The sequence below is a fragment of the Phascolarctobacterium succinatutens genome (assembly GCF_023497905.1).
GTDB classification, from domain to species: domain Bacteria; phylum Bacillota; class Negativicutes; order Acidaminococcales; family Acidaminococcaceae; genus Phascolarctobacterium_A; species Phascolarctobacterium_A succinatutens.
Window position 1 is genome coordinate 57,672 of sequence record NZ_CP097284.1, and the last position, 56,699, is coordinate 114,370.

Consider the following 56,699-nt stretch of genomic DNA (forward strand, 5'->3'; position numbering starts at 1 on the left):
GGTTTATTATTACGTGGCGTTAGGCAGTGTGGTAAAACATATATTGTCCGAGAGTTTGGTAAGCGTGAATATAAAAATTTTATAGAGATAAATTTTATTGAGCGACCTGATATGCAGGCTGTATTTTCCGGAAATCTTGATGTTGATAACATGGTTCAGCAAATTAAACTTAGTATGCCGGGTTGTCAATTTATTCCCGGTGAAACGCTTTTGTTTTTGGATGAAATTCAGGATGTTCCTAACGCTAGAACTTCCTTGAAATTTTGGACGCAGGATGGACGTTTTGATTGTATTGCCTCCGGTTCATTGCTGGGCATGGATTACAAAAATGAGGTTTCTATACCTGTCGGATATGAACAGCAGTTAATTATGCGTACTCTTGATTTTGAAGAGTTTATTTGGGCGCTTGGTGCAGAAGTAAATCTCAAGGAGATGCTGGCACCATACGTAGACGGAGCAAAACGAGTTCCTGAGGCTATGCATAATTCTTTAAACAAGTATCTGCAGGAATATATGGTAGTTGGTGGATTGCCTGAGGTAGTTGATACATATATTGCAACGAAAGATTTTTACCAAGTACATCTATTACAGGAAAAAATTCTGCGTGATTATCAGGATGATATTGCTAAATACGCGCTGAATCAGGATAAAATTAAGGCTAAGCAGTGTTTTCTGTCTATCCCGCGTCAGTTAAGCAAAGAAAACCATAAATTTCAGTATTCTGTTGTTGAGAAAAAGGCGACAGCAAGGAAATTTACCAGTAGCTTAGATTGGCTACATAATGCCGGATTAATTGATTTTGCTTATAATGTGAATTCACCTTGGTTCCCATTGAAAGCGCATGTCAAGGAAGATCAATTTAGAGTTTATCTTTGCGACATTGGTCTTTTGGTAGCTATGTATGGTTATCAGTTGAAAATTGCTTTGCTGTCAGATGCGTTGGAAGGACCGGCTAAAGGTGGCATTTATGAAAGTCTTGTTGCCGATATTTTAGCAAAAAGGGGAGAAGAGCTTTATTACTATAAAAAAGAGGATTCAACCTTAGAGATTGAATTTATCTTAGAACGAGATTGTAAGCTTGTGCCTGTAGAAGTTAAAGCCAGGAAGGGCTCGACGCGGTCATTAAATGAGCTGCTTAAAATGGATAATATCGAAAGAGGTTATAAGCTTACAGCACAAAATACCGGTGTTGTTGAGAAAAAGATTACTTTACCTTTGTACATGGCTGCTATTATATAGTCTTGATGAAGCTGTTTTTCTATTATCCTCATGAAATCTGCACTGATTGCATATTTCATGAGGATAGCTTAAAATAGAGTTAAAAAGAATGTTTAAGACACTTAAAAACTGATTGTACAAGTGTTGTAATTCGATTATTGAAGTGGAGAAGCATAAATGTTATCAAATTTTACCCCGCGGGATATTTCCTATGCCTCCCATCTCACTAAGCTGACATGGGGTGATGAGATGGCGCTGACGAATGATGGTTTGAAGAATGTTTTATACGAGGCGATGGTGCGCTATTATTATCGCAGTAAGGCCTTTTCTTTAAAAATGACGGATGAAGAAGGTATGCAGGGATTTTTATTGGCGGCGCCTTTGAGTGAGCGTGATAATTCCCAGTCCTGGTTAAAGCAAAATCTGCAGCATTTTGAGTGCGAGGAGCAGGATCTTGTTTACGATTATCTGCGCTATTTGTCTTACAATGGTCAGAAGGTGAGGGCGTTGGCCAATCCGGAGGATTTGCTGCTGTGCCTGTTTTTGAGCATGAAAAGCGGTGTGGGCAGCAAGCTGCTGTATAATGTGGAGGCGATTGCGCAGAAAAAAGGTGTCAAAAAGCTCTATTTATGGGCAGATGCTACATGTGATTATGAATATTATCGCAAGCGTGGCTATAGCGAAGCGGCGCATTTTACGAATAATATTCTGCCGCAGCTGGGTGCGCAGGAAACGTGGATATACAGCAAGGAGCTGAAGGAGTGACTGTAAATGTTGCATGAAATGAGTGATGCTTTACCGGCTTGTCCGGTAGAAACTACACTGACCTTAATTAGTGATAAATGGAAGGTGCTGATTTTGCGTGACCTTTTGACGGGAACAAAGCGCTTTGGCGAATTGAAAAAATCTTTGGACGGAGTCAGCCAAAAGGTGTTGACATCACAGTTGCGGCAGATGGAAGGCAGCGGCCTGTTGACGCGCAAGGTTTATGCTGAGGTGCCGCCACGTGTTGAATATACGCTTACTGAGCTTGGTTACAGTCTGCAGCCTGTTTTGGAGGCTATGCGTGACTGGGGAGAGGCGTACAAGAAGAGATTTTGAATAAGTAAAAAGGAAAGGACATGCCGATTATAGGACACGTCCTTTCCTTTTTGGTATTTAATTAATGGAGAGTGAATAGAGTAACGGAAAAATGTTAGGTGTACTGAATTAATTAGAATTTGTAGGAATAGTATAAAACAAAGTTTCTGTTTGGAGTAAAGGAACCGCTGCTAGACAGCCAGTCGTCGCGGTCAAGCAGGTTATTGACTAGCAGTTTAACATCGGAGTTTTTGTTGATATGGTAATTCATATTGAAGTTCAGATTCCACATTTGAGGAGCCGGGGTACCATAACTTGGTGTTCTGTCCCAAATATGCTGTACGCTTAAGTTGGAGGAGAAATCTCTGTTTTTGTAGCCGAGCAATGCATTGACATTGTTTCTGAAGTCAACTCTCTTCATAACATTGGATTTTGTTGTTTGCTTAGGATTAGAGAAGGCAAAGCCAAAGTTATAATACCAGTTGTCATCAATGCGTTGTTCATACAGGCCTTCAAAACCAATGTTTTCGAATTTATCGGCATTTACAGGAGTGTAGATATCATCGCCGTTGTATTTATCACCGGTTTTAGTGGAGTAAATTCTGTCTTCGACACGCAGTTTGTATAAGCCTAATTTCAGGGAGCTGTCATCAAATTGTTTTTTCCAGCCGATTTCATAGGTCCAGGCTTTTTCTGGCTTAAGGTCAGGGTTAGGAATGAAGGTATTGCTGTTAGAATTATATTGCTCCTTAATTGTAGGCACCCTGAAGGATTTATTAGCGTTGACGTAAATGCTTTGTGTATCATCCATCTTATAAAGCAATTGAATTTGCGGACACAGCTCGTTTTTCAGGTCTTCAACCATTTGATAGCGTGTGCCTAAGAACAGGTCAAGCTTTTCGGAGAGTGGGATTTCGCCTAAAGCATACAGAGCGGTATTGTTTCTGTTTCTCTTAATGGAGGAATAATCAGCCTCTTCACGGTCAAAAACAATGCCTGCAGTCAGCTTGCTGGCACCAATATCCCATTTGTTTCTCATTTCAGCGCCAAAGTTTTCAACAACATTCTTACTGCTGGATTTAAATTCATTAGTTTGTTTTACCCAGGTTTGACCTTTGAAGTCATGTCTGCGACCATAAGTATTGAAATAAAAGTCATTGTTTTGATAGTTTAAGTTCAATACGTGGAAATCGTAAGTGTTTTTGTTGAAGGTTGTTTTGGCCGGAGTATATTTGTTGAGCCAATCATATTCGTCTAATTGGTTAGTGTACAGATATTGCAGTTTAAGATTATCATTAACCTTGTAATTGAGATTCAGGGAATCCTTAGCGAATTTGTGGCCTACAGTGCTAAGAGTTCTTGTCAGGAAGCCTCTTTTCTGGATTTGGTCACGGCTGTAATTAACGTCAAGATTGCCTGCTTTAACCTCTAAGCTGCCGTAGCGTTTGCCGTCTTTACCAAAACCTGCTGTAATTTTATTACTATTGTTTTCTTTGGTAATAATATTAATAACGCCTGCCATAGCATCAGAGCCATACAAAACGGCACCGGCACCTTTGATAACTTCGACTCTGCTGATGGTGTCGGTATCGAGAGTTTCGAGGTTGGCTGCGCCTTGAGAATTCAAAGGAATGCCATCGACAAGAATAGTTGCGTTTACAGTATTTTTAGCCAGACCTCTGAAGCCGATGGTGCCGCCCATACCTACAGGGGGCGTAATAACGGCACCGGGAACATTAGCCAGCAAATCCATTACGTTGGTAGCACCTAAACGTTCAATGTCCTTTTGCGTAAATACGTTAGTCATAGCAGGAATATGAAGATCCTTTTCTTCATACTTGGTAGCGGTAACCAGCAGAGTATCCAGTGTATACTCTACCGGCTCGGCAGCCATGGCACTGGGAACCATGGACATTAGCAAAGCTGTCATTAATAAACTCTTTTTCATCAAAAAACCTCCTAAGATTTTAATATATTTAAAATTTCATAACAAGATGACGTGATGTAGATAGAACCACAGGAAATATATTTAATGGGCAGTAAAATAACCTTTTTGTTTTTAATGGCTTTTAATTCCGCAAAGCTGGGATCACCGTACATTTCCTTTAATTTGACCTCGCCGCTGGGGAAATAGCCGCCATCGGTCCAATCGATAAGAATGAATACATCGGGATTACATGCAACTACCTGCTCTTTATTTAACACAGTTCCGGGCGGAATATCGTAGCGGTCGGCCATATTTTCAATACCAAGCTTTTGGAAAACGTTACCTAAAAGACTGCCCTTGGTGCTCATAGCACCGCGACTGTTAAAAATCAGGATTTTAGCGTTAGCGTTATGCTTTTCGCTTAGCAGCTTGGCAACATCATCATCAATCTTTTTATTCATGGCAGCAGCTTTGTCTTCTGCCTTTAATACCCTGCCGAAAATATTATGGATTTCCTTAACATCATCCAAGGTTTTAGCATTGGGATAAACAAAGACCTTAACACCGACATTTTCCAACTGACTGATAAAGTCTTCGCCGGTGTTTTGTCTTAAGAAAATTACATCCGGCTGCTGCTTCATAATAAATTCGACATTATATTCAGTACGCAGCTTTACCTTGTTTGCCATATGCATAACGTTGGAAATCTGTTCATCCTCTGCCCATTTGCTTAAAGCGAGGATGCGATTTGGCTCTACCATGTTAACCAAAATTTCGTCAGAGCCGGGATACATAGACATAATACGTGAAGGTGGTTTATCAAACTCTATCTTTTTACCGCGGGCATCTTCTACTACGTAAGATGAATTAGTATCCTTATTTTGAGTATTATTGTTGCTGCAGCCTACGGAAAACACCAGTAATACAAGCATTAGTATGAGCAAAAGCGTGTGCCGTTTAAGTTTCTCCATTACTTTCAACTCCACTTCCTTAAATTCCAATCGAGTCATATAAACATAACGTTTCATATTGAAGCAATTCTTAATTTCTGATATTATAATAGATACTACACCTTATAGTAACTATAAAGTCAATAGGAGAATATATCAAAATGAATGAAAAGTCACATTATTTATATGCACGTGAGCTGGCAGAGCTGTATGATATTTCGAAGCAGACCCTTATTTTTTACGATAATATTAATCTGCTCAAACCGGCTTTTGTGGGCAGTAATGGCTATAGGATGTATTCTTTTAAGCAGTTCTTTATCCTGGGTATTATTCTTGATTTAAAAAATATTGGCTTACACCTATCTGATATTCAAGATTTTATCAATAACCGTAATGCGGAATCTTTGGTACCCTTGCTTTGTAAGCAGATAAAAAATCTGGAAAAGAAGCGTGTGATGATAGATCGTTTATGCGGTCAAATCCAAAATGAAATCAGCAGGCTTAATGGCCATTCTGATATCAGGCTTAATGAAATATCATTATCTTACCTGGATGCTGAAAATTTGATTTTAAGTGATGAAATCTGCTTTTGTAAATCATTGAAGGATCGTTTTATAGCAAGTGCAGAGGTGCTTAAGATTGCTTCTGAAGATGATTGCCTGAGGAGTCTTTTAGATGCAGGTTTTCTTTTTGAGCTGGATAGTCTTGAAGAAGAACCGAAATACTATAAACTTTTTGCCAAAGCAGCTGTCAGCAAGACTAATTTTCAACGTCCCAGGAATATTTATCTGCAAATGTATGTAAACTATACCTTTCAGAATGCTTTGCAGCTTGCAGCACCGGCTATTAATGAGTTTTGCCAGACACTCAATATAAAATTGGGTAAACAGGTATATATACGCCCGATAAAAAACTATTGGACTTCGGATACTATGGATACCTTTATTTCTAAAATTGAAATTCCGGTTATAATCTGAAGCTATACAAATAAGATATAAAAGTTGTTAATTAAAACCGATATAAGCAAAAACACCACCTGCAAACGCAAGTGGTGTTTTACAATATATGGGGAATAAGAAGAAAACTTTTTACAGACGGCTTACATGGCCGATGAAATAATGGCCCCAGGAAACATGCGCCAATGCTTCCATGGTCAGCAGGCTGAGGCTGAGCATAATGATGAAGAGCAGCGGATAAAAGCAGAGCTGTTGCGGTGACATGTGCAGCAGTGTAAGCAGCTCGCTGCCGACGTACATATAGATGATGTGAATCAAGAATAAACCGAAGGAATAGTTGCCCAGATACATCATAAAGCGTTTGCTGAGGCTGTCCTGCGATTCCAGAGTGCAGGCGTAACGAAAGAGCATAGCGATGATGATGCTGTACAAAAACAGGTTGAGCGGGAAGCAGACAAATTCCAACAGCGGCAGGATATGCAGATAGTATTTGGCAAACCAGCAGCCACCGATTAAAATCAGATTCAGGATGAAGCCTGTCATCAAAAGAACGTGATGGGTGTCAATCCAGCGCAGCATTTTTTTATGATAGATATAAGCCAGCATACCGAAGGAGAAGTAGGCGATATAACGCAGAAAGGTGGTAATTTCTAACGTTAAGATGACTGCCTGATTGCTGCAGCTGATATTGTTGCAGATTTTCCAGAACAGCTGCAGCAGGATTACCTGAATAATAAAGCGGTGCAGCCTGTGATGCAAGCGGCAACGGTTAAAATAACGCAGCAGCAGCGGATAGATGGCGTAAAAGCCAAACATCGCACGGAAAAAGGCCATATGGACGGCGCTGCTGCCGGTGGCAATAAGGTAGGCTGCCTGCTTGAGCGTGAAGCTGGCGTTGCTGAAAAACCAGGCACCGCCCAGATACAGTAACGAAAACAGCAAATACGGCGAAAGCACCGACAGGAACATCCTGCGGAAGAAGGACCACTTATAATAATCGGCATGGCGATTGTGGCTGATGAACATATATCCCGAAACAAACATTACCAGGGGTACGGCAAAGAGGGAAATAATATCCAGCAGCATTTCGGAAATAGTGACCCATGATTCCGCGTGAGCGTGGCTGAAGTACCAGGTGGTGTGCATCAGCATGACACCCAGAACCACGAAGCCACGTAATAATAGGGGAAAACTCATAGCTTTATACATCTTCTTTCTCTCTAGTAGAGTTATTTTACTACTTTCAATTTTATAGTCAAATAGCGATTAAGCATTTACATTATAACCAAATCGAATATAAAAGGCTGATAAGCTATGACAGATAACATATAAGCATTAATATTATTACTTCTGTACAGGTTGACACTTGACAAAGACAGCGGCAACGCAGATAATTTGAATAGAATATATAACAGATTGAGGAGGATACTGAAATGGAAAAACAGGAATGGCAAGGTTATGTACAGAAGGTAGCAAGCTGTGATTACCCTATACCGTTGAATCTGATAAACGATTATGATGATTGGAAATGCCGCAGCAACGTAGGACGTATGCTGATGATTTTAAAGGATATCGAGGGAGCTATGGCGGTGCTGGCAACCGTAAAGGATGTGCAGCCTGATATGGAGGATGCACCGGAGTTCGGACTCAGTGAGGCAGAGCATAAGGTGCTGTGCCTGCGTGATATTGCCGAAATCGTCTGGCGCCTGACCGGCACCGGTGATGCACCGATTATTTATTTGAATGAAGCATACAGACTGTGCCGTGAGTATAAGAAGGTTTTCCGCAGTGCGGATCGTGGCGCTATCTGGGCGCGCAGACTGGAGCTGCAGCGTTCCTGTGGCGCCGAGGATGCTGCATTGAGCGAGGCGAGAGCAATGCTGGAGGCAGAAAAAGCTGTGGAAGGCGTTAATCCGTACCGTTTCCACGCACTTAAATTTATTGCGGAAAGCATGGCGGGGCAGGGCGATTATGCTAAGGCTGCGTTGCTTTTGGCAGATGCGTATAAATCATTCCCTGTGAACGAGGCTGCCAAGACGGCTCTTGCTGAGGCTGAAGCTGCAGCAGATGCTAAGGAAAGATATGCTATGTATCATCACTGCACCACGATTCAGTACCAGCCGTGGGAGAAGGATAATGTGACGACGCTGGAGGATGTACGCCGCCTGCAGGAGCGCAATTTTGCACGTCGCGAGGCAGCGAAGGCTGCCGGCGAGAAGCCGGATGAAAAGGGTTCTTTTCAAAGTTTAATTAAGTAATTAAAACGAGCGATTAAAAGATTTTGTACGCACTTTTCACGAATCTGTTACAATTAGTAGCAGGTAATAAAAATGTGAGAAGGGATGTACTTATATGAATAAAAACTTTTTAGCTTTAGGCTTAGCTGCAGCTCTGCTGGCACCCCAGGTAGCAGGCGCTGAAGGCTTTGCTATTAACGAATGGTCTGCTGAAGGCGTTGCTATGGGCGGTGCGCGCATGTTTGCTGAAGACGATGCTGCCAACGTGGCTTACAACCCTGCTTCTATCACCAAAGTAAAGGGTGAGGTAATGAAGAGCAGCTACACTTATCTGAGCCCGCACGGCAACTATAAGCTGTATGATGGTGCAGGCAAAGAAATTGAGGACGGTAAAAACGTTGTTCATGCCGGTTGGGCAGTAGGCAGCTACTACGTAAGGCAGATTAATGATAAAGAATGGTTCGGCATCGGTGCTTTCCCGCGCTTTGCCATGGTATCCGAGTTTGAGCGTGCCAGCAAGGCATCTACTAATGCATTTTTCTCTAAACTGAACGGTGTCAGCGTTACTCCGACCTATGCGCACAAGTTCGACAAAAAATGGAGCGCAGCAGTTGGTGCGGAAATCAACTATGTCGGTCTGGAGCTGCAGAAGAATTATTATCATCCGGTTGCTCAAATGAATGTTGGTGCAACGCAGACAGAAGGCGAAAGCTATGCTTTAGGCTGGAATGCTGCTGCCAACTATGCCTTTGATGATAAAAATGAAATCGGTGTAGTTTATCGCAGCCGTATTACTCACTCCTTAGAAGCAGACTTTAAAATGTATCCTGCAAGCGGCGGTAAAATTACTGCTGACGCTTATGGCGTAGTAACTCTGCCGGACAGCTGGGATATCGGTTATAACCATAAATTTGATAAAAAGACTCGCCTGGAATTAAAAGCAACACGTACAAACTGGAGCACCTATGATGCATTGAATATTTCTTTGTCCAATCCCAGTGTTACCGGCGTATTGCCTTCCAATGTAGATTCTGCTAAAAACTGGTCCAACGGCTGGCGTTATGCTATCGGTTTAGAACACAACTTCAGCGATAAGTATGCAGCTATGGCAGGCTTTGCTTTCGATGAAGCTTCTATTCCTTACAATGGCGGTGACTTCATGGTTCCGACCGGTCTGCGTCGTACCTATTCCATCGGTGCCCGTTACAACGATAAGAAACAAACCGTTGCTGTTGCTTTGGGCTGGATGGATGTCGGCAATCTGGATTTTGCAGGTCATGCTACCGATGCTTATAAGAGCGCTCATGCTTACGACAGCTTTACCAAGATTGCTTCTATTTCCTACCAACGTAAATTCTAATTTCATATTTTAGCTTTACCGGAGCTGCTGCACGAAAAAGTGTGGCAGCTCTTTTAATCTGTCTGCTGTTTGTGCTACAATAGGCTTAACAAGGTTATTGGCGAAAGGAGAAATGTAAAATGAAATGTGATTGCGCTAATTGTCCTACATATGCTTGCTACACCAGGGGTGTTAACTGCACAGGCGTGCCCCTGGAGGCTGTCAAGGAAGCCTATACCGAGGAAGAATTGAAGCTTATGCAGGCTGCTGCCTATGTTGAAGGCACGTTCTACAGCAATATCTGCCGTCTGCAGGAAACTGCGGAGTTTGCCAAAGCTATGGGCTACAAAAAGCTGGGCATGTCCTTCTGCATCGGTCTGAATGCGGAAGCACGCTATATTGCTAAATATTTTAAGCAGCAGGGCTTTGAGTTTTACAGCGTATGCTGCAAAAACTGCAGCTTCCCCAAAAAAGAGCTGGGACTGAAGCAGGTTAAGCCGGAGCTGGAGCATGAAGCAATGTGCAATCCTAAATTCCAGGCTAAGTTTTTGGCAGAAAAGGGCGTTGAGCTGTACATTTCCTGTGGCCTGTGCGTTGGACACGATGCTATTTTCAATATGAATGCCGAAGGTCCGGTAACGAATCTGGTAGTTAAGGACCGCCTGCTGGCTCATAATCCGTTGGGCGCTATTTATTCCCGCTACTGGAAGCGTAAGCTGGGAATTATGGACGACGGAGAGGTATAAGATACATTGATTTTTACAGGGAGTAATCTCGGAGAACAATTAAAATTTTCTCTTGGATTACTCCCTGCTAACTTCTTTGTAATTTTCTCGTTAATTGGTGAAAAAATACTCCCTTCCCCGTTGCTTTTTTGTTGCAATTTGATACAATATAATTTACGGAAGGAAGGTACACTAAATGATATTTGATACACATATGCACTGTGATTATTCCTGCGACAGCGAAATGAAATTTGCTGATGCCATCGGCGCAGCCGCTGAGCAGGGGATTGGTATAACGGTTACAGAGCATTGGGATTATGATTATCCGACTAATCCGGAAGCATTTATCTTTGATATAGACGAATATTTTGCGCGTCTGCGGCCGCTGAGCAGCGACAAGGTGCTGATAGGCATTGAAATCGGCATGCAGACACATACTGCGGCTGAGGATAAAAAGGTGGCACAGGCTCATCCGTTTGACTATGTGCTGGCCTCTATCCACTGCATCGGCGGACGTGATTTATACGAGCAGACCTGCTACAAGGGACGCACACGTCAGCAGATTGTAGAAGAATTTTTGCATGATGCGATTACCTGCCTGGAACAGGAGCGAGATTTTGATGCGTTTGCGCATATTGACTATATCTGCCGTTATTGGCCGTATAAGGGAGCGGAGCGTGAGCTGCGTCTGCAGGATGCACCAGAATTATTCGATAAGCTGTTTTTACTTTTGATTGAGCAGAATAAACCTATTGAAATCAATACACGTCGCCTGGATGATGCTGCTGCGGTAGCAGGATTGCTGCCGCTGTACAAGCGTTACCGTGAGCTTGGCGGCAAATACTGCACTCTTGGCAGTGACGCCCATTATAAGGAGCATGTGGGGCGCAGATTGCAGGAGGCGCTGGCGTTGGCAGCGCAGGCAGAACTGACACCTGTTTATTTTAAAGCGAGAAGGATGCAGATTATGGAGGGGTTAAAATGAAATGCGTGCGTTTTGAGGATTTACGGACAGGCAACAAGCGTATAGGCTTTATTGACGGCGATGTTATCCGTTGCGTATATGGTTCGCTGGAAACATATTGGCAGATAACTGATGAAACCTTTGCTATGCGTGATGTACGCTTGCTGGCACCCTGCGTACCGAAGCAGATTATCTGCGTCAGCTTTAATTACCAGAAGCATGCGGCAGAATTCGGTGTAGAAATTCCGCGCGAGCCGAGTATTTTTTCTAAGGCTGCGCATACCGTTGTCGGTACAGGTGCGGATATCATCTGGCCGAAGCAGGTGCAGGAGCTGGCCTTTGGCGCGGAACTGGGTATTGTCGTGAAAAAGAGGATGAAGAATGTTAAGGCAGAAGATGTACCTAAATATATTTTGGGTTATACCTGTGCTAATGATGTTACGGCGCGCGACCTGCAGCGCAAGGAGCGCCAGTGGCTGCGCTGTAAATCCTTTGATACCTTCTGTCCCTTGGGACCTTGGCTGGAAACGGAGCTGGATCCCAGCGATTTATCCATCCGCTCTTATGTCAACGGTGTGCTTAAGCAGGATGCGCGCACGAGCAATATGATTTATAATCCCTACGAAATTCTGGGCTACATCTCTCAGAGCTTTACATTGGATGCCGGTGATCTGATTTTGACAGGTACTCCGGTTGGTGCCGGGCTCTTAAATGAGGGTGATGAAATCACCGTTGAAATCGAGGGTATTGGCAAGATTACCAACAGAGTTGTTATGGAATAAGATTTTACAAGACGTGTGTTGCTGCACGTCTTGTATTTTTTTCCTGATTGTGCTATATTTTGACTGATAAGTCAGTGATATATATTGTAATACCGGACTGATACTGCTGCTCGGGAGAGAGCAGCTAAAGGGGGTTCTTTTTTTATGCTTCAGAATATGACTGAAGGCGCACCATTAAAGCTGATTATTCCCTTTATGGTGCCGCTTCTGATAGGAAATGTTTTTCAGCAGCTGTATAATATTGCCGATATTATTATTGTCGGGCGGACGATTGGCGTGAATGCTTTGGCTGCCGTGGGAGCGGTGTCGCCGCTGTTCATGCTGACGATGGTGCTGACGATTGGTCTCAGCAACGGCTTTACTGTTGTTACGGGACAGCGTTACGGTGCGCAGGATATGCAGGGAATGCGCCGCAGCATTGCTACCTGCGTTGTGTTGAGCTTGTTTTTTGTTTTGCTCATTATGGGGATTATGCATTTGGTTATCGACCCGATGCTGGTGATGATGAATATCCCGCCGGAGCTGATGGAGAATGCTTATGCCTATGTAATGATTATTGTCGACGGTCTGTTGGCGATGATGGCGTATAATCTTTTATCGGGTATTATGCGCTCCTTGGGGGACAGTAAAACACCGCTATACTTTCTTATTGTGTCTTCGATAGTGAATATTATTCTGGCACTTGTTTTCATCATTAGCTTTGGCTGGGGTGTACCGGGCAGTGCGTTTGCCTTGGTTATTGCCCAGGCTTTTTCCGCAGTGCTGTGCGTAATTTATATTTACAAGCGCTTTCCGCAGCTGCATATTCATCGCAGCGACTTTCAATTGGATTGGCCGGAGCTGTGGGCGCATCTGCGTATGGGCCTGCCGATGGCGGTGCAGTTCTCCGTTTTGGGACTTGGTATTATTATCCTGCAGTCAGTTTGCAACAAGTTTGGCAGTGATCAGATTGCCGGCTTTACTACGGCAATGCGCGTAGAGCAGCTGGCGCTGCAGCCGATGATTTCCTTCGGTATTGCTATGGCTGTGTTTACGGCGCAGAATTTCGGTGCTCGCCGCTTTGACCGCATCCGTGATGCGGTGCACCGCTGCTCGCTGCTGACGCTGGCCTTCAGCTTGTTTGCTGCGGTTGTGGTCTTTGCTTTCGGCGAAGAGGTAATCGGAATCTTCCTGGATAATCCGTCACCGACGGTTATGGAGGCCGCACATCTTTATATCTTGTATACCGTGCCTGTTTACTTCTTCCTCAGCCAGATTTGTATTTACCGTAATGCCTGTCAGGGCATGGGCGTAAGCATGATTCCTATGCTTTCGGGTATGGTTGAACTGATAATGCGTTCTATCGCGGCAATATATCTCAGTGTGCCCTTTGGCTATGAGGGCATCTGTATGGCGGAGCCGATTGCATGGATCAGTTGCGCGGTATTTGTTTTTGCAGCCTATCATTATTTTGTGCGTCTGCTGGAAAAGAAATATACACCTGTTAACTGAATACTGAGCAGAAAAAGTCAATTTTTAGAAAATTAAGCTCGACAAAAAATCTTTGGCAAGTTACAATTAAAGTGCAGAGAATACATTTAAGGATGGTGAATGCTATGAAAAAAATCTTGCTGCTTCTGTCGATGCTGATGTTTATTTTTACTGCTACCGTATCGGCGGCCAGCGCTGTTTTTTTGAAAAACCAATGGTATGAACCCAGCGAAGGAACAGCAGAGTACGTCAGAGTATTTACAACGGATAATCCCGATTATTATCGCTATATCAATGACAGATTTGCTTTTGCGATTAATCTCCCGGCAAACTTCAATCAGGCCTTCGAAAGCACTAATGGCGACGGCTGCATTTTTAAGGATGAATACGGATCCAGCTTTACTGTCAGCGGCGGTCATAATATGGGCATGACGCTGGCCGATGAATATGATATGGATATCCAAAATCATCCGTCTGCTGCCTATAAGGCTAAGGGTGATGACTGGTATGTTATTTCCTATCTGGAAAATGACAGGATTTATTACAAAAAGTGCTTTATCAACGGGGAATATTGGAATACCTGGTATTTTGATTATCCTTCCTGGCTGGCAGACAGCTATAATAATAAATGCGCTGCTATCGAGTCTACATTTACACCCGGTTGGAAATCCGGCCGAGCTCTTTACTGATAAGCTGAACGCGTAACGAAAGTTACGCGTTTTTTCTTTATTTATCACGCCTTGTGTGATAAAATTAATATATTATGGGTTAGTATGTACTGCACCTGCTGACCACCGTTAAATGATAGGAGGCGGAGCTGTGACAGCAGAGCAAAATAATATATATGGAACACTTTATTTATGCGCTACACCTATCGGTAATCTTGAGGATATGACACCGCGCGCTTTGCGGATGCTGCAGGAAGCAGATTTGATTGCGGCGGAGGATACACGTCATACGCTGCAGCTTTTAAATCACTTCAACATCAAAGGACGCCTGGTGCGTTATGATGAGCATAGCAAGGATAAGCAGGGAGAATATCTTTTAGGCCAGCTGCTGGAGGGCAAAAATGTTGCGCTTGTAAGCGACGCAGGCTTTCCGGGAATTGCTGACCCCGGTGAGGCCTTGGCGCATGATGCGATTGCTCATGGTATCAGAGTGGTGCCTGTACCAGGTGCCAACGCTGCTTTATGTGCTTTGATTGCCAGCGGTCTGCCGACGTATCCGTTTTTCTTCGGTGGTTTTTTGCCTAAGAGCAAGCGTAACAGACGCGAGCAGCTGGAGCAATGGCAGCATATTCCTGCGACGATTATTCTTTACGAAGCACCGCACAGGATTGTGGAGGTGTTGAAGGATATTCTGAATGCCTGGGGCGACCGTCCTTTGGCGGCAGCACGCGAGCTGACGAAGCTGCATGAGGAATTCTACCGTGGCACGGTCAGCGGCTGTCTGGAATGGCTGGAGGCCAATTCGCCGCGCGGAGAGTTCTGCCTGGTGCTTGGTGCCGGCGACGGTGCTTTCGCTGCAGCCGATGAGGAGCTGGAACCTCTTGACGAGGTGCGCAAGCTGATGGCTGATGGTGTAGATAAGAAGGCTGCCTTGGCGCAGGTAGCAAAAAAACGTAAAATCCCCAAACGGGAGCTATATAATCAACTAATTTCTGAAGGAGATGGGTCTGACAATGACTAAACCGAGTTATTATATTACAACACCAATTTATTATCCGAGTGACAATCTGCATATAGGCCATGCCTATTGCACAACTATCGCTGACAGCCTGGCACGCTTCCACCGCCTGAAGGGTGAGGATGTATTCTTCCTGACCGGCAGTGATGAGCATGGTCTGAAAATCCAACGTAAAGCTAAGGAAAAGGGTGTAACCCCGATTCAGTATGTAGATGCGATTATTGCCAACTTCAAGCTGCTGTGGAAAGAGCTGAATATCTCCAACAATGACTTTATCCGCACCAGTCAGGAGCGTCATCACAAGGTAGTTCAGGATGCACTGCAAAAAATTTATGAGCAGGGCGATATCTATAAGAAAAACTACAAGGGCCTGTACTGCGTGCCCTGCGAATCCTATTGGCTGGAGCGTCAGCTTGATGAAAACCATTGCTGCCCCGACTGCCATCGTCCGGTAGAGGAGATGGAAGAGGAAAGCTACTTCTTTAAAATGAGCAAATACCAAGATTGGTGGCTGCAATTTATCGAAGAACATCCTGATTTCATCCAACCGGCAAGCCGCCGCAACGAAATGATCAATTTCGTTAAGCAAGGTCTGGAGGATTTGTGCATTACCCGTACCACCTTTGACTGGGGCATTCCTGTTCCGTTTGACAAAAAACATGTTGTTTATGTATGGTTCGACGCGCTGCTGAACTATCTGACCGGCATTAAATACGGCACCGATGATGCCTTCTTCCACAAATACTGGCCGGCAAGCCTGCACCTGGTAGGCAAGGAAATCGTGCGCTTCCACACCATTATCTGGCCGATTATGCTGCACGCTATGGGTCTGGAAATGCCGCAAGAGGTTTACGGTCATGGCTGGCTCGTAGTTGACGGCGATAAAATGTCCAAATCTAAGGGCAACGTTATCGACCCGCTGGGCCTGATTGATGAGTTCGGCGCTGATGCTATCCGCTACTTCCTGCTGCGCGAAATCAACCTGGGCAGTGACGGCAACTTCTCCCGTGATGCACTGATTACCCGTGTAAATGCAGATTTGGCTAATGACCTGGGCAACCTGCTGCACAGAACCGTAAGCATGATTGAAAAATATCATGGCGGCATTGTTGCTGATACCGGTGCTAGCGAACCGATTGATGATGAGCTGAAGGCTCTCGTTAAAGAAACCGTAGCTAACTATGTTAAGGCTATGGACAACATGGAAATCAATACTGCAATTAAAGGTGTATGGGCTTTGATCAGCCGCGCCAACAAATATATCGACGAAACCGCTCCGTGGATTCTGGCTAAGGACGAGGCTAAGGCTGACCGTCTGAAGACTGTTATGTATAACCTGGCTGAAACCCTGCGTATCGTAGCTATTTTAATCAGCCCGTATATTCCGACCACCAGCCCGAAAATTTACACTCAGCTTGGCCTGGCTGTGCCTGAGCAGTTCCTGTTGGCTGACGCTGAGTGGGGCGGTCTGGCAAACGGTACTAAGGTTTGCAAAGGCGAGCCTCTGTATCCGCGTATCGAGGTTACCGAAGACGGCGCAACCATCATCGGCGGCAAACGCTATGAGCATAAGGCTGCAGCTCCCGCACCTGCTCCGGCAGAAGAAGTAAAGCCTGCTATGGAACCGATTAAACCGGAAATTGCTTTCCCTGACTTTGAGAAGATTGACCTGCGCGTAGGCAAGGTTCTGGAAGCAGAAAAGGTTAAAAAATCCAAAAAGCTGCTCAAGCTGCAGGTAGAAATCGGTGATGAGGTACGCACTATTGTCAGCGGTATCTCCCAATACTATGAGCCTGAACAGATGGTAGGCAAAAACGTTGTTGTTGTAGCAAACCTGGCACCGGCTAAGCTGATGGGTATCGAATCCTTCGGCATGCTGCTGTGTGCTTCCGACGGACAGGGCAATCTGGCTCTTGTTGACCCGCAAAATCTTGCTTCCGGCAGTCGTGTAAAATAAAAAAAGTGCTTGACGCACTCTGAGATTTAGAGCAGTCACTCTGATACGTTTTGGCGGATGAGGAGTGCCTGCTCTTCGTCTATTAACATATTGTCTTTTGTTTTGGAAGGGGGACTTATCAGTGTCTGAAAAGCTATTTTCGCGCTTGTTTTGGCGACCGTATCTTTGTATAGGCATCAGCATGATCTTAGTGTTGCTCAGCAGCATGGTGCCCTATATCCTGCCGCATGCATGGCTGGGAGAGCATTATCCCGGTTACGATTTTTACATGTTTAAGGGCATGGCCTGGACGCTGAAGATGGCGCTGCTGATTTATTTATATGGCATCGTCTGCATCTTTACGAAGAATTATTTCCCTAAGCTGAGCAGCCTGTGTACTGAAGAGGTGCGCGCGGTGATTACCGGCTACAAGAGCAGCTGGAGCCGCGGCAAGCAGCTGTGTCCTGTTTTTACCTATAAAGTTGGCGATAAGGAATACAGCGAGGCCTTGAACGAAGCCAAGGGAACGAAGGAAAAGAGCGGCGATGTGTTGGAGCGTGGTTTTACGCTGAAGCTGCCGCGTAAAATTATTTATAATCCGCAAAATCCCAAGGAATTTTACCTGCCTGGCTGCGAATATTATTCGCGTAAGGCGGCGGTTTTCCGTTATATTTTGTTCAGCATGCTGCTGTTTTTGCAGCTGTATCTGAACTTTTTTGTGAATGTGAGGTAGATTATGAGCAGAACAGGCTTATGGGATTCGCATGCCCATTTAGATGATGAAGCGTTTAATGAGGACAGAGAGCAGCTGATTGCACAGCTGGAGCAGGATATGGACGGCATCGTCAATCCCGGCTGCGATGCTGCCAGCAGTGCTGTTGCGGTGGAGCTGGCGAAAAAATATCCGTTTATTTATGCGGCGGTTGGCTGGCACCCCGAGAATTTAAAGGGCATTCCTGCCGACTATCTGCAGCAGCTGGCAGAGTGGGCGCAACATCCGAAGGTAGTGGCAATTGGTGAAATCGGTCTTGATTATTACTGGAAGGAAAACGAACCTAAGGAGGTACAGAAGCGTATTTTCTTAGAGCAGGTTGACCTAGCTAAGCAGTTTGATTTGCCGGTGATTATTCATGACAGAGATGCGCACGGCGATATGCTAGAGCTGTTCCAAAAGGAAGTACACGGCGTACAGGCAGTGTTCCACTGCTTCAGCGGGTCGCTGGAAATGGCGAAGGAGCTGGCTAAGCGTGGCTATTACTTTGGCTTCGGCGGTACGTCTACCTATAAGAATGCGAAGAAAGTGCGTGAGGTTATGCAGTATATTCCTAAGGAGCTGCTGCTGTTTGAAACCGACAGCCCTTATCTGACGCCGGTGCCTTTCCGCGGCAAGCGTAATAATCCGGGCTATACGGAATATACGGCGCGTAATGCGGCGCAGGTGCTGGGAATGGAATTTGAAGAGCTGGCGGCAATTGCTACGGCAAATACCAAAAGGTTATTCAAAAAGATAAAATAAGTATAGAGTTGCTTTCAGCAAAAATCAGAGAGGTCTTGTGATGCACGGGCCTCTCTTTTTTGTGCAGGCGTGCGCAGCGTAAAGAATAAATTTGTGCGGATAGCTGCTTTAAAGCTATATCTGCAGTGCTAAATATGTTAAAATATAATAATGTACTAAATTTGTTTAGCTTTGCCGGAGGGAGCAAATAATGAAAGATAAAATTAGCATGCCTTTAATAGAGGCGATGCTGCAATATAAAAGTGAGGACGTCTATCCTCTGCATACTCCTGGACATAAGGGAGGACGCGGCATGCAGCGCTTGCTGCGTCAGGAGCTGGGTGCCAGCGTGCAGATGGACGTGTCGCTGATGAGCGAGCTGGACGATATCCACGAGCCGGAAACCTATATTAAGGAGGCACAGGAGCTGGCGGCGCAAACCTATGGCAGTGATGCCTGCTTTTGGGCAGTCAACGGCACAAGTCAGGCAATTCATGCTATGCTGCTGATAGCACTGAACCCGGGGGAGAAGCTGCTGTTGCCGCGCAATGCGCACCGCAGTGTTGCCGGCGGACTTGTTTTGGGTGGTATAGAGGCAGTTTATCTGCAGCCGGAGTATCAGCCTGAATTCGGAATTCAGATGCAGGTTACTGTGCAGCAGATAGAGGCGGCGCTGGCACAGGACAGCAAAATTAAGGCGGTGCTGCTGACAAGCCCCAATTATTACGGTGTGGCGGCAGATGTGCGGGCGATTGCTGATTGCTGCCATGCGCATAATGCAGTGCTGCTGGTGGATGAGGCGCATGGACCGCATCTTGGCTTCAGTGAACTGTTGCCGCCATCCGCTCTGCAGTGCGGTGCTGATGCCTGTGCTCAGAGTACGCATAAAATTTTGGGCGCGATGACGCAATGCAGTATGCTGCATGTGCAGGGAGCACGTCTTGATTTGCAGCGTGCGGCGGATGTGATGAGCCTTTTGACGACGACAAGTCCCAACTATCTGCTGATGGCATCACTGGATGCTGCCAGAGCGCAGGTGCAGGTCTACGGCAAGGAGATGGCAGCGGCGGCTGTACAGGCTGCTGCCAAGCTGCGCAGCCTGTGTGCCGCCTATAGCGGCCTGCGTGTAATGGAGACGGCAGATTGCGGCGGACTGCAGATGGACAGCACGAAGGTGACAGTCAACTTTGCAGCCTGGGGCTATACCGGCGTAGAGGTTGGTGAGCTTTTCCGTGAGGCAAGAGTTGCTGTTGAGCTTGTAGATGCCTATAATGTACTCTTTTTGGTGACCTATGCAGATGTTACTACGGATTATGACGAGGCGTTGGCAAGAATTGCCGCTGTACTGAATAAAATGCAGGCGCAGAAGCGTGCGCCGCTGCAGTTGGCAGCGGCAGCGAAGGTGCCGCAGACGCAGGCAGTTCTGCCATTGCGCGACGTATTCTATCGTGCGAAAAAAGCGGTACCTTTGGCAGAGGCTGTAGGCAAAATCTGCGGCGAGCAGGTGAGCTTTTATCCGCCGGGAATACCGGTGCTGCTGCCGGGTGAGCTGGTAACGGAAGAGATTATTGCCTACTGCCGCGCGCAGAAGGAGCTGGGGTTGCCGGTAAGCGGACCTGCGGACAGCAGCTTACAAACGATACGTGTTATTGCTGATTGAGGTAAAAAGATGCGAGGATTTTTTATTACATTCGAAGGAATAGACGGAGCGGGTAAAACTACCCAACAGCATTTGGCAGCGCAGGCCTTGCGCGAACAGGGCTATGATGTGCTGGAAAGCCGCGAACCGGGCGGTACACAGCTGGCTGAAAAGGTGCGTGCTTTGGTGCTGGACCCGGAGCTGCCGCTGACAACGGCAACGCAGACGCTGCTGTATCTGGCAGCGCGCAGCGAGCATGTCGACAAGCTGCTGCGTCCGGCGCTGGAAGCAGGTAAGATTATTATCTGTGATCGCTTCAATGATTCAACGCTGGTTTATCAGGGACTGGCGCAGGGCAAGGCTCCGGAGGAGATTGCACAGCTGCGCCGGCTGGGAGCCTTTGCTACCGGTGGCTTGGAGCCTGATTTGACACTTGTTTTTGATGCCGACCCGGCAGAATTATTGGCACGTCGGCAGCAGCGCGGTGTGCAGGACCGTTATGAGCAGCAGGGACTGGAATTTCAGCAGCGCCTGCGTGCAGGCTTTCTGCAGCTTGCCGAGGCAGAGCCGCAGCGCCTGCAGGTGATTGATGCCTTAGGCACGCAGCAGGAGGTTACTGCTAAGGTGCTGCAGGTAATCGGCAGAGTAATCAGCGGAGAGAAATAAAATGTGGGAGCATATTATCGGCCACACAGAACAGAAAAAATTTCTGCAGAACTATCTGCAGGCCAAGGAGCGTCCGCATGCATTGCTGTTCAGCGGTGCTGCCGGCTTGGGCAAGCGCACGCTGGCTCTGGAATTTGCCAAGGCACTGCTGTGCTTTCAACATAACGGCACAGACGGCTGCGAGGCCTGCAGGCTGATGAATCTGCAGGACGGCAATCTGAGCCATCCGGATTTCGTACTGGTGCAGCACGAATGGGATGATAAAAAAGACCGTTTAAGAGATACGATTATTATCGACCAGATCAGGGAGCTGACGGCCAAAACGGCGCTGGCACCGGTGATGTCACCGACGCGTGTGTGCATTGTTGAGGATGCGGATACCATGGTTCCCGCCGCAGCCAATGCTTTTTTGAAGCTGTTGGAGGAGCCGCCGGCCGGCTGGGTGATTATTTTGCTGGCAGCCAATGTCAACAGGCTGTTGCCGACTATTATGTCGCGCGTGGTGCAGCTGCGCTTTCAGGCAATCGAGCCGCAGCTGGTGGAGCAGGAGCTGCAGGCAAGGCAGATAGAGCCTGCCAAGGCCGCGGTATTGGCGCGTATCAGCGAAGGCTCAATCGGCTTGGCGCTGAATTTAGCTGCAGCCAAGGGGCAACTGGATGTATTTGAATGCCGTAAGCAGGCGGCAACCTTTTTGGAGGCCTTGCCCTTGGCGATGCCGATGAATTATCTGGCCGGACGCAGTTGGCTGGACAAAAAGGTGCAGCGCGAGCAGGCACTGCTGCTTGTGCAGCTGTGGCAGCTGCTGCTGCGCGATTTAATGATGTGCAATTTGCAGCTTTATGATAGAATATATAATATAGATTTACTGGATGAACTTAAAAGCCAGAGCAGCGGCTGGCAGCTGTCGGCGCTGAAGCAGGCTTTAGTGATTGTACAGGAAGCATATGACGCATTGGTGAGCAGTGTCGGTATGAAAACGGCATTGGAAACCATGGCGCTTAAAATAGATAAAATTTATAAGGAGTGATATTTTATGCCGACAGTAGTAGGCATTCGCTTTAAAAAAGCGTGCAAGATATATTATTTTGACCCGGCGGAAACAGGTGTAGCAAAGGGTGATTTCGCTATTGTAGAAACAGCTCGCGGTGTGGAATACGGCGAAGTTGTTATCGGACCGCGTGAGGTTGATGACAAGCAGATTGTTTCCCCGCTCAAGCCGGTTATGCGTAAAGCAACAGCCGATGATGACATGAAACTGGCAGAAAACAAAATCCGTGAAAAGGAAGCGTTCAATATCTGCCTGCGCAAAATCAAAAATCATGCTCTGCCCATGCGTCTGATTGACGTAGAGTTTACCTTTGATGTGAATAAGATTATTTTCTACTTCACTGCTGACGGACGCATTGACTTCCGTGAGCTGGTTAAGGACCTGGCGGCAGTTTTTCGTACCCGTATCGAGCTGCGCCAGATCGGTGTGCGCGATGAGGCCAAGATGCTGGGCGGTATCGGCAGCTGTGGCCGTCCGCTGTGCTGTGCAACCTTTTTAGGCGACTTTGAGCCTGTATCTATCCGCATGGCCAAGGAACAGAGCCTGTCCCTGAACCCGACGAAGATTTCCGGCATCTGCGGCCGTCTGATGTGTTGCCTGAAGTATGAAAACCATATGTACTGCAAGCACGGTTGCAACGGCTGCGGTCGTAGCGAGCGTATTGAAATTCCCAAGATGGGCAGCAAGGTAGTGACTACTATGGGCGAAGGCAAGGTAGTAGGCATCAATCGCAAGGAGCGTACCGCTGCCGTACAGCTTTCTCCGGATAATACTATTCAGGTGGAGTGGGAAGAGCTTGTAGATGCTTCCCAGGCTGACAATGTCTGAGCAGGAAAACAGCCTGCGCTGTGATTATGTGCCGGGCTGCGGCTATAAAATCTGGCAGGATGCCAAGGAATTCTGCTATACTACGGATGCCATATTTTTAGGCAACTTTCCGCATGTTGTGCGTAAGGCAAAAGTGTTGGAGCTGGGCTGCGGCACCGGTGCAATCAGTATGCTGCTGGAAAGCAGAGGCGCCGCAGAGGTGACGGCGCTGGACTGCAATCCGCAGGTAACCAGATTGGTACGCCAAAGCGTTGCGGATAATTCCCTGCAGGATAAGTTTACTGTTATAGACGGTGATTTGCGCAATTACAAGCAGCTGCTGCAGCCGGAAAGCATGGATTTGGTGGCTTCCAATCCGCCCTACCGCAACAGCGGCAACGTGCGCCAGGTAGGCACTGCTGCCTGCCACGAGGTTACCTCGACGCTGGAGGATTTCTTCAGGGCGGCGGCTTTTGCTGTGCGCTATCGCGGACGCTTTGCTTTGGTGCAGCTGCCGGAGCGCTTTGCCGAAAGCATGCAGCTGGCGCTGAAATATGGCCTGCAGCCGAAGCGTTTGCAATGGGTGCATTCCAAAATTGATAAGCCTGCCTGGATTTTCCTAATGGAAATGCAGAAGGGCGGTAGCTACGGCTTGGATGTTCTGCCGCCGCTGATTATGTATAATCAGGATGGCAGTTATACGGAGCAGGTGAAAAAATTCTATGAGCCTGCTGTTAAATAATCTCAATGGACGGGAAAATGTTAGAATATAAGTAGTCTATATGCTAACAAATTATACATTTTAGATACGCGAAAATGCTGTAAATGTCACGTATTTGACGCTTCCTGCTGTTTTATGTTAAAATAATTATCGGATTAAGGAGGTTTTTATGATTAAGCATATATGCAGATTACATTTAAATTGTTTATTATCTGCCGTTATCCTTATGCTGATGGTACCCTTCCTGACCGGTTTTGATATTTCACAGCAGGTGACTATTCTTTATGATGGTCAGACCAAGGAAGTGCGTACTAGTGCAGTAAAGCCTGGCAAAATTTTGCAGGAGGCCGGCATTGTCCTGGAGAAGGGCGATGGCTGGAAGCTGCAGAATACCAAAAGGGTACAGAACGGCAGTGTGATTGAGGTACTGCGCGGCAAGCCCTTTACTGTTATCCGTGGCAATGAAACGGTAGAATACAAAAGCTGCAAGCCGACTGTAGGCGAAGCGCTGAAGGATTTGGGCATCTCCTACAAAAAGGAGCGTGTTTATCCGGATGTGGATGAGCCGTTCAAGGAAGGCATGCAGGTTTATATTTTGAATGCCGATGAGGAGCTGCAATTCAGTGAAGCGAGTGTAGATATTCCGGTGAAGTATGAGGACGATTACAGTCTGAACTTCGGTACGGAAAAGATACATGTTGAAGGCAAGGCCGGTACAGCGAAGGTTGTTTCCAAAAAGGTGAAAAACGGTGATGGCAGTCATTCCGTACAGGAGCTGACACGTCATGTGCTGATTGAGCCGGAAACAAAGGTTATCCGCAAGGGTATGGCGATGAGCGTCTATACTCCTGAGGGCTATAAGCACTATACGAAAAAAATCAGTGCCCATGCCTCTGCTTATGTAGCAACAGGCAGCCGTACTTCTATCGGCCTCGTTCCGTATGAAGGTATTGTGGCTGTTGACCCGCGCTTCATTCCGTATTATACAAAAATGTATATCCCCGGTTATGGTATCGCTATGGCCGGTGATACCGGTGGCGATATGGTTCACCACAGAGTAGATTTGTTCTTTAATGATTATCATCGTGCTATCCAGTGGGGCAGACGCGATGTAGATATTTATATTTTAGCTGATTAAGGTGGAATTTATCTGATGCTTAAGGAAGTGCTCGTAGTAGAAGGAAAAATGGATACGGTGGCAATTGGTAAGGCGCTGGAGGCGGATACTATCGAAACCGGCGGCTTTACCTTGGCACCCTATACTTTGCGCCAGATTGAGGCTGCGTATAAAAAACGCGGGATAATTATCCTGACTGATCCTGACGGTGCCGGTGAGCGCATTCGCCGCTTTCTGACGGAGCGCTTTTCGGAAGCAGGGCAGGCGTTTATTCCTAAGCGTCAGGCAACTGCCAATAATGATGTAGGCGTGGAGCAGGCGCAGCCGGAGGCTATTTTGGAAGCTCTGGCTAAGGTGCGTCACCATGAATATCGTCCGCAGCAGGAATTTACCATGCGTGATTTGTTCCAAAATAATCTGAACGGCAGCGAGAGTGCTTCTGTGCGCCGTGATGCGCTGGGTGCCGAACTTGGTATAGGCTATGGCAATGCCAAACGCTTTTTGGAACGCCTGAATCATTATGGCGTGAGCCGTGAAGAATTTACGGCTGCTTTAGAAAAATTGGAGAGTGAAGAGTGAATAAACCCATTATTGCTTCTCCCCAGGTAACGAATCATATTCTGCACCGCTTTAAGCTGCGTGCCGATAAAAAGCTGGGGCAGAATTTCCTGATTGATGAAAATATCGTGCGCCGTATTGTAGAAGCAGCAGAGCTGTCCCCTGCGGATAAGGTGCTGGAGGTAGGCCCGGGCATCGGTACGCTGACGCAGGGGCTGGCAGAAAGCGGTGCCGATGTTGTGGCGGTAGAGCTGGATAAACGCCTGCTACCGGTACTGGATGTTACGCTGGAGGGTTATGACAATGTTCGCATCGTCAATGGCGATATCCTGCAGGTAAATATTATGGAAACGGTGGCAGCACCGGAATTTAAGGTGTGCGCTAACCTGCCGTATTATATTACTACGCCGATTATTTTTGCCCTGCTGGAAAAGCGCCTGCCTATGGAACGCTTAGTTGCTATGGTGCAGAAGGAGGTTGCCGAACGCATGGCTGCCAAACCCGGCAGCAGAGATTATGGTGCGCTTTCGGTAGCTATTCAGTATTACACCGAGCCGGAGATAGCGTTTATCGTACCGCCGACCTCGTTTATTCCCGCACCGGCTGTTGATTCGGCTGTTATTGTGTGCAAGCGCCGCTCCGAGCCGCCTGTAAAGGTGTGCGACGAAGCGCTGTTCTTCCGCATTGTGAAGGCAGCCTTTTCTCTCAGACGCAAGATGCTCAGCAATTCGCTGAAGAATATGGGTATTAACTCCGAGCAGTGTTCGCAGTGGCTGCAGCGCGCCGGCGTAGACGGCAAGCGCAGAGCGGAAACGCTCAGCTTGGAGGATTTTGCGGCATTAACTAATACCTTTAGTGTAGAAAAGTAAAAAATAAAAAAAGTTAGGCTACAAAACAGCAGAGAAAATGTAATGATGTTTACACTTTCTCTGCTGTTTTTGGCTTTAAAGGGACTGTATTATTCCTGCTGTGCATTATTAATATTCCAATAAAGCATAACTGATATAAAATTAATTGCCACATGCCCAAACGTTATAACTTGACCTCTTGAAAATTCTGACAGAATAGTTTATATTATAACTACAGGGAATAATAAATATTCCCTAAGGTTTGCGCGGCGCTTCACCTCCCACAATGAAAGCGAGGTAAGTATTATGGAAAAGCTATTAGCAAAAATGTATGAGCAGTCAGAAAGCAAAGCAGAAAAGAAGCAGTACCGGGTGCTGAACGCACTCAAGGCTGCAGCCTTCTTAAATCTGGCAGTTTTCTACTTCCTGTATAATATCAATGTAGCTCAGGGTACTAATCCTGCTTGGGATTATGCCTGGTGGCAGCGGCTGACGCTGTGGAGCATTGTTGTTCTGTGCGGTATGACCTTCAGCCAGGGCAGCAATTACCTCAAATGGGGATTGGGCCTTTTGGGTGTAGGTACTGCGATTTCGCTTTGCACCTATCTTTTTACACCGCAGCATCCCATTTATTTCGGCATCTTTACCTTCCTTGGTCTTGCATATCTGGTAGTACAGCCCATTCATTGGTGGCTGCAGAAGTCTCCCGGTTCCTGCGGTTGGCTGTTATCTGCAATAGCCTATGATTTGACAAGGCATCTTACCGATGGCGTGATCATCTGGCAGGGTAAGATAATTGGACATCTGCCGTCCTTCCTGTACGGTGACTGGAACGTATGGCTGGGGCTGCCCGGTGCAGAATTTGTCTCGCTGGAGTATGTGCCTTTCCTGCCTAATATCTTCTTATTCTTGTGCGGCCTCTACCTGTTCCAGTTTATGTCCGAGCATGAAAAAGGACAAGCTTATCTGAAAAAGCTGAGCTAACTAAAAAAACCTTTCTTTAAAAGTCAATTTGCATAGAAATTCTCGTAGTTATACAGTTTATTTGCATATGGTGTTATCTCTCTGCTTATTTCTTCTTAACCTTTAACACCCCATGCTTTTAGCCAATGTCCCAACAAAGCTAATCTCCCCGGACTCATAATTAACGAGAGAGAAAGAAGAAAATCCTCCGTAGCTGGCGAGCTATCGGAGGATTTTTCTTTATGGCTGATTCAATTTAAAGCTGTCTAAGGAATAAATGGCCTGGGGCAGATAGTTATCTGCCTGCAGCGCAGGCATTACGTACAGCAGCTGGTAGGTTTTGCCGTTCTGCTGAGCTTCTGCGGTCAAAAGCAGCTTGTTGCCGTGATAATCATTGTGGGCACTCAGGCGGCAGGTCCAAATTAACTGATGGCCATGCTGCCATTGCCAGTATACTTTGGCATTTTCATAGATCGGCAGAGCTTCTGTTGCCTTAAAGCTTGCAGTGTCCGTAGGGTCAAGCACGGTTGCTGCCAACATCAGAGTGTTGCCTGCAGTGCGCACCAGCATAGCTCCTTCGGCTTGCGGCAGGTCTGCCAGCGGATTTTTACCGAAGGACTTAGGCACTGCTATACTATAGCCGCCGGCTTCACTGCTGACGCTAATGAAATCACTTGCCTGCGGTGTACGCATGAACTGCCTGGGCAGAGGCGGCTTGCCTACCAGATTCAGCTTTGGCTTAGGCTTGGGCTTATCTGCAGGCGGCACAGGCTCATTGCTGATAACAGGCGGTTTAGCTGCAGTGTTTGCAGCAGCTGGTGTTGTTGGCACTTCTGCCATAGGTGCTTTTGCTTCATTCACTGTCGTGGGCGCTTCGGCTGCTGTTTCTTCCTGCTTTGGCGTTGCCGGTACAGTAGGAGCAGTGCTTACGATGTTATTGTCTGCAGCGTGTTCCTCTGCTTGGGAAGTGTCAATACTGCTTTCGGCTTCCGTCGGCTCAGCCTGTTGAGCCGGAGAGGTGGAAACTACAGTAGGCTGCGTAGCATAATTTGGCAGTTCCTCGGCTGTAGCTGCAAAGCTGCTGCCTGCAAGGCTGAGCAGCAAAGAGCAGATTAAGACTGTGCGCCTCATAGTTTATTGCAGACTTCGTTGATGGCTGCTTCGTCTACACGCATAGCGGCGATAGTTTTTTCCATCAGCTCGTCTAAAGGCCAGCCAAGGATATCGGAACCTTGTTTGATTACATCGCGGCTGCAGCCGGCTGCAAAGTGTTTATCCTTAAATTTTTTCTTCAGGGATTTCAGCTCCATGTCCTGTACGCTTTTGGAAGGGCGCATCAGGGCAGCGGCGCCGATTAAGCCGGAAAGCTCATCGATAGCGAAAAGCACTTTTTCCATCTGATGCTCCGGTTCGATGTTGGCAGCAGTCAGGCCCCAGCCATGGCTGGCAGTGGAACGGATAATGCTTTCGTCTACGCCGTGCTCGCGCATCAATTCCTGAGATTTTACGCAGTGCTCTTCGGGATACAGCTCAAAATCCAGGTCGTGCAGCAGGCCTACGATGCCCCAGTATTCCTCCTGATCTGCATAGCCAAGTTCCTTGGCAAAGTAACGCATAATGCCTTCTACAGTCAGCGCATGACGCAGATGAAAGGATTCCTTGTTATATTGACGTAATAAATTCCAGGCTTCTTCTCTGTTCATATTATTGTCCTCCTCATGCTTTGTTATTTTTCTATAAAATGCGGGTGCTTAGCTCGCTTTTAAATATTTTCAGCCTTCGGATGCTTGGTACGGTAATCGCTTATCATATCGTGCAGCGTAGTGTGGTCAACTACGCCGTCAATGGCCTGTTGAATTTTTTTGTAAAGACCGATGGTGATACAGGAGTCAAACTGATCGCAGGGGGTTTTGCAGTCCAGGCAGGATACGGGAGCAAGACTGCCCTCGACTGTGCGCAGGATTTCGCCGACAGTGTATTCATCAGGCGTGTGCGCCAGACGATAGCCTCCCTGAGCGCCGCGGGCACTTTGGACAAAGCCTGCTTTACTCAGCTGGTGAATAATTTGCTCTAAGTATTTATCGGAAATATTTTGCCGTTGGGCAACTGTTTTTAATGGTATATAGCTACCGGTGTGGTTGATTGCTAAATCGAGCATCAATCGCAGGGCATAACGTCCCTTGGTAGAAATTTTCATTACGGTCACAACCTTTCTAATGACTATATTCTACTATGAATTTAGTAGGAATTCAATAATGATTATCATATCTGTGTTATGCTGGCATAAATTAATGATTCTGCACACCGAATATGAAAATGCTAGTGCCATTTTATTACTTTTGTGTTAAAATACCCTTATACAACTATTTTTGGAGGAAGTAAGATGGAAAAAAATAAATTAGATAAAACCTTTAAGCATTATCTGGGAATTTTTACCGAGGATAAGGAATTGGGCAAGATTCTGAACAAGGTATCCTTCCAGGAATTATTCAATCCTAAGTTTTTGCAGGAAAACAGCAAATTTACTTCTATGGATGATATGATCTGGCGCAGCGGTTTTGGCATTATGAACCTGATGGAAGTAGAAAATGTTAATCAGGATAAGTGGAATGAGTATATTGCCAAAAATACCGAATGTGAAACCTGGCACGATTTTGGCAAGGTAGCAATGATTGACTGGATGAAAAACAAACTGGAAGAAGTAAAAAAATCCAAAAACTAAAATCTTCGTTGCCGGAGCTGAATGCTTCGGCAATTTTTGCCTTATGAGGGGAATGAACAATGGAAATAGTTTTACATGCATTAAACGGTGTGCTGACCATTATGCTGATGATTGCTGTCGGCTTTTATTTAGAGCTCAGGGGCTGGTTCAGCGAGGAAAGTGTGGCGCTGATTTCGCGTCTGGTGAATTATGTCTGCCTGCCTACATATATGCTGACCAATATTTTGGGGCAGTTTAAGCATGACCAGCTTATCACGCTTTCACATGGCCTGATTGTACCGGTTATTTCGATGCTGGCAGGCTATTTTATCAGCAGGCTGCTCGGACGTCTGATAGGTGTTCCGCGGGAGCACAGAGGAATTTTTTCTATCTGCGTCAGCTTTTCCAACACAATTTTTATCGGCCTGCCGTTAGGTATAGCCTTGTTCGGTGATGCCGGCGCTCCTTATATTATGATTTACTACATGGTAAACACAACACTTTTCTGGACTATCGGCTTTCATGATTTGGCAAGCAGCAATGGCGTAACCATGCCGCTTTTCAGCCGTAAGACACTGAAAAGCATTATGTCGCCGCCGCTTATGGGCTTTATGCTGGGCGTAGTGATGGTACTGCTGGAATGGAATCTGCCTGAGCCGGTATTCAAGTCCTTTCATTATCTGGGAAGCATGACTACGCCGCTGGCGATGCTGTTCATCGGTATTGCCATGAGCAAAACCCGTTGGGAAGAAATTGCCGTAGGCAAGGAGCTGGTAGTTGCTATGCTGGGACGCTATTTAATCTGTCCTTGGATAGTTTTCCTTATCCTGCCGTTTTTCCATCTGGAGCCAATGATGGAAAAGGTATTTGTAATTATGGCGGCCATGCCGGCGATGACCAATACGGCGATTGTGGCCAAAGGCTATGGCGGCGATTATAAATATGCTGCCATGCTGACGGCGGTAAGCACGGTGCTGGCGGTCTTTGCAATACCGTTTTATATGTGGCTGGTACACTGAAAAAGATTTGCTGTTATAAATGTCGCTGTTTGTGATAAAATAAGCATAGAGTGGTTTAAAATATAAATGTTGCAAATGAGGAGGACTGAATTATGGAGTATAATAAGCTGTCTGACGAAATAATTGCCAAGCTGCAGGCCTTGGTCGGCGTGCAGAATGTAGTGACGGATGCAGGGCAGATGGAAATATATTCCCATGATGAAGTAACTGACCCGGCCTATCATCATATGCCTGAGGCTGTCGTATTTGCGGAAAATGCACAGCAGGTGGCAGCTGTGGTCAAACTGGCGAATGAATATATCTTCCCGGTTGTGCCACGCGGCGCAGGCACAGGTCTTGCCTGCGGTGCAGTGCCCATTTACGGCGGTGTAGTGCTTTCGCTCGAAAAGATGAATAAAATTATCGAGGTTAATGCCGATGCTATGTACGCAGTTGTAGAGCCGGGTGTGCGCACCTCGGATTTGCAGGCTGCGGCTGAAGCTAAGGGAGCCTTTTATGCAGGCGACCCCTGCAGCGGGGATTCCTGTTTTATCGGCGGCAATGTGGCAACCAATGCCGGCGGCAACCGCGCGGTTAAATACGGTACTACGCGTCATCAGGTATATGCCGTTGAGGTGGTAAGTCCTACCGGCAAGATTGTGCAGCTGGGAGCACGCCTGCAAAAGCAGACTACAGGCTATTGCCTGGAGCAGCTGATAATCGGCAGTGAGGGTACTCTTGGTATCATTACACAGATTACAGTGAAACTGCTGCCGTTGCCTAAGTACAGCATGGATCTGCTGGCGGTTTTTGAATCCCCTGAGGATGCTATAGGCACGGTAAACAAGCTGATTATGGCCGGTATTATGCCTACTTGCGTAGAATACATGGATAATATCACTATCAAATCCGTAGAGCGTTATCTCGGTACAACTCTGCAGGGCAGTGACAAGGGCAATTATCTTATCGTAGAAGTGGAAGGCACCAGCGAGGATGACTTGGATGAAAAGGCGTGTACGATGGATGAAATTTGCTCGGAAAACGGTGCCGGCGATGTGCTGGTAGCGGAGCACGATAAAATTTGGCAGGCACGCAAGGCCTTCGCCGAAGCAGTGCGTGCGGAAAGTCTGATTGTCTGCAAGGAGGACGTTGTCTGCCCGGTAGATCATGAGCCTGCGCTGCTGGCGGAAATTTTGCGTCTGGCCGATAAATATCAGCTGGTAACACGCATTGCCAGTCATGCCGGTGACGGTAATATCCATCTGAATATCCTGAAGCAGGAGCAGGAGAATTATGCGGACTGGGATGCCAGAGTCAAAGCTAACCAGCAGGAGCTGTACCGCTTTATTTACGCACACGGCGGTCGCTTGAGCGGTGAGCATGGCATTGGCTATAAACGCAAACAGCTGATGGAAGAATTCACTAATCCTGATGAGCTGGAAATGATGCGGGCTATTAAAAAAGCCCTGGATTCCAATAATATTTTGAATCCGGGCAAAATTTTCGATATAGAGTAGCATATATTAAGCAAAAGGGCATTGCCAAGAGGTGATGCCTTTTTTGCTGCATTGATTTTTTATATATAACGCATAAACTATATTGATGTTTGGAAATACGTTCGCAAAGAATCGGTAAACAACAAACAAAAATTCATAAAAGTGTTGACAAAGTTTGCGCTGCACACTATAATATAAGCAAACAGAAATTTATTGGGTGGTGATAGATATGAAAAAGTTTTTAAGTATTATCTGCTGTGCTTGTTTCTTTTATGCCGGATATAGTGCTGTGTTTGCTGACGAACCTGTTTATAAGGAATATACGGTGACTGTCGCTGAGGGCGAAACGCTGTGGGAAATTGCCGGTCGTCATACAGAAGCGCGTGAGGATGTGCGGGAGGTTATTTTCCGCATCGAACAGGCGAACAAACTTAACTCTAAGCATATTTATCCCGGTCAGGTTTTGAAGGTGCCGCTGCGCGTTCATGATAACGGGCTGATGGTAGCGGAAAGATAAATGAGAATATAATATATAATAAGCAAAATGATAAGGGATGTTGTATCTGCAGGGTGGTACAACAGCCTTTGGTGCTTTCAATAAAGTATAACTCAGCAAGAACATCAGTATTATGATCTTTAAGGATACGGTTCGGCAGTGGGAAATGCGAGTTCCGGGCAGTAACAATCTCGTTACTTTAATTTCACAGAATGCTTGCAAGGCTTTTGACGATGCTTGTCGAATATAATAAATATTCGAGGAGGTATGCGTTATGAGAAATAAGAAATGGATTGCGGCAGCACTTGTGTGCGGTTTTGTTTTAGGTAACAGTATGCCTGCGGCGCAGGCCGGTATTTTGGATAAGGTCCTGAAGGGCGGCGTTATCGGCTATGCTGTAGATGCTACCGCTCCGGCATTGAATAATGCAATTAACTCTGTAACGGCCAAGTATGGTGTAAGCTCGACGGATGCTACGAAGGTAGTACCTGTTATTTCTGTCGGTGACGGCAGCCGTGCCGGTGCGGCACAGGTTTCCGGCCCGCAGTCAAAGGTTGACCAGGTGAAGGCGGCGCTGATGATTGAGCAGACACTTTTGGGAGTACGCTGCAAAGTGCTGATTCCGGTAGACAATGTGTCCTATCAAAATGTTAACCGTGTGCAGGGCGTTGGCGTGAGCGCTTCTCTGGACGTAAAGCTTTAAGAAGAGTGATATTGGTATAAAAAGTTGCTGGGATATAACTTAGCCTTAAATAGAAAAACCGGTGGAATTTTACTTGACGGTAAACCTCCACCGGTTTTTTAGTACATAAAGCACATAACAAGATTTTCTGTTAGGCTTAAATAATTGGCGATACATTCAATGCCATGGGGCCGTGTTTACCGCGTGAAAGATGATAGGAAACACGCTGGCCTTCCTGCAGACAGCGATAGCCGTCGGAACGGATGGCTGAAAAATGCACGAAAACTTCCTGACCATTGCGTGCCTCAATAAATCCATAGCCTTTGGTATTATTAAACCATTTTACTGTACCAATACTGAGCATAAATTAGCACCTTCTTAGATAAATTTTATACTAACAGCTGTTGTAATGGATTATAGCACATAATCTAACAGAATACAAGAAAAATTCAGAAAATTTAAGTAAATAAATTAGAGTAAGAAAAATCTTACTCTAAAATTACTCTAAAATGCTCCATTTGTCGAAAATATGTAGCCTGTTGCTGTAAAGCTGTATCCAGCGGCCAACGAGGATGGCTGCGGCAATCGTGCCTACGCCTACGCCGCGCATAGCACCGAAGTGCATAAAGGAAATTGCCAGGCTGATAGCGACGAGCGTGCAGTCGAAGCAGTTTTTGATGATGCTGAATCTAATTTTGCTGATAAAAGAAATAACCAGTACGATACCTTCACCGGCTGCAACGAAAATTTTAGCACGTATACAGAGAAAAACGCCTAAGGCAAGGATGATGGTGCTCAGAATACAGTCAAACCATTGCCAAAACAAGGTATCTGGTGCTACCCAGCTCAACAGGCTCATCGAAAAATCTATGCAGTAGCCGAAGGCGAGCAGTGTTGCCAGCTGGCCCAACAGCTTACGCCAGTAAAATTGCCGCAGCAGGATGGGCTGGGCGATGATAAAAAGTAAGTTCATGACGATGGTTATTTCACCGATGCTCCAGGGCATGAACATACTCATAACCCATGGTACGCTGGAAATAGGCGAAGTACCTAAATCAGCCTTACAGGAAAGAGCGATGCCGAGTGTCATGGTAAAGATACCGACGAGAAACATGCAGCAGCGCTGCGGAAAATATTGCTTGTGCAAGCTAAGAACCCCTTTGAAAAAATAAAAGACGCCTATGTACGGTAGTCATTACTGTACAAGAATGTTATATATATTATACCATTTTTTGTATGAAATACACAATACGGCTTGTCGGCGGGTGTAAAGCCTTTGCTTTTCAGCGGTTGATGTAGTACAATAATATATTGAAGAAATATATCCATAAAGGAGGATAACCTGTGATTCGTAAAACATCTGCCATGGTTGAGGCCAGTATTTTAGCTGCCGTTGCCATCGTTATGGCTTTGATAAGTATGTATGTGCCTGTGCTGGGTGCTTTTGTTAATTTTGTCTGGCCCTTGCCAATAGTTATCTGCGGCTGCCGTCACGGACTGAAGTGGAGCATTATGACGCTGCTGGTTGCTACCGTGATTATCGCGATGATTATCAGCCCAATTAATGCCTTTTTCCTGGCGGCTATTTTTGGCCTTTTGGGCCTGATTTTAGGCGAGTGTATGCGACGTCATCTGCCGCCGATGAAAATGATGCTTTACGGCAGTGTCGGCGCTGTAATTGCGTTGGTGCTGAATATCGTGCTTAGCTTCTGGGTACTTGGTATTGACCCGATTGAGATGATGTTCAGCTCCTTCCACCAAAGCCTGGAGCAGCTGACGGTTTATTACCGCGAGCATGGCATGAGCGAGGCCGATATCAAAAAGACTGTCGACGGTTATGCTGAAATGCTGCGCATGATGCGCATTATCATGCCGGGTGCATTCATGATGTGTGCGCCGTTGATGGCTTTTGTGAACTACATGGCAGCAAAAAAGATTCTTACGAAGTTGGGTGAAAGCTTTGAAGCCTTCCCGCCGTTTACGATGCTGCAGGTTCCCGGCTGGATTTTGTGGCCTTATGCTGCGTCTTTGTTTGCGGTAACTTATTATTATCAGCATGATCAGGCAAGCTGGATGTATACGCTGTCTGTCAATGTACAGACGGTCTGCAGCTTTGTGCTGGTTTTGCAGGGCATTGTGCTGCTGTACTGGTTTGTAGAAACAAAGCACAAGCCGCGCTGGTGGGCCAATATCGGTATAGCGCTGCTCTTTATAGTGCCTATCTTTACTCAGATTATGGTTTATGTAGGTGCCTTTGATATTGTTATGGACTTCAGGAAAATCCGTCCTGCAAGCAGATTCAGAAAACAAAGGTAAAGTTCGGCAACTGTGCCGGATTTGAGGTGAAAATAATGTTCAGTAGGTTTAACCGGAATATGAATTCCAAAGCAGATACTAATATTTATTTGCTGATAATTGTGCTGCTGGCAATATTAGTCTGCTATCTGCAGCCTAAGCTGATTTTTCCTGCACTGATTCTTTTTGGCGTTATCTATTATTTCAGCCGCCAGAATCTTATTAACAGGGAAATCTTCTTCAGCAGTTATCTGGATAATATTATCCGCAATATTGAACGTACCAACCATTTTGCGGTGCGCAAGCTGGATGTAGGCATTGCAGTTTTTTCCAAAGATGGCAAGCTGCAATGGAAAAATGAATTATTTGCCGCCTGGACAGGCAAAAGTAATCTGGAGGGCAAAAAGCCTGAGGAAATTCTGCCGTTGGCACAGAATGCTTTTGAGCTGATGAGCGTGCGTGACGGAGAGCAGGTTATTCAGATTGAAGACCACTATTATCGTATGCGCTATTACAGTGTAGAAACGCAGGAGCGTCACAGCAAAAAGGAAAATACCTCTAGCGGCCTGATGCTGTATCTGACGGATATCACGGATTATGAGCTTTTGCGCCAGAAATACAGCAATGATAAGCTGTGCCTGGCTTATGTGCGCTTTGATAACTACGAAGAGGTTATGCGCGGGCTGAGTGAAACCAATATGGCCAATTTGAATGGCGAAATCAATGAGCTGCTGACCAAGTGGGCTGCCTCTAAGCAGGGCTTTATCTGCCGCATGAACAAGGAAAGCAGCCTGATGGGCTTTTCCATGTCTGCCGTAATGGATATGATGGAAGATAAGTTCATGATTCTCGATAAGGTTCGCGAAATCCGCAGTGGTAATAAAATACCGCCGACTGTAAGTATAGGCGTAGCCTGTGACGGCGTTACGCTGGAGGAGCTTATCGGCAATGCCAATAAGAGCCTGTATCTGGCATTAGGACGCGGCGGTGATCAGGCTGTTGTTATGAAGGATAAGGATACGCAGTTCTTTGGCGGCACGAGCAGTGTCGGTGCCAAAAGTACGCGTGTACGTGCCCGCATCGTGGCGCAGACGATTCATGAGCAGATGCTGCAGGCTGACCGTATCTTTGTTATGGGACACGTTAATGAGGATTATGATGCCATCGGCGCTACCATTGGTATGGCTAAGCTGGGCCTGTCGCTGGGCAAGGAAACCTATATTGTCAGCAGCGAGCATAACGCTTATTATAAGCGTATTACCGAGGTGCTGGATAATGAGAATATCATTCTTTCGGCTAACGAAACAAAGTATATAGATATTATGCGGAGCGGTGCCGATGCTTTACCGTTGGTTACCAATAAGAGCCTTTTGGTTATCGTCGATCATCACCGTGAGGTGCTTTCGGCCAGCAAGGCTGTGCTGCAGGCTTGCAGAAACCGCATTATCATCGACCATCACCGTCGTGCCGAGGATATTATCGGCGATACAACGCTGCTGTATCTGGAGCCTTCCAGCTCGTCTACCAGTGAGCTGGTAACGGAGCTGATTGGTTACTTTGATGACCGGCTGGATATTACGCCGGCGGAGGCAACAGCCTTGTATGCCGGTATTGTACTGGATACGAAAAACTTCAATGTGCAGACAGGCGAGCGTACCTTTGAGGCTGCCGCTTTGCTGCGCCGCTGCGGTGCTAACCAGAATCTGATACGCCAGCTGTTTAAGGATGATTTGAGCTTTGTACAGCAGAAGGCTAAGCTGATAGCCGGAGCAAGAATGCCGATACCCGGTTTATCTGTTGCAGTTATGCGTAATGCCGATAATGATACTATGTCTTCCGTGCTTGCCGCGCAGACAGCGGATACTCTGATTACCATTGAGAGTGTAGCTGTAGGCATGGCAATTGTTGAATATAAAGATGGTTCCCTGAGCATAAGTGCCCGCAGTGACGGCAGCGTCAATGTGCAGGTAATTATGGAAGAGCTGGGTGGCGGCGGTCATCAGACGGTGGCCGGTGTGCAGCTGGCAAATAAACGTGCCAGGGATGTAGAAGCGCAGATTATTGCGCTGACTAAAAAACAGTTAGAGGAGTGTCGAACAGATGAAAGTAATTCTTTTACAAGATGTTAAAAGCTTAGGCAAGAAAGGTGAAATCGTAGAAACCGCCGAAGGTTATGGCCGCAACTACCTGCTGCCGCGTAAATTGGCTAAGGAAGCTACCGTAGCTAACCTCAACCAGGCTAAACAGGACCAGGCAACCGCTAAGCATCGTGCAGCTCAGGCTAAGGATGAGGCTGTTGTTTTGGGCGCGCAGGTAGAAAAGGTTGTAGTAACTATGAAGGTACGCGTGGGTGAAAACGGTAAAATGTTTGGCTCCGTAACCTCCAAGGACGTTGCTGAGGCTTTGATTAAACAAACCGGTCTGAACATTGACCGTCGTAAAATCGAGCTGAAATCCGCAGTTAAAGGCTTAGGCGAATACACCGCTGTTGCTAAGCTGCATACCGATGTAACTGCTACCTTCAAGGTTATGGTAGTTGCCGAATAATTTCAGAGCGAAGCTGATGCATGTGGCAGTCGCCGGTGGCGGCTGCCACTTTTACTTTGATGCACACACTGGTAAAATGGTCGTTGACCCTGCTACCTTCCATTATGTAGCACAAAAGCCGACAGGCTTTTTGGATTTCTTTACTTCCATCAACAAGGGCTTTAAGGGTGGCATCACCATTATCGCCTTCCTGTTTATGGTTGGCGGTTCGTTGAACATTCTGCCCAAGACCGGCGCCATTGTTGCCGGCCTCAGTGCTTTAGTTAAAAAAATACGCAATCACAGCATTCTGCTGATTCCGGTGCTGATGACTACTTTAATAAGCAGGCAATATAACGAATTTATAAAGGAAGTACGCTGCTGATATAGGCTGCTGGGAAAAATTAACTTTTACTAAGTAATTTATATCACAGGTACTTCCTTTTTTGATTATTTAGGTGTAAAATATTTGCTGTTCCGCAATTATTTTTGAATACTTGCGGAATATATGAGAATACAGGTCAAAAGATGATTTTGACCGACGAGAGATTTAAAAAAACTAAGCTAATCTGCAATGAGAATTATGAGAGAATGAGAGGGATGCAGATGGAAGTAGCAGGCTTTTTGGCCTTAGGTATTTTAGTCGGTTTATTGGGGGCGCTTTTAGGCATTGGCGGCGGTATGGTGATTGTACCGCTTCTGGTGTTTGCTTGGGATTATGAGCCGCAGCTGGCTATCGGTACTTCGGTGCTGATGGTATTGATGAATGCTGTTTCGGGGACCTGGGGGTATATCAGGCAGAAGAAGGTTTGCGTAGATGCGGCCTTGAAATTTGCCGTGGCTACCGTTCCCGGTGCATTTTTAGGCAGCTATGCCGCAGAATATCTGCAGGGCAGGCTTTTTTATCTGGTGTTCGGCGCTTTCTTTGTGCTGGCAGCGATAAATATGTATCGCAAGGCCAGTAAGAATGCGGCGGGTAAGACGGCCGGCGAGGTGCCGGAAGTCTATAACTGGAAGCTGGGCGTTCTTTGCAGCGTCGGTGTGGGTTTTTTAGCCAGCATTTTGGGCATAGGCGGCGGTATCGTCCACGTTCCCTTTATGGTTTATGTGCTGAATTTCCCGGTGCACGTGGCCATTGCTACTTCTACCTGCATTCTGGCAGTTTCCTCGCTTGCAGGCTTAGTTTCGCATGCTATGCTTGGGCATATTGTGTGGACCAGCGGTCTGGCGATCGGTGCGGGTGCCTTTGTCGGTGCTCAGGGCGGTGTAGCCTTGGCGCAAAGGCTGCAGTCCGGCATTTTGATGAAGCTGGCGAGTGTTCTGGTGCTGATTACCGGCATTAAATTTTTGTTGGATGCTCTATAAAGTGCAAGGTGTTTATAATTAAATATAGTACAGTAATAAGAGTTCAGTTTTGCATAAAAATGTGAGGCCAGATGTTAAAGTAATGACATCCGTCAGTTGTAACAATGTCATTGTTATGAAGAATACAGTGATGTAAATACATTACGGGGATCCTGAAGATACGCAAAAGCAGTCGCTATCATCGTTGATGATAGAGCGACTGCTTTTTTGCTGCCTGCAGCAACGCTTCAGGCGTTGCTTAGCAGTATGGTTATGTAAGCTGTGAAGAATACATATATTAAAACTGAACATAGTAAATTGATGAGAAATGAATATACTAATAAGCTCAGATGTAGGTATAATACTACACATAACCTATTATTTGCATATATTTTAGAGGTGTTCACAATGAACGAACGTTATAAATTAAATGCACAGCTGGCACAGATGTTAAAGGGCGGCGTAATTATGGATGTTACGACACTGGAGCAGGCGCGTATTGCGGAGGCAGCAGGTGCCTGCGCTGTTATGGCACTGGAAAAGATTCCTGCCGATATCCGTGCAGCAGGCGGCGTAGCAACTCCTGCGGATGCAGCACTGATGATGCAGCTGGGTGCCGAGGGCGTATTCGTAGGCTCCGGTATTTTCAAATCCGGCGACCCGGCAAAGCGTGCGCAGGCCATTGTTAAAGCAGTAACCAATTTCAACGATGCAAAAATGCTGGCAGAGCTGTCCGAGGATTTGGGCGAAGCTATGGTTGGCATCAACGAGCCGGAAATTCAGCTGCTGATGGCGGAGCGTGGTAAATAATGAAAATCGGCGTTTTAGCACTGCAGGGTGCGTTTATTGAGCACGTGCAGGCCTTGCGTCAGCTGGGCGCGGAAGCTGTAGAGCTGCGTCAGTTGCCGGATTTGGAGCAGCCCTTGGACGGCATCGTCCTGCCGGGCGGCGAAAGTACGGTGCAGGGCAAGCTGCTGCATGAGCTTGGTATGTTTGCACCGCTGCAGAAAAAAATAGCGCAGGGCTTGCCGGTACTGGCAACCTGCGCAGGTATGATTCTGTTGGCGGAAAAGCTGACGAACGACAGCAAGTTGCACTTGGCCACTATGCCGATTACCGTGAAGCGTAATGCTTACGGCAGGCAGCTGGGCAGCTTTTTTACCGAGGCAGAATTCGGTAAGCTGGGCAAGGTGCCGATGACCTTCATCCGTACGCCGTATATTGACAGCGTGGGGGATGGCGTAGAGGTGCTTGCTGCTGTAGATGAGCATATTGTGGCGGCACAGTACGGCAAGCAGCTGGATCTGGCCTTTCATCCGGAGCTTGACGTAGCCAAAAGCACGGGCATCCACGAATATTTTGTCAGCCTGTGTGTTGCGAAATAATTACAGCTTCAGATAAGGCTTCAGCACGGTAAACAGTGTGTCTAAGGCCGGATACAGCTTATCATCCGCCAGACCGGTGTAATTCATCAGCAGGGTGTGCGAGCTGTCGCCAACCTTTTCGTGATAATAGTCCGAAAGAAATTTAATCTGGATGCCCTTGGCTGCTGCAGCCTGCACAAGCTGAGAATCCTTGGCATCGGTAGCAAGATGCAGCAGAAAATGCAGACCGCTGTCCTCGCCTTCTACCGTAAGTGCGGGTGCAGCGTCGGACTGCGTGAGATACTGCAGCAGACGGTCGCGCTTGCTGCGGTAGTAGGTGCGCATTCTGTTGATGTGGCGTTCAAAATAACCGTCCTCGATAAATTTAGCGAGCGTAAACTGCTCAAAATTAGATACAGTACAGGAATAAAATCCGAGTTTGTCATAAAACAGCGATGCCAGGTGCGGTGGCAGCAGCATGTAGCTGATACGGAAGGTTGGTGCCAGCGTTTTGGAAAAGGTGTTGATATAGATAACCTTTTCTTCGGTATCAATGCTCTGCAATGGCGGAATAGGCTTGCCGAACAGGCGGAATTCGCAGTCGTAATCATCTTCGATGATATAACGGCTGCTTTTTTTTGCTGCCCAGTGCAGCAATTCGTAGCGGCGGCTGACAGGCATAACAATGCCGGTAGGGAACTGGTGCGAAGGGCTGATGTGCAGAATATCGGCACCGCTGTTTTCCAGAACATCGGCGCGGATACCATGGGCATCCATCGGCAGATAACGGCAGAAAACATCGTTGGCCTGATAAGCTGCTGCCAACTGCGGATAGCCTGGGTTTTCCAGCGCATAGACGTGGCTGCGTCCCAAAAGCTGTACGATAAGATTATACAGCGTCTGCGTGCCTGCGCCGATGATAATCTGCTCGGGCGCAATGTTCAGGCCGCGGAACTGGTAAAGATGACGGGCGAGCGCCTGACGCAGCGGCAAAACGCCGCCGGCGCTGGTGTCGCTGATGAGAGCGTGCTCGTCCGCTGTGGTGAGCGTGTTACGCAAAAGGCGTGCCCAGATGTTATAGGGAAAGGTGTCCGGCGGTACGCTGCTTTTGGCGAAGCTGACGCTTTGCGCCGTTGCTTGTGGTTTAAGTGACGGCGCTGCTTTGCGTTCTGCCTTTACCGGCAGAGGCTGCTGCTCAATGCGCGCCACGTAGTAACCGCGCTTGGGCTGCGAATAGATATAGCCTTCGACTACGAGCTGGGCGTAGGCATTTTCCACGGTGATGAGGCTGATGCCTAAATTTTTGGCCAGCATGCGCTTGGAGGGCAGCTTTTCCTCAGCATGGAGGACACCGTTGGTGATATCGTTTTTGATGCATTTGTAGAGATGAGCGTACATGCTCTCACCCTGTAAATCGGCAAAGCTGTAGGTTAGCATAGCAGAAAATCCTTTTTGACAGAAAAGCCCAAGAAAAATTTTGACTATAGTGAAATTCGGTATATAGGATAAATTGATAAGTTCAGATGAAAATATGATACTATGTATCGGGAAAAAAGTAAAGCAGACGGAAAAATAGCCGAAAATAATAAAAAATTTGCTTATTCCTATCCGAAAAACGCTTTTAGGGTAGGGGCAAATTGCCGGGTTTACCTTATAATAAAATTACCAAAAATACAGTAACTGCAGGAAATGAGGTGCTAATATGAAAAATTTAAAAAAGCTGACACTGTTACATTCCAATGACCTGCATGGCGATTTCCTGGCTGAAAGAATTGATAATAAGCTCGTCGGCGGCGTATCCATGCTTTCCGGCTATATCAATAAGGTAAGGGAAGAAGAAGAGAATGTTATCTACTGCATCGCCGGGGATATGTTCCGTGGCTCCGTAATCGATGCGGAATACAAGGGCGTATCGACCATTGAGATTATGAATCTGCTGGGACCGGACGTTGTGACCATCGGTAATCACGAGGTTGATTACGGTCTGGCGCATCTGCTGTTTATCGAAAAGTGCGCTAACTTCCCGATTATCAATGCGAACTTTCACATTCGCACGAATAACAAGCGTCTTTTCCAGCCGTTTTATATCGCACATATCGATGGTATGAAGATTCTCTTCATCGGCATCATTACCGAGGACGTACTGGCGCAGACGAAGATGGATAAGGTAATCGGTTCCTTTGTAGATATCTGCGAGGCGGCAGAGGAAATCGGCCGTATTTGTAATACCTACAATCCAATCGATATCGATTTTACGATTATTCTTACGCATATCGGCTTCGAAGAGGATAAAAAACTGGCGGCAATGCTTGATCCCGCTTGGGGTGTTGACGTTATTATCGGTGGTCATTCGCATACCTTTTTGGAGCATCCGGTAAAGGTTAATGATATTCTGATTGTACAGGCCGGAACAGGCACGGATCAGATCGGTCGTTTTGATATCATGGTAGATACCGACATGAATGCGGTCGATACTTATACCTGGTCGAACGTGCCTATCGATGAAACCCATTGCCCTCGTGATGAAAGCCTGGAAAACTTCATTATGCACTACAAAGATTTGACAGACAAAAAGTACGGCAGACTGGTTACCCGCTTTGCCCGCAAGCTGGAGCATCCTTCCCGAATTCAGGAAACTCCTCTTGGCAGCCTGGTAGCGGATGCGCTGCAGGAGAGCCTGGGCATTGATGTTATGCTGATGGGTTCCGGTGCTATCCGCAGCTATAATCTGGGACCGGTAGTGCTGTACAGCGACTTTACCGAATGCTTCCCCTATGATGAAGCGGTGTATATGCTGCCGGTTACCGGTGAGCAGCTGACACGCATGATTAAGCGCTTCCTGCGCGAGGAGGCCTTTACCGGCGAGCATACGGAATTTTATCAGCTGTCGCAGGGAATGCATGTAGTATGGAGCCGCAGCGGCCAATGCTTCAAGGAGCTGACATTTGGGAGAAAACCCTTGGGAGCGCAGCAGATTTATAAGATTGGTCTGTGCAAATATCACTACAGCAGCCTGAAGCCGTTTTTGGATATTACGCTGGAGGAGGCCGAAGCCAACGGCAGAGTACGCGTGCTGGCGACTTCGTATCGCGATGTGATCGAGGAATACTTTATGACGCATCAGCATCTCAAACGTGAGCTTGAGGGACGTCTGATTATTGAGGACTAAAGGTAATATAATAAGCATAAAAAAGTATCGTCCCGGAAAAAATGCCGGGACGATACTTTTTAGGGGTATGTAGGAAGAATAATATGTAAGATGTAAACAAGGCATCTGTAAGCTTAAGCTTTTGCCTCAGATATTAAGCATGATAGTAGCAAACAGTTTGCATCTGCTGAAGAGAGTATCTACAACAGCAAATTCTTCTGCCGTATGGTTGCGTACGCCCTGTACGCCGAGAGCACAGATTGTAGGAACGCCTGCAACTGTAGCATAGGCACTGTCGCTACCGCCGCCGACTGCTTTGGCTGTAGGTTGAGGTAAATTGCACTCTGCCGCTGCTTCCTGTACTAATTGGAGCAAAGCGGCTGTGCCGGGAACCTCGTCCATGGATTGGAATTCCGTAACAGTCTTGAGAACGGTTTTGGTATCGGGAACGTATTGCTTAGCCGCAATAGCCTGCAATTTGGGCAATACTTCTTCCAGTAAGGCATAGTCGGTATAGCGTGTGTCGCAGGTTAATTTTGCGTAGTCCGGTACTGCGTTGCTGACTGTGCCGCCTTCGAATAAACCTACGTTAAAGTTAATACCCTTGTCGAAATCAGTTAAGGCTTCGATATCAAGGCCCTTATGCATTAATTCAATGATGGCGCTGCGGCCGCTTTGCGGGTCATTGCCTACGTGTGCGCCGCGACCATAGGCTTCCATGGTAAATTCATATCTGCCCTTGCGTCTGGTGACAACACCCTGATCCAAGAAACCGGTTTCAAAGTTAAATGCTGCCAAAGCACCCTTGCTTTCCGCCAAAATTGTTTCGGAAGCATTGCTTAAGTAATGAGCTACTTCTTCATCGCCTGCAAGGATTACTTTAATACCATGCTTGGAATAATTATTTGCCAAAAGCACTTTTAAAGCTGTCAGCATGATAACAATGACGCCCTTCATATCAAGGCAGCCGGGGCCGTAGGCTTTTCCGTCAACAATTTTAAACGGACGCTCTGCTACGGTGCCGTCTTTGAATACGGTGTCCATGTGGCCTAATAAAACGATAAAATCTTTACTGGTATCGCCGATTTTACCTACCAGTGTGTTGCCTGCTTTTTCAAATTCTACCTGGGTTGTAGCAAAGCCAAGTGTTTTTAAAATGGCTTCGATTTTTTGTGCGATGAAGTCAACGCCTGCTTTGTTGCCGGAACCGCAATCAACGTTAACTAATTCCTGCCAAAGCTGCAGCATGTTTTCCTTTTCATCGTCTATCTGTTGCCAAATTTTGTTTTTGTCTAATAATGTATCTGACATTGTTTTTGCCCCCTCAAAATAATAAAAGACTAATAAAGGCTAAGACCTTTATTAAAGAATACATCTTTTCACCTAGTGTGTCAATAGGAGATATATGTGTATATAATTTAAAAATAAAAAGGCTAAGGTTACAGTTTGGTGCTGAACCTCAGCCTTTGGAGGAGTGTTTATAATTTTATTTTATATATTTTGCGTGGGCGTCCTTTTGTTTCAGACATTTCCGAGCGGATTTCTTTGGCATAACCATGCTCCGTAAGGCAGGTGAGAATGCGACGGGCGCTGCGGGGCAGGATTTGCAGTATTGTGGCAAGCTCCTGTGCATTAAGCTCATCGCGTCCGTAAATTTTCAACGCATGGCAAATTTTACTTAAAGTGGCTTGGCTGAGAGATGTCTTTTTGCTTACTTCTTCCAACTGTGCGGAGGCATACTGAAAATCTATCTGTTGTGCGCTTCCTAAAGGACCGCTGATTGTTTTGTCGTCAAGCACGACATACCAGCTGCCCTTTTTATCGGCGCAAGCATGCTTTAAGGCAATGACGGCATTATATTCAGCTTCGCGGGCACTGTTGCCTATGCCGATACCGCAGGCACGTAGGCTTTTGCTTAAATCGCGCAGAATCGGCAGTTCGGGAAGGCTGGTGAAGCTGTTGGTGAGCTGTTCCAGGCTGCCGCGCGTGGTGAAAATATAAAAATTACCTTCGTTGGCAGGCTTTAATGAGCCGCTGATGTTTTTGGTGTAGCTGATGAGCTTTTGTGAAATAGCAATTTCTCTGCTGTATAAGTCATCCACGGAATAAAAATTGTCTTTATCGCCCAGAAGATTGAAGCTGAATACCTGCACGGCAATCTGGCCTTCCCGGAGTTTTTTTATACGGAATTGAGTTAAAATTACGTTTAAAATATTGCGTACAGTAACACGTATAGGCATGATACAGAAAGCAGGGATACCGTGCTGCTCCAATAAGTTTTTGACAAAGTAGCTTCTGGTGACAGCAGCTTTAGTGATGCCCTTTTTAAAGAGTTCAAGATGAAAAGCAGCATATCCGTTGAGCGATAAGGCACCATGTTCATCGGATAAATGATTAATAACGTTATAGTTTATCTTCATATCCTCCAGAGCACGGGTAATGTCATAATAGGGGATTGTATCTATACTTAATTCATCGATTTTAAAGCCTTGGTAAATAGTAGTGCAGAGTGTTTTATAAAAGCTGGCACCGCAGTAAGGAATGTAGTAGACAGGCTTTTGTACTTTGCCCCAATTTTTTATATGCAGATAATTTATCTGGTCAAAGATGAGCCAGGAGTCAAAATCCTGTTGGTGGGTATCGATAATATTCAGTGTATGTGTTCCGTCGGCATCAATGAACGTATCAATTTCGTAGTCATTATATTCTTCTATAACTTCCCGAAAGATATCTATGTTCTCTGCTTCGCCGATAACGCCTAACCTTATTTTCATGTGAACCTCCAAGGAATAAGGAGTGGATTGTTTGTTATTCCTTATTATAGAATATATTATACACTGAAAATAGTTTTGATAAAAGGATTTATTGCTGCTCTAATTCTTTTATCCTATCGATTGCAGCTAATCCGCAGCCGATACCGTGGTCATGCAGCGCCAACAGCTTATGCGGCTTGATATCAAATTTATCCATTGTAAGGGGTATCTGCGGACGGATGATGACAGCCTTGCCTTCGCGTTCCATTTTTTCGACAGCCTCCAGCTGCTCGTTGTAGAGCTTGGGGCGCTGTTCCATGATTTCCCAAAGCTTAGGATATTTTTTGTATACTGATTTGAGCAGGAACTTGGGTACGCCTTTTTTCTTGCGGTAGCCTTCGTTGCGTGTGAGCACAACAATCAGCTTTTCATAGCCTGCGTCGAGTGCTTTTTGGTAGGGAATGGGTGCCAGCAGCGCACCGTCGAGCAGCGCACGTCCTTCATGCTTGACAACAGGTGCAACGAAAGGCATGGAGGAAGAAGCGCGCACAGGAATAAAGTCCTGACCCATTGCTTCCTGATCGTACCAGACGCTTTCGCCGTTGACGATATCGGTAGCAGCTACCTGCAGTACGCCGGGATAGGCGCGGTAGGCTGCATAGTCAAAGGGGAGCAGTTGCTTGGGAAGCTCCTTGAAGATAAAGTCAAAGCCGAAGATGCTGCCGCTTTTAATCCAGTTGCGCACGCTGAAGTAACGCTTATCGGTGACGTAGTGCTCGATAATCTGACGTGTGCGCAGCGGTTGGGCAGACATATATGATAAAATATTGCAGGCTCCGGCAGAAACGGCGGTGATGTAGGGAAAGGTGAACTGATGCGCCAAAAAGGCTTCAAACACACCGGCGGAAAACATTCCCCGCATGCCGCCGCCCTCCAGAACGAGAGCTGTTTTTTGTAAATGCATAGTAAAGTCCTCCTAATTGCTATTATACACTAGCGGTGGAGAAATACCAATAGCAGATGGAACTGGAAATGTAAAATATCGGTGAGCAAAGCGTTTTGGCTCCGTCCGTATAATAATGCAGTCACAATGTTGCAAGACGGCAAAACGACCTGTTGAAGTCTATTCCGAGAACTAAACTTCAGCAGGTCGTTTAATATAACGCCTTAGCTTATCTGTACTTATTAGTGTGTTTCTTCTTGGTGTGCTGCTCGCGGTAGTCTGCCTGCACCTGATATACCTGATAGATATACAGAGCGCACAGGGGAATAGCGACAATCAGGCCTAACCAGCGGTTATTGAAGAAGTAACTGCCGACCATGCCGCCGAGTAAGCTAATGATAAGTACAATCAGCATATTAACCTTGATTTTCATTAAATATTTTTTCATTATATATTCCTCCCAGGTTTTATAATCAGTGTAATGTGTTATTGCCTGCGCAATCAAAGCAATTGCGGTACAACGATATTTTCAAGGGGAACTTTTTCCGGACGGAAAAGCAGCAGCAGCTCTGCTGCGGTAAGAGGTTCCGGCTTGGGCAGCTGGCCTGCAAGATAGGCCAGAAGGCCGATAATAGGCTCCGGACTGCCGAAGTGCTGCCTGAGGGCGGCGATTTCCAGATCACCGTCGCGTTTGGAAAGCCTACGGCCTGCGGCATCCGTAAGCAGCGGAATGTGGCAGAAGGACGGCGGCGTAAGATTCAGCAGGCGGTAAAGATAAAGCTGCACCGGTGTGGAGCTGAGCAGATCGCAGCCACGTACTACCTGATTTACGCCCATGAGCGCATCGTCGATGACAACAGCCAACTGGTAGGCGTACACTCCGTCGCTGCGGCGCAGGATAAAGTCACCGCATTCGTGCGCCAGGTTGGCCTGCTGCCTGCCGTAGTGCATATCCGTAAAGGCGATAAGCTCGTCGGCAACTTTGATGCGCCAGGCGGGACGGCGCTGCTGCATTTTGGCGCTGCGCTGTGCTGCCGTCAGCTTGCGGCAGGTGCCGGCATAAATAATACGTCCGTCGCTGGCGTGCGGTGCTTCGGCGGCGTGCAGCTCGCTGCGGCTGCAAAAGCAGGGATAGACAAGCCCCTGCTGCTGTAAAAGGTCGAAGCAGTGCGCGTAGATATCGCAGCGGCGGCTTTGGAAAAAGCTGTCGCTGTCAGCGCTGCAATACGCACCCTCGTCCCACGTCAGCCCCAGCCATTCCAGCTCGTGCGCTAGTGCATCGGCCTTGGCGAGGGAACAGCGCTGCGGGTCCAGGTCTTCGATGCGCAAAACTATTTTGCCGCCGCTGCTTTTGGCATAGAGCCAGGCCAGCAGGCTGCAGAAAACGTTTCCCAAATGCAGAAAGCCGCTGGGGGTAGGCGCAAAGCGTCCTACGACAGGCGTATTGTACACTGTCACTATTTCTCACCACCTTGACCGAATATCAATATATACTCTAATATTTTACCATAAACTCTCCTGCTTTGCTCAGGAGATTAGTCAGTATGAAGGAAAAAGTTTACTGTAGCGGCGATTTCACTATAATCTCACTGTTTCGCCCGTCCGCTTTGCTGTATAATGTAATTATAAAAAGTAAATTGCTTTGTAAGCTGCATAAATGAGGTGAGAAAATGACAGAGCGTTTGGATGAACATAAAATGAAATATGCTGTTGATACGGATAAAGAGGCGGAGGATATCTGCCGCTGGGCTGCTGCCCGTGCCGGTGTAATCGTTGTTGCTCCGGTAGTAGGAACGATGACGCTGATGGCGAACGAGGTTTATATGATTACCCGTCTGGCCAAGCTGCGTGGTATCAAGCTTTCCGAAAGTGCTGTGCTGGGACTTTTAGGTTCGCTGGGCGGTGCCTTTGTGGGGCAGACGTTGGCAACGCTGATTCCCTTTGCACCGGTGCAGATTCCCGTGGGCATGTCGGTGACCTACGCTGTGGGCAAGGTGGCGAATGCCTGGCTGGAAGCAGGCTGTCCGGAGGATTTGTCTGCCTTTAAAACAACCTATGAGGAGGCACGCATCGAAGGCATCAAAATGCTGGGAGAGCTGAAGAATATGGCCTGCAAGGATAAGCCGCTGGGCGATGAAAGCCGTCGCTTTGAGGTGGATGACGATTCGCCGGCAAATAAAAAGGTCGACGATTTGCTGCGTAAGGTAAAGGGCGTGTTGAAGAAGGATTGAGACACCTGCTTATGCCGGTAGTGTAGTTATTATGCTGCCGGCTTTTTTATAATTCTTTTCCCAAGTTAAGGAGATTTGTTGTATAATATATAGTTGAGAAAATATTTTTATGTGAGGTCTGACTATGCGCTTAAGAAAAAAACCATGGATTGAAGAAGCTATGAAGGAAGTGCAGGGAGAATACGTTTTCCTGCATGATATCGATAAGTTCAAGGGACATTGGCAGGAGATGTTCCCTAGCAAACGTCTGTGTCTGGAAATTGGCTGCGGCAAGGGACGTTTTACCATCGGTATGGCAGAGCTGTATCCGGATAAGGCCTTTATCGGCATTGAAACACAGCATGATATTGCCTATTTCCCCGCTAAGGCAGCAAAGGACAAAGAGCTGACGAATGTTAAAATCATTTGTGCTAATGCCGAAAACCTGCTGGACTGGTTTGAGCCCGGCGAAATCAAGGAGCTGTATCTGAATTTCAGCGACCCCTGGCCGAAGGCTCGTCATGCCAAACGCCGTCTGACGCACCGCAACTTCCTGGCATTGTACAAGCAGCTGTTGGGCGAGGGCGGTCACCTGCGCTTTAAAACGGATAACCGCGCTCTGTTTGATTTTTCCGTAGAGGAATTCAAGGAGTTCGGCCTGCAGATTATTGCTTTGAGCTATGACCTGCATCATTCCGAATATGAGAACCCTGTACAGACAGAATATGAGCAGAAATTCAGTGCGCTGGGAACGCCAATCAATTTCTGCGAGGTAGTTTTTTAATTAGGGCTTTGCCATGAAGAAGAGATTTTTGTTATGGGACAATCCCCGTCAAGCTATTTTTACTCTTATGGCCGTACTTTTGCTGCTAGGTGGTATCAATGTGTTCAGTGCCAGCTTGTATGATAACGGGCTGTCTTATCTGCTTCGCTATTACCTTTGTGCTGTGCTGGGTTTTGTGGGAATTTATTTTATCCGTAAAATAGGCTACAAAAGGTTGCTGAATAAAAGATTTCTGTGGATATGCTATTGCATAGTGCTGGTTATGCTGGTAGTGGTGCATTTTTGGGGAGCAGCCAATAAGGGTGCTACACGCTGGATTTATATAGGTTCTTTTTCTATCCAGCCGTCAGAGATAGCCAAGCTGGTACTGATTATGCTGTCAGCCAGATTTTTGGGCAATGCGATGAAGCTGGGAGAGAAGATAAGCCTGTATAAGGGCGAATGCCTTTTGGTGACAATGGCTACGGGCATAGCTGCCTTTGGCGTTCTTGTGCAGCCTGACCTGGGAACCGCGGCGATTATTGCGGCGCTGGTAATGGGCATGTTTATTGTTGCCGGACTGCCTGCACGCTGGATAACAACTATTGTTGGCGTTGGTGCTGTCGGCGCTGTGCTTTTGTCAATAAGTTCGGAATATCGTCTGCAACGTCTGCATGTGTGGTTTGACCCCTGGCTCGACCCGCAGGGCAAGGGCTATCAGATGGTGCAGTCGCTGCTGGCAATCGGCAGCGGCGGTCTTACAGGCACCAACTGGGGACACGGCGCAGCAAAGTTTGCTTATCTGCCGGAGGCTCATACCGACTTTGCTTTTGCTGTTTTTTGTCAGGAAAACGGCTTTTTCGGAGCACTTATTCTGCTGCTTGTTTTTTGTCTGCTGGGAGTTGCTTTTTATAAGATTACAATCAGTACGCGAGATCAGAAGGGCTTTTTGCTGGCAGCCGGAGTTACCTTTTTAATCATCGGCCAGGCCTTTGCCAATATGGCGATGGTTTGCGGTATTTTCCCGGTTATCGGTGTACCGCTTATTTTTATCAGCTACGGCGGCAGCTCGATGATAATTTCAATGGCGGCAATCGGCTTGCTGCTGTCGGTTTATGACGAGGAAGAAAAGCAGCAGCTTCTTGATGCCGAACCGCCGGAAAAACGCCGCAATGATTTGCGTGTCGTGGGCAGCAGGAGGTGGCAGCAATGAAGCCTTTTGCTTTTTTAGACAGTAAAAGACGTTTTACAGCCTTATGTATATGTATGGTTGTAATTGTAGCCGGTGTGTTTTTACGTTTAATCTGGCTGCAGGTAGTGCAGGCAGACAGGCTCAAGCAGCTGACGAAATCACAGCTGACGGCAGAGTATATACGCGGCACTCCGCGCGGACGCATTGTGGACCGTGACGGCGAGGAGATGGCCGTGAGTATTATGACGGGCTCGCTTTACGCAGACCCGGAAATGATGCAGGACGAGCAGGATGAAAAGAACAAACAAACCGTGCAGCGAGATGTGCGACGCTTAAGCGCGGATTTGCTGGCACCGGTGCTGAAAACGGATGCCCAAAAGCTTTACGGTATTTTTACCGGCGGCGGACGCTTTGTCTGGCTGAAGCGCACGATGGAGCCGAAGGAAGCAGCACAGGTTCAGAAAATTATTAAGGATAATGATTTGAAGGGCCTGCATTTTCTGGAGGAAAGCAAGCGCTATTATACTAAAAAGCGTGCGGCAGCGCAGATTCTCGGCTTTATCGGTACCGATGACAAGGGACTGAGCGGCCTGGAATATCAGCTTGATGATGTGCTTAAGGGCAGCGAAACAACCTATTCCAAGCTGCATGATGCGGTAGGCAAGCAGCTTTTAGGCTTAATGGTGAATGATCCGGGGCATGAGCTGCAGCCGAAGCAGGAAAAGCTGCCTACGGTATATCTGACGCTGGACAGCAAAATCCAGTACGTGCTGGAGGATGCTATGGATGATGCTATGGAACGCACCAAGGCCAAGGGCGCTGCAGCCATCATCATGGACCCGTACACCGGTGAAATTTTGGGTATGGCCAGCCGTCCTACCTTTGACCCGAATAATTTCGGTAAGTACAGATCCGATACATGGACGAATCGTGCCGTTTCCATGATTTACGAGCCCGGTTCGGTATTTAAGCCGATTGTCGGCTGCATGGGACTGACGGAGGGAATCATTACACCTGATACACTGATTCAGGACAACGGCCGTATCAAGATTGCCGACCGCGTAATTTACAACTGGGACGGCGAAGGCATGGGTACGGTACCGTTTTCTACTGTTATCAAGTTTTCTATCAACACCGGTATGGTACAGCTGGGCATGAAGCTGGGAGCGGACAGGCTTATCAGCTATGCGAAAAAGTTCGGCTTCGGTGAGCCTACCGGCATTGAGCTTCCCGGTGAGGAGGGAGGCATTCTGTATAATCCCAAGGATATGTATGAGCCTGACGTAGCGACGATGGCTATAGGTCAGGGCGTTGCGGTGACGCCTTTGCAGGAGCTGCGCGCTATCTGCGCGATTGCTAACGGCGGTGAGCTGCTGCAGCCGTATATCATCAAAAAAATTGTGGCTGCCGACGGAACCGTTATCAAGGAAGGCAAAAAGACGGTAGTACGCAATGTTATTACCGAGCAGGTTGCACGTCAGATGCGCGAGATGATGGAAAAGGTAGTAAGCGAGGGCGGCGGCAAGACTGCTGCTATTAAGGGCTACCGTATTGCCGGCAAAACAGGTACGGCGGAGAAGCTGGCAGCCGGCGGCGGTTATGCTGCCGGTCAGTACATTGCTTCCTTCGTAGGCTTTGTGCCTGCTGATAAACCGCGTTATGCAATGCTGGTTATGCTGGATACGCCGCAGGGAGCCTTCTACGGCTCGCAGGTCAGCGCGCCTATCTTCCGCGATACGCTACAGCAGATACTTGTTGCCAAGGGCATTCAGCCCGCAGCAAGCGAAGGCCTGCCTTCTTTCGAGGAGATGAATGCCGTCGGACAGAAGGATACCCAGAAGCCGAAGCAGCTGCCGGTGCTGCAAAGAATGCCGGACGGCAAAATCAAGCTGCCGGATTTCAAAGGACTGGACATGCGCAATACTGTCGATTTGCTGGAGCCGTATAAGCTGAAGCTGAAGCCTTACGGCAGCGGTCATGCGTGGCAGCAGAAGCCGCCACCGGGCAGTGAGGTGCTTGAAAACACTACGGTAGAAGTGTGGTTTAACTAAAAATTTTTATATTATTTTACTTCCCCGGGCAGGAGAAAAGCTGCTCGGGGAAGAACTATATAAGATACTTTGCCACTATGCGCAGTTTTTTACGCAATTAAATAGGAGGAGATAAACATGTTATCCGATATTGAAATTGCCCAACAGGCAAAAATGCAGAAAATTACTGATGTTGCTGCAAAATTAGGCATTAGCGAGGACGATATTGAATTATATGGCAAATATAAAGCAAAACTGTCCTACGATTTAATCCGCCGTGTTAAAGATAAAAAAGACGGCAAGCTGATTCTGGTTACCGCTATCACCCCGACTCCGGCAGGCGAAGGCAAGTCCACTACTACCGTAGGTTTGGCACAGGGCCTGGCTAAGCTCGGCAAAAAGGTTATCGTAGCTCTGCGTGAGCCTTCCCTCGGCCCCTGCATGGGCATTAAGGGCGGCGCTGCAGGCGGCGGCTATTCCCAGGTTGTGCCGATGGAGGACATCAACCTGCACTTTACCGGTGACTTCCATGCTATCACCTCCGCACATATGCTGCTGGCAGCAATGCTGGACAACCATATCCAACAGGGCAACGCTCTGAACATTGACCCGCGCCGTATTGCGTGGAAGCGTGTTGTAGATATGAACGACCGCGAGCTGCGCAACATCGTAGTAGGCCTGGGCGGCAAGGCTCACGGCGTACCGCGTCAGGATGGCTTTGATATTACCGTTGCTTCCGAGGTTATGGCTATTCTGTGCCTGGCAAGTAGCCTGCACGACCTCAAGGAGCGTCTGGCAAAAATTATCGTTGCTTACGATTACAACGGCAACCCTGTTACCGCAGGCCAGATTAAGGCTCAGGGCGCAATGGCAGCTCTGCTGAAGGATGCCGTTAAGCCTAACCTGGTACAGACTCTGGAAAACGTACCGGCAATCATCCACGGCGGTCCGTTTGCTAATATTGCCCATGGCTGCAACAGCGTTATGGCAACTCAGACCGGCATGAAGCTGGCTGATTATACTATCACCGAGGCAGGCTTCGGCGCTGACCTGGGTGCAGAAAAATTCTTTGACATCAAATGCCGTTATGCCGGCCTGAAACCGGACGCAACCGTTATCGTTGCTACCGTACGTGCGCTGAAGATGCACGGCGGCGTACCGAAAACCGACCTGAAGACCCCGAACGTAGAGGCAGTTAAAAAAGGTCTGGTAAATCTGGAGAAGCATATCGAAAACGTTAAAAAATTCGGCGTTCCCTGCGTAGTTGCCATCAACATCTTCGCTCAGGATACCGCAGAAGAGCTGGAGGCAGTTCGCGAGCACTGCGCTAAGCACGGTGTTAACGTAGCATTGTCCGACGTATTCGCTAAAGGCGGCGAGGGCGGTATCGACCTTGCTAAAGAAGTAATTGCCCTGGCAGACAGCGGCGAGAGCAAATTTGCGCCGATTTATCCGCTGGATATGAGCCTGAAAGGCAAGATTGAAACCATCGCTAAAGAAATCTATGGTGCTGACGGCGTTAACTATACTAAGGAAGCAGATAAAGCCCTCAAGGAATTTGAAGAGCTTGGCTACGGCAACCTGCCTATCTGCATGGCTAAAACCCAGTATTCCTTCTCCGATGACCCGGCACTTTTGGGCCGTCCGAGCGGCTTCAAGATTACTATCCGCAACTGCCGCATTGCAGCAGGCGCCGGCTTTATCGTAGTTCTGACCGGTGATGTTATGACTATGCCCGGTCTGCCTAAGGTTCCGGCAGCAGAGAAGATTGACGTTACTGATGATGGTGTAATCAGCGGTTTGTTCTAAGAAAGTCTGACGGATAAAGCGTCATCTGCGTTCATGTTTTGCTATCTATAATAAATTATCTGTTTTGTTTTGAGGTGAATTTACTATGGAAACTGTTTTAATGAGGGGTAAGCCTGTTGCTGATGTTTACCGTGAGGCTATTGCAAAAAAGATTGCTGTTGCTAAGCAGCACGACCTGTTAGTAGCTCTGGCTATTTTGGTTGTGGGTGATGATCCCGCATCTCACGTATATAAGGACAGGCTGGTCAAATTGATTGAAAGTCTGGGCGGTGCCGCTAAGGTTATCACCTGCCCTGCCGATACTCCGGAGGAAGAGGTTATCAGCATCATCAAAAAGCTGAACCGTAACCGTTACGTTACCGGTATTATGCCGATGATGCCGATGCCGAAGCATATCAACAGCGATAACGTGGGCGCGGCGGTTTCGCCGAACAAGGACGTAGACTGCCTGAATCCGCAGAATATCGGTGATGTGTTCATGGGCCGCAGCCGTTTTGCTGCCTGCACTCCGCGTGCCTGCATGGCAACTCTGGCGCACTATGGCATTGAGCTGGAGGGCAAGAACGTTGTCGTTATCGGTCGCAGTAATGTTGTAGGCAAGCCGGTGAGTGTGCTGCTGCTGCAACAAAACGCTACTGTTACCATCTGCCATTCGCGTACACGCAATCTGTCGGAGATTTTAAAGCAGGCAGATATTATCGTCGCTGCAGTGGGCAAGGCCTGCTTTGTGAAGCCGGAAATGGTTAAGGAAGGCGTTGTGATTGTGGACGTAGGCATCAACGCTGTTGACGGTAAGCTGGTGGGCGACGTTGACCCT

At 47.1% G+C, this 56,699-nt stretch carries 57 protein-coding genes and 1 pseudogene (1 of these 58 only partly in view); 44 read left to right on the plus strand and 14 right to left on the minus strand.

The genetic code is table 11. The features are described from left to right. Positions 1-15: 15 nt before the first annotated feature. The 4 genes and pseudogenes from M5E81_RS11295 to M5E81_RS00305 form a co-directional block, all read left to right on the plus strand. Positions 16-384: pseudogene (locus M5E81_RS11295) on the plus strand (AAA family ATPase); the annotation flags it as partial. Then, positions 370-1,239: an ATP-binding protein gene (locus M5E81_RS11300; protein ID WP_336604769.1), complete on the plus strand. Its 870-nt coding sequence runs from the start codon at positions 370-372 to the stop codon at positions 1,237-1,239. The pseudogene M5E81_RS11295 and the gene M5E81_RS11300, both read left to right, overlap by 15 nt. A gap of 156 nt (positions 1,240-1,395) precedes the next feature. Continuing rightward, positions 1,396-1,983 (plus strand): GNAT family N-acetyltransferase, encoded by a 588-nt coding sequence (locus M5E81_RS00300; RefSeq protein WP_249747575.1) that lies wholly within the window; start codon positions 1,396-1,398, stop codon positions 1,981-1,983. A 6-nt stretch (positions 1,984-1,989) separates the two neighbouring features. Next, complete coding sequence (locus M5E81_RS00305) at positions 1,990-2,319, plus strand: winged helix-turn-helix transcriptional regulator (protein ID WP_249747576.1); 330 nt, start codon at positions 1,990-1,992, stop codon at positions 2,317-2,319. Between the two features lie 112 nt (positions 2,320-2,431). Here M5E81_RS00305 and M5E81_RS00310 read toward each other — a convergent pair whose 3' ends face one another. Together M5E81_RS00310 and M5E81_RS00315 are read right to left on the minus strand one after the other, a co-directional pair. Continuing rightward, a complete protein-coding gene (locus M5E81_RS00310) occupies positions 2,432-4,246 on the minus strand; it encodes a TonB-dependent receptor plug domain-containing protein (protein WP_249747577.1) in 1,815 nt (604 codons plus the stop codon). Positions 4,247-4,257: 11 nt separating this feature from the next. After that, complete coding sequence (locus tag M5E81_RS00315; RefSeq protein ID WP_249747578.1) at positions 4,258-5,196, minus strand: ABC transporter substrate-binding protein; 939 nt, start codon at positions 5,194-5,196, stop codon at positions 4,258-4,260. A 140-nt stretch (positions 5,197-5,336) separates the two neighbouring features. Between M5E81_RS00315 and M5E81_RS00320 the strand changes: the two genes are divergently transcribed. After that, complete coding sequence (locus M5E81_RS00320; protein ID WP_249747579.1) at positions 5,337-6,152, plus strand: MerR family DNA-binding transcriptional regulator; 816 nt, start codon at positions 5,337-5,339, stop codon at positions 6,150-6,152. A gap of 111 nt (positions 6,153-6,263) precedes the next feature. Here the strand turns inward: M5E81_RS00320 and M5E81_RS00325 are convergent, their stop codons facing one another. Continuing rightward, a complete protein-coding gene (locus tag M5E81_RS00325) occupies positions 6,264-7,328 on the minus strand; it encodes an acyltransferase family protein (protein ID WP_249747580.1) in 1,065 nt (354 codons plus the stop codon). 236 nt (positions 7,329-7,564) lie between these two features. Here M5E81_RS00325 and M5E81_RS00330 point away from each other — a divergent pair, with 236 nt between their 5' ends. From M5E81_RS00330 to M5E81_RS00425, 20 genes are all read left to right on the plus strand, one after another. Then, the gene (locus M5E81_RS00330) at positions 7,565-8,389 is read left to right on the plus strand and encodes a hypothetical protein (RefSeq protein WP_249747581.1); all 825 of its coding nucleotides are present in this window, start codon (positions 7,565-7,567) and stop codon (positions 8,387-8,389) included. A 94-nt stretch (positions 8,390-8,483) separates the two neighbouring features. Continuing rightward, on the plus strand, positions 8,484-9,728 hold the full coding sequence (locus M5E81_RS00335) for an OmpP1/FadL family transporter (protein WP_249747582.1): 1,245 nt from the start codon (positions 8,484-8,486) through the stop codon (positions 9,726-9,728). A gap of 119 nt (positions 9,729-9,847) precedes the next feature. After that, positions 9,848-10,453 carry a DUF1847 domain-containing protein gene (locus M5E81_RS00340; protein ID WP_249747583.1) on the plus strand — a complete coding sequence of 202 codons (606 nt, stop codon included), beginning with the start codon at positions 9,848-9,850 and terminating at the stop codon, positions 10,451-10,453. A 175-nt stretch (positions 10,454-10,628) separates the two neighbouring features. Continuing rightward, positions 10,629-11,417 (plus strand): histidinol-phosphatase HisJ family protein, encoded by a 789-nt coding sequence (locus M5E81_RS00345; RefSeq protein WP_249747584.1) that lies wholly within the window; start codon positions 10,629-10,631, stop codon positions 11,415-11,417. Next, positions 11,414-12,178, plus strand: a complete 765-nt coding sequence (locus M5E81_RS00350; RefSeq protein WP_249747585.1) for a fumarylacetoacetate hydrolase family protein — start codon at positions 11,414-11,416, stop codon at positions 12,176-12,178. The genes M5E81_RS00345 and M5E81_RS00350 overlap by 4 nt, the downstream gene beginning before the upstream one ends. A gap of 144 nt (positions 12,179-12,322) precedes the next feature. Then, the gene (locus M5E81_RS00355) at positions 12,323-13,669 is read left to right on the plus strand and encodes an MATE family efflux transporter (protein ID WP_249747586.1); all 1,347 of its coding nucleotides are present in this window, start codon (positions 12,323-12,325) and stop codon (positions 13,667-13,669) included. Between the two features lie 104 nt (positions 13,670-13,773). Beyond that, entirely contained in the window at positions 13,774-14,337 is a 564-nt protein-coding gene (locus M5E81_RS00360; RefSeq protein ID WP_040564430.1) for a hypothetical protein, read from the plus strand. Between the two features lie 112 nt (positions 14,338-14,449). After that, positions 14,450-15,337, plus strand: a complete 888-nt coding sequence (rsmI, locus tag M5E81_RS00365; RefSeq protein ID WP_417578259.1) for a 16S rRNA (cytidine(1402)-2'-O)-methyltransferase — start codon at positions 14,450-14,452, stop codon at positions 15,335-15,337. After that, positions 15,330-17,291, plus strand: a complete 1,962-nt coding sequence (gene metG, locus M5E81_RS00370; RefSeq protein WP_249747588.1) for a methionine--tRNA ligase — start codon at positions 15,330-15,332, stop codon at positions 17,289-17,291. Before rsmI ends, metG begins: the two co-directional genes overlap by 8 nt. A gap of 121 nt (positions 17,292-17,412) precedes the next feature. Continuing rightward, on the plus strand, positions 17,413-18,003 hold the full coding sequence (locus tag M5E81_RS00375; protein ID WP_249747589.1) for a hypothetical protein: 591 nt from the start codon (positions 17,413-17,415) through the stop codon (positions 18,001-18,003). A 3-nt stretch (positions 18,004-18,006) separates the two neighbouring features. Further along, a complete protein-coding gene (locus M5E81_RS00380; protein ID WP_009144418.1) occupies positions 18,007-18,786 on the plus strand; it encodes a TatD family hydrolase in 780 nt (259 codons plus the stop codon). A gap of 190 nt (positions 18,787-18,976) precedes the next feature. Further along, positions 18,977-20,425: an aminotransferase class I/II-fold pyridoxal phosphate-dependent enzyme gene (locus M5E81_RS00385; RefSeq protein ID WP_009144417.1), complete on the plus strand. Its 1,449-nt coding sequence runs from the start codon at positions 18,977-18,979 to the stop codon at positions 20,423-20,425. A 9-nt stretch (positions 20,426-20,434) separates the two neighbouring features. Next, positions 20,435-21,070, plus strand: a complete 636-nt coding sequence (gene tmk / locus M5E81_RS00390) for a dTMP kinase (RefSeq protein ID WP_009144416.1) — start codon at positions 20,435-20,437, stop codon at positions 21,068-21,070. A gap of 1 nt (position 21,071) precedes the next feature. Further along, complete coding sequence (locus M5E81_RS00395) at positions 21,072-22,097, plus strand: DNA polymerase III subunit (RefSeq protein ID WP_009144415.1); 1,026 nt, start codon at positions 21,072-21,074, stop codon at positions 22,095-22,097. Positions 22,098-22,103: 6 nt separating this feature from the next. Then, positions 22,104-22,946, plus strand: a complete 843-nt coding sequence (locus tag M5E81_RS00400) for a PSP1 domain-containing protein (RefSeq protein ID WP_249747590.1) — start codon at positions 22,104-22,106, stop codon at positions 22,944-22,946. Further along, the gene (locus tag M5E81_RS00405) at positions 22,921-23,667 is read left to right on the plus strand and encodes a tRNA1(Val) (adenine(37)-N6)-methyltransferase (protein ID WP_040564425.1); all 747 of its coding nucleotides are present in this window, start codon (positions 22,921-22,923) and stop codon (positions 23,665-23,667) included. Before M5E81_RS00400 ends, M5E81_RS00405 begins: the two co-directional genes overlap by 26 nt. 148 nt (positions 23,668-23,815) lie before the next feature. Then, positions 23,816-24,784, plus strand: a complete 969-nt coding sequence (locus M5E81_RS00410) for a 3D domain-containing protein (RefSeq protein ID WP_050787069.1) — start codon at positions 23,816-23,818, stop codon at positions 24,782-24,784. A 15-nt stretch (positions 24,785-24,799) separates the two neighbouring features. Continuing rightward, positions 24,800-25,342 carry a ribonuclease M5 gene (gene rnmV, locus M5E81_RS00415; RefSeq protein ID WP_249747591.1) on the plus strand — a complete coding sequence of 181 codons (543 nt, stop codon included), beginning with the start codon at positions 24,800-24,802 and terminating at the stop codon, positions 25,340-25,342. Continuing rightward, the gene (gene rsmA, locus M5E81_RS00420) at positions 25,339-26,190 is read left to right on the plus strand and encodes a 16S rRNA (adenine(1518)-N(6)/adenine(1519)-N(6))-dimethyltransferase RsmA (RefSeq protein ID WP_009144410.1); all 852 of its coding nucleotides are present in this window, start codon (positions 25,339-25,341) and stop codon (positions 26,188-26,190) included. The genes rnmV and rsmA overlap by 4 nt, the downstream gene beginning before the upstream one ends. 285 nt (positions 26,191-26,475) lie before the next feature. After that, positions 26,476-27,153 (plus strand): heparan-alpha-glucosaminide N-acetyltransferase domain-containing protein, encoded by a 678-nt coding sequence (locus tag M5E81_RS00425; RefSeq protein WP_009144409.1) that lies wholly within the window; start codon positions 26,476-26,478, stop codon positions 27,151-27,153. Positions 27,154-27,372: 219 nt separating this feature from the next. On the opposite strand, the gene M5E81_RS00430 is transcribed toward M5E81_RS00425, so the two are convergent. From M5E81_RS00430 to M5E81_RS00440, 3 genes are read right to left on the minus strand one after another with little or no spacing between them, the layout of a single operon-like run. Continuing rightward, positions 27,373-28,263 (minus strand): hypothetical protein, encoded by an 891-nt coding sequence (locus M5E81_RS00430; RefSeq protein WP_249747592.1) that lies wholly within the window; start codon positions 28,261-28,263, stop codon positions 27,373-27,375. Next, a complete protein-coding gene (locus tag M5E81_RS00435) occupies positions 28,260-28,835 on the minus strand; it encodes a hydrolase (protein WP_249747593.1) in 576 nt (191 codons plus the stop codon). Before M5E81_RS00435 ends, M5E81_RS00430 begins: the two co-directional genes overlap by 4 nt. A gap of 59 nt (positions 28,836-28,894) precedes the next feature. Beyond that, the gene (locus tag M5E81_RS00440; protein ID WP_009144406.1) at positions 28,895-29,329 is read right to left on the minus strand and encodes an RrF2 family transcriptional regulator; all 435 of its coding nucleotides are present in this window, start codon (positions 29,327-29,329) and stop codon (positions 28,895-28,897) included. Positions 29,330-29,515: 186 nt separating this feature from the next. Here M5E81_RS00440 and M5E81_RS00445 point away from each other — a divergent pair, with 186 nt between their 5' ends. From M5E81_RS00445 to M5E81_RS00465, 5 genes are all read left to right on the plus strand, one after another. After that, positions 29,516-29,854: a hypothetical protein gene (locus M5E81_RS00445; protein WP_009144405.1), complete on the plus strand. Its 339-nt coding sequence runs from the start codon at positions 29,516-29,518 to the stop codon at positions 29,852-29,854. 59 nt (positions 29,855-29,913) lie between these two features. Continuing rightward, the gene (locus M5E81_RS00450; RefSeq protein ID WP_249747594.1) at positions 29,914-30,852 is read left to right on the plus strand and encodes an AEC family transporter; all 939 of its coding nucleotides are present in this window, start codon (positions 29,914-29,916) and stop codon (positions 30,850-30,852) included. A gap of 92 nt (positions 30,853-30,944) precedes the next feature. Beyond that, positions 30,945-32,348, plus strand: a complete 1,404-nt coding sequence (locus tag M5E81_RS00455) for an FAD-binding oxidoreductase (protein WP_009145360.1) — start codon at positions 30,945-30,947, stop codon at positions 32,346-32,348. 208 nt (positions 32,349-32,556) lie between these two features. Next, positions 32,557-32,844 carry a LysM peptidoglycan-binding domain-containing protein gene (locus M5E81_RS00460; RefSeq protein WP_009145361.1) on the plus strand — a complete coding sequence of 96 codons (288 nt, stop codon included), beginning with the start codon at positions 32,557-32,559 and terminating at the stop codon, positions 32,842-32,844. Between the two features lie 253 nt (positions 32,845-33,097). Further along, entirely contained in the window at positions 33,098-33,526 is a 429-nt protein-coding gene (locus tag M5E81_RS00465; RefSeq protein WP_009145362.1) for a hypothetical protein, read from the plus strand. Between the two features lie 136 nt (positions 33,527-33,662). On the opposite strand, the gene M5E81_RS00470 is transcribed toward M5E81_RS00465, so the two are convergent. After that, on the minus strand, positions 33,663-33,869 hold the full coding sequence (locus M5E81_RS00470) for a cold-shock protein (protein ID WP_009144586.1): 207 nt from the start codon (positions 33,867-33,869) through the stop codon (positions 33,663-33,665). A gap of 135 nt (positions 33,870-34,004) precedes the next feature. Further along, on the minus strand, positions 34,005-34,652 hold the full coding sequence (locus M5E81_RS00475; RefSeq protein ID WP_249747595.1) for a YczE/YyaS/YitT family protein: 648 nt from the start codon (positions 34,650-34,652) through the stop codon (positions 34,005-34,007). A gap of 197 nt (positions 34,653-34,849) precedes the next feature. On the opposite strand from M5E81_RS00475, the gene M5E81_RS00480 reads away from it, so the two are divergent. From M5E81_RS00480 to pdxT, 7 genes are all read left to right on the plus strand, one after another. Continuing rightward, positions 34,850-35,821, plus strand: coding sequence for a YybS family protein (locus M5E81_RS00480; protein WP_249747596.1), 972 nt, complete (start codon positions 34,850-34,852; stop codon positions 35,819-35,821). Positions 35,822-35,880: 59 nt separating this feature from the next. Further along, the gene (locus M5E81_RS00485) at positions 35,881-37,929 is read left to right on the plus strand and encodes a DHH family phosphoesterase (RefSeq protein WP_249747597.1); all 2,049 of its coding nucleotides are present in this window, start codon (positions 35,881-35,883) and stop codon (positions 37,927-37,929) included. After that, positions 37,901-38,347 (plus strand): 50S ribosomal protein L9, encoded by a 447-nt coding sequence (gene rplI / locus M5E81_RS00490; RefSeq protein ID WP_249747598.1) that lies wholly within the window; start codon positions 37,901-37,903, stop codon positions 38,345-38,347. Before M5E81_RS00485 ends, rplI begins: the two co-directional genes overlap by 29 nt. Then, on the plus strand, positions 38,337-38,711 hold the full coding sequence (locus tag M5E81_RS00495; RefSeq protein ID WP_148495298.1) for a hypothetical protein: 375 nt from the start codon (positions 38,337-38,339) through the stop codon (positions 38,709-38,711). The genes rplI and M5E81_RS00495 overlap by 11 nt, the downstream gene beginning before the upstream one ends. A gap of 215 nt (positions 38,712-38,926) precedes the next feature. Further along, on the plus strand, positions 38,927-39,691 hold the full coding sequence (locus M5E81_RS00500) for a sulfite exporter TauE/SafE family protein (protein WP_040564524.1): 765 nt from the start codon (positions 38,927-38,929) through the stop codon (positions 39,689-39,691). A gap of 387 nt (positions 39,692-40,078) precedes the next feature. After that, on the plus strand, positions 40,079-40,480 hold the full coding sequence (locus M5E81_RS00505; protein WP_249747599.1) for a beta/alpha barrel domain-containing protein: 402 nt from the start codon (positions 40,079-40,081) through the stop codon (positions 40,478-40,480). Further along, positions 40,480-41,055: a pyridoxal 5'-phosphate synthase glutaminase subunit PdxT gene (pdxT, locus tag M5E81_RS00510; RefSeq protein ID WP_009144577.1), complete on the plus strand. Its 576-nt coding sequence runs from the start codon at positions 40,480-40,482 to the stop codon at positions 41,053-41,055. Before M5E81_RS00505 ends, pdxT begins: the two co-directional genes overlap by 1 nt. On the opposite strand, the gene pdxR is transcribed toward pdxT, so the two are convergent. Next, positions 41,056-42,471, minus strand: coding sequence for a MocR-like pyridoxine biosynthesis transcription factor PdxR (gene pdxR, locus M5E81_RS00515; RefSeq protein ID WP_009144576.1), 1,416 nt, complete (start codon positions 42,469-42,471; stop codon positions 41,056-41,058). A gap of 265 nt (positions 42,472-42,736) precedes the next feature. Here pdxR and M5E81_RS00520 point away from each other — a divergent pair, with 265 nt between their 5' ends. Continuing rightward, positions 42,737-44,203, plus strand: coding sequence for a bifunctional metallophosphatase/5'-nucleotidase (locus M5E81_RS00520; RefSeq protein WP_249747600.1), 1,467 nt, complete (start codon positions 42,737-42,739; stop codon positions 44,201-44,203). A 126-nt stretch (positions 44,204-44,329) separates the two neighbouring features. On the opposite strand, the gene M5E81_RS00525 is transcribed toward M5E81_RS00520, so the two are convergent. The 5 genes from M5E81_RS00525 to gluQRS all read right to left on the minus strand — a co-directional run bounded on the left by M5E81_RS00525 (position 44,330) and on the right by gluQRS (position 49,330). Beyond that, positions 44,330-45,493: a M20 family metallopeptidase gene (locus tag M5E81_RS00525; protein ID WP_249747601.1), complete on the minus strand. Its 1,164-nt coding sequence runs from the start codon at positions 45,491-45,493 to the stop codon at positions 44,330-44,332. Between the two features lie 167 nt (positions 45,494-45,660). After that, entirely contained in the window at positions 45,661-46,956 is a 1,296-nt protein-coding gene (locus M5E81_RS00530) for a hypothetical protein (protein WP_249747602.1), read from the minus strand. A gap of 88 nt (positions 46,957-47,044) precedes the next feature. Then, positions 47,045-47,899 (minus strand): patatin-like phospholipase family protein, encoded by an 855-nt coding sequence (locus M5E81_RS00535; protein WP_249747603.1) that lies wholly within the window; start codon positions 47,897-47,899, stop codon positions 47,045-47,047. A 208-nt stretch (positions 47,900-48,107) separates the two neighbouring features. Beyond that, the gene (locus M5E81_RS00540; RefSeq protein WP_249747604.1) at positions 48,108-48,326 is read right to left on the minus strand and encodes a hypothetical protein; all 219 of its coding nucleotides are present in this window, start codon (positions 48,324-48,326) and stop codon (positions 48,108-48,110) included. A 53-nt stretch (positions 48,327-48,379) separates the two neighbouring features. Next, on the minus strand, positions 48,380-49,330 hold the full coding sequence (gene gluQRS / locus M5E81_RS00545; protein WP_419720849.1) for a tRNA glutamyl-Q(34) synthetase GluQRS: 951 nt from the start codon (positions 49,328-49,330) through the stop codon (positions 48,380-48,382). 218 nt (positions 49,331-49,548) lie between these two features. Between gluQRS and M5E81_RS00550 the strand changes: the two genes are divergently transcribed. The 6 genes from M5E81_RS00550 to M5E81_RS00575 all read left to right on the plus strand — a co-directional run. Next, a complete protein-coding gene (locus tag M5E81_RS00550) occupies positions 49,549-50,109 on the plus strand; it encodes a conserved domain protein (protein WP_009144567.1) in 561 nt (186 codons plus the stop codon). A gap of 124 nt (positions 50,110-50,233) precedes the next feature. Next, entirely contained in the window at positions 50,234-50,872 is a 639-nt protein-coding gene (gene trmB, locus M5E81_RS00555) for a tRNA (guanosine(46)-N7)-methyltransferase TrmB (RefSeq protein WP_249747606.1), read from the plus strand. Between the two features lie 13 nt (positions 50,873-50,885). Further along, positions 50,886-52,064: an FtsW/RodA/SpoVE family cell cycle protein gene (locus M5E81_RS00560; RefSeq protein WP_009144565.1), complete on the plus strand. Its 1,179-nt coding sequence runs from the start codon at positions 50,886-50,888 to the stop codon at positions 52,062-52,064. Further along, the gene (locus M5E81_RS00565) at positions 52,061-54,094 is read left to right on the plus strand and encodes a penicillin-binding transpeptidase domain-containing protein (protein ID WP_009144564.1); all 2,034 of its coding nucleotides are present in this window, start codon (positions 52,061-52,063) and stop codon (positions 54,092-54,094) included. Before M5E81_RS00560 ends, M5E81_RS00565 begins: the two co-directional genes overlap by 4 nt. A 117-nt stretch (positions 54,095-54,211) precedes the next feature. Continuing rightward, on the plus strand, positions 54,212-55,882 hold the full coding sequence (locus M5E81_RS00570) for a formate--tetrahydrofolate ligase (protein ID WP_009144563.1): 1,671 nt from the start codon (positions 54,212-54,214) through the stop codon (positions 55,880-55,882). A gap of 85 nt (positions 55,883-55,967) precedes the next feature. Then, positions 55,968-56,699 carry the 5' portion of a bifunctional 5,10-methylenetetrahydrofolate dehydrogenase/5,10-methenyltetrahydrofolate cyclohydrolase gene (locus M5E81_RS00575; RefSeq protein WP_249747607.1) on the plus strand. 99 nt of this gene lie beyond the right edge of the window, so the window shows 732 of its 831 coding nt (coding positions 1-732); the start codon lies at positions 55,968-55,970; its stop codon lies off the right edge, out of view.

Coding starts and splice junctions, on each gene's coding strand:
- M5E81_RS00315 (WP_249747578.1), bottom strand. CDS start 5,196: ATGGAGAAACTTAAACGGCACACGCTTTTGCTCATACTAATGCTTGTA.
- M5E81_RS00300 (WP_249747575.1), top strand. CDS start 1,396: ATGTTATCAAATTTTACCCCGCGGGATATTTCCTATGCCTCCCATCTC.
- M5E81_RS00440 (WP_009144406.1), bottom strand. CDS start 29,329: ATGAAAATTTCTACCAAGGGACGTTATGCCCTGCGATTGATGCTCGAT.
- M5E81_RS00465 (WP_009145362.1), top strand. CDS start 33,098: ATGAGAAATAAGAAATGGATTGCGGCAGCACTTGTGTGCGGTTTTGTT.
- M5E81_RS00320 (WP_249747579.1), top strand. CDS start 5,337: ATGAATGAAAAGTCACATTATTTATATGCACGTGAGCTGGCAGAGCTG.
- M5E81_RS00330 (WP_249747581.1), top strand. CDS start 7,565: ATGGAAAAACAGGAATGGCAAGGTTATGTACAGAAGGTAGCAAGCTGT.
- M5E81_RS00455 (WP_009145360.1), top strand. CDS start 30,945: ATGGAGTATAATAAGCTGTCTGACGAAATAATTGCCAAGCTGCAGGCC.
- M5E81_RS00565 (WP_009144564.1), top strand. CDS start 52,061: ATGAAGCCTTTTGCTTTTTTAGACAGTAAAAGACGTTTTACAGCCTTA.
- M5E81_RS00340 (WP_249747583.1), top strand. CDS start 9,848: ATGAAATGTGATTGCGCTAATTGTCCTACATATGCTTGCTACACCAGG.
- M5E81_RS00345 (WP_249747584.1), top strand. CDS start 10,629: ATGATATTTGATACACATATGCACTGTGATTATTCCTGCGACAGCGAA.
- M5E81_RS00445 (WP_009144405.1), top strand. CDS start 29,516: ATGGAAAAAAATAAATTAGATAAAACCTTTAAGCATTATCTGGGAATT.
- pdxR (WP_009144576.1), bottom strand. CDS start 42,471: ATGCTAACCTACAGCTTTGCCGATTTACAGGGTGAGAGCATGTACGCT.
- M5E81_RS00305 (WP_249747576.1), top strand. CDS start 1,990: ATGTTGCATGAAATGAGTGATGCTTTACCGGCTTGTCCGGTAGAAACT.
- M5E81_RS00560 (WP_009144565.1), top strand. CDS start 50,886: ATGAAGAAGAGATTTTTGTTATGGGACAATCCCCGTCAAGCTATTTTT.
- rplI (WP_249747598.1), top strand. CDS start 37,901: ATGAAAGTAATTCTTTTACAAGATGTTAAAAGCTTAGGCAAGAAAGGT.
- M5E81_RS00405 (WP_040564425.1), top strand. CDS start 22,921: ATGCTTCCCAGGCTGACAATGTCTGAGCAGGAAAACAGCCTGCGCTGT.
- pdxT (WP_009144577.1), top strand. CDS start 40,480: ATGAAAATCGGCGTTTTAGCACTGCAGGGTGCGTTTATTGAGCACGTG.
- M5E81_RS00530 (WP_249747602.1), bottom strand. CDS start 46,956: ATGAAAATAAGGTTAGGCGTTATCGGCGAAGCAGAGAACATAGATATC.
- M5E81_RS00505 (WP_249747599.1), top strand. CDS start 40,079: ATGAACGAACGTTATAAATTAAATGCACAGCTGGCACAGATGTTAAAG.
- M5E81_RS00535 (WP_249747603.1), bottom strand. CDS start 47,899: ATGCATTTACAAAAAACAGCTCTCGTTCTGGAGGGCGGCGGCATGCGG.
- M5E81_RS00380 (WP_009144418.1), top strand. CDS start 18,007: ATGAGCAGAACAGGCTTATGGGATTCGCATGCCCATTTAGATGATGAA.
- M5E81_RS00460 (WP_009145361.1), top strand. CDS start 32,557: ATGAAAAAGTTTTTAAGTATTATCTGCTGTGCTTGTTTCTTTTATGCC.
- M5E81_RS00450 (WP_249747594.1), top strand. CDS start 29,914: ATGGAAATAGTTTTACATGCATTAAACGGTGTGCTGACCATTATGCTG.
- M5E81_RS00355 (WP_249747586.1), top strand. CDS start 12,323: ATGCTTCAGAATATGACTGAAGGCGCACCATTAAAGCTGATTATTCCC.
- M5E81_RS00400 (WP_249747590.1), top strand. CDS start 22,104: ATGCCGACAGTAGTAGGCATTCGCTTTAAAAAAGCGTGCAAGATATAT.
- M5E81_RS00430 (WP_249747592.1), bottom strand. CDS start 28,263: ATGAGGCGCACAGTCTTAATCTGCTCTTTGCTGCTCAGCCTTGCAGGC.
- M5E81_RS00485 (WP_249747597.1), top strand. CDS start 35,881: ATGAATTCCAAAGCAGATACTAATATTTATTTGCTGATAATTGTGCTG.
- M5E81_RS00540 (WP_249747604.1), bottom strand. CDS start 48,326: ATGAAAAAATATTTAATGAAAATCAAGGTTAATATGCTGATTGTACTT.
- M5E81_RS00425 (WP_009144409.1), top strand. CDS start 26,476: ATGGAAAAGCTATTAGCAAAAATGTATGAGCAGTCAGAAAGCAAAGCA.
- M5E81_RS00395 (WP_009144415.1), top strand. CDS start 21,072: ATGTGGGAGCATATTATCGGCCACACAGAACAGAAAAAATTTCTGCAG.
- M5E81_RS00335 (WP_249747582.1), top strand. CDS start 8,484: ATGAATAAAAACTTTTTAGCTTTAGGCTTAGCTGCAGCTCTGCTGGCA.
- M5E81_RS00410 (WP_050787069.1), top strand. CDS start 23,816: ATGATTAAGCATATATGCAGATTACATTTAAATTGTTTATTATCTGCC.
- rnmV (WP_249747591.1), top strand. CDS start 24,800: ATGCTTAAGGAAGTGCTCGTAGTAGAAGGAAAAATGGATACGGTGGCA.
- M5E81_RS00350 (WP_249747585.1), top strand. CDS start 11,414: ATGAAATGCGTGCGTTTTGAGGATTTACGGACAGGCAACAAGCGTATA.
- M5E81_RS00310 (WP_249747577.1), bottom strand. CDS start 4,246: ATGAAAAAGAGTTTATTAATGACAGCTTTGCTAATGTCCATGGTTCCC.
- M5E81_RS00520 (WP_249747600.1), top strand. CDS start 42,737: ATGAAAAATTTAAAAAAGCTGACACTGTTACATTCCAATGACCTGCAT.
- M5E81_RS11300 (WP_336604769.1), top strand. CDS start 370: ATGCGTACTCTTGATTTTGAAGAGTTTATTTGGGCGCTTGGTGCAGAA.
- M5E81_RS00570 (WP_009144563.1), top strand. CDS start 54,212: ATGTTATCCGATATTGAAATTGCCCAACAGGCAAAAATGCAGAAAATT.
- M5E81_RS00470 (WP_009144586.1), bottom strand. CDS start 33,869: ATGCTCAGTATTGGTACAGTAAAATGGTTTAATAATACCAAAGGCTAT.
- M5E81_RS00435 (WP_249747593.1), bottom strand. CDS start 28,835: ATGAACAGAGAAGAAGCCTGGAATTTATTACGTCAATATAACAAGGAA.
- tmk (WP_009144416.1), top strand. CDS start 20,435: ATGCGAGGATTTTTTATTACATTCGAAGGAATAGACGGAGCGGGTAAA.
- M5E81_RS00325 (WP_249747580.1), bottom strand. CDS start 7,328: ATGAGTTTTCCCCTATTATTACGTGGCTTCGTGGTTCTGGGTGTCATG.
- M5E81_RS00360 (WP_040564430.1), top strand. CDS start 13,774: ATGAAAAAAATCTTGCTGCTTCTGTCGATGCTGATGTTTATTTTTACT.
- M5E81_RS00385 (WP_009144417.1), top strand. CDS start 18,977: ATGAAAGATAAAATTAGCATGCCTTTAATAGAGGCGATGCTGCAATAT.
- metG (WP_249747588.1), top strand. CDS start 15,330: ATGACTAAACCGAGTTATTATATTACAACACCAATTTATTATCCGAGT.
- M5E81_RS00500 (WP_040564524.1), top strand. CDS start 38,927: ATGCAGATGGAAGTAGCAGGCTTTTTGGCCTTAGGTATTTTAGTCGGT.
- trmB (WP_249747606.1), top strand. CDS start 50,234: ATGCGCTTAAGAAAAAAACCATGGATTGAAGAAGCTATGAAGGAAGTG.
- rsmI (WP_417578259.1), top strand. CDS start 14,450: ATGATAGGAGGCGGAGCTGTGACAGCAGAGCAAAATAATATATATGGA.
- M5E81_RS00525 (WP_249747601.1), bottom strand. CDS start 45,493: ATGTCAGATACATTATTAGACAAAAACAAAATTTGGCAACAGATAGAC.
- M5E81_RS00550 (WP_009144567.1), top strand. CDS start 49,549: ATGACAGAGCGTTTGGATGAACATAAAATGAAATATGCTGTTGATACG.